Annotated in this window: 38 protein-coding genes and 1 pseudogene; 16 read left to right on the top strand and 23 right to left on the bottom strand. The window is 61.0% G+C overall.

Annotated elements, in window-relative coordinates:
• Nucleotides 1-201: pseudogene (locus BN1143_RS15420) on the top strand (LysE family translocator); the annotation flags it as partial.
• On the opposite strand, the gene BN1143_RS15425 reads toward BN1143_RS15420, so the two are convergent.
• The 6 genes from BN1143_RS15425 to BN1143_RS15450 form a co-directional block, all read right to left on the bottom strand.
• Nucleotides 198-1,031 carry a helix-turn-helix transcriptional regulator gene (locus tag BN1143_RS15425; protein WP_042051263.1) on the bottom strand — a complete coding sequence of 278 codons (834 nt, stop codon included), beginning with the start codon at nucleotides 1,029-1,031 and terminating at the stop codon, nucleotides 198-200. The pseudogene BN1143_RS15420 and the gene BN1143_RS15425 overlap by 4 nt on opposite strands.
• A 3-nt stretch (nucleotides 1,032-1,034) precedes the next feature.
• A complete protein-coding gene (locus BN1143_RS15430; RefSeq protein ID WP_042051264.1) occupies nucleotides 1,035-1,736 on the bottom strand; it encodes an ABC transporter ATP-binding protein in 702 nt (233 codons plus the stop codon).
• Between the two features lie 10 nt (nucleotides 1,737-1,746).
• A complete protein-coding gene (livG, locus tag BN1143_RS15435) occupies nucleotides 1,747-2,520 on the bottom strand; it encodes a high-affinity branched-chain amino acid ABC transporter ATP-binding protein LivG (protein ID WP_005307326.1) in 774 nt (257 codons plus the stop codon).
• 100 nt (nucleotides 2,521-2,620) lie between these two features.
• Entirely contained in the window at nucleotides 2,621-3,889 is a 1,269-nt protein-coding gene (locus BN1143_RS15440; RefSeq protein WP_019841062.1) for a high-affinity branched-chain amino acid ABC transporter permease LivM, read from the bottom strand.
• The gene (gene livH, locus BN1143_RS15445; RefSeq protein ID WP_042051267.1) at nucleotides 3,889-4,815 is read right to left on the bottom strand and encodes a high-affinity branched-chain amino acid ABC transporter permease LivH; all 927 of its coding nucleotides are present in this window, start codon (nucleotides 4,813-4,815) and stop codon (nucleotides 3,889-3,891) included. Before livH ends, BN1143_RS15440 begins: the two co-directional genes overlap by 1 nt.
• A gap of 64 nt (nucleotides 4,816-4,879) precedes the next feature.
• The gene (locus BN1143_RS15450) at nucleotides 4,880-6,001 is read right to left on the bottom strand and encodes a branched-chain amino acid ABC transporter substrate-binding protein (protein ID WP_042051269.1); all 1,122 of its coding nucleotides are present in this window, start codon (nucleotides 5,999-6,001) and stop codon (nucleotides 4,880-4,882) included.
• 435 nt (nucleotides 6,002-6,436) lie between these two features.
• On the opposite strand from BN1143_RS15450, the gene BN1143_RS15455 reads away from it, so the two are divergent.
• A complete protein-coding gene (locus BN1143_RS15455) occupies nucleotides 6,437-7,441 on the top strand; it encodes a substrate-binding domain-containing protein (protein ID WP_005307337.1) in 1,005 nt (334 codons plus the stop codon).
• 69 nt (nucleotides 7,442-7,510) lie between these two features.
• Here the strand turns inward: BN1143_RS15455 and BN1143_RS15460 are convergent, their stop codons facing one another.
• Both BN1143_RS15460 and BN1143_RS15465 read right to left on the bottom strand, forming a co-directional pair.
• On the bottom strand, nucleotides 7,511-8,830 hold the full coding sequence (locus BN1143_RS15460) for a 6-phospho-alpha-glucosidase (protein WP_042051271.1): 1,320 nt from the start codon (nucleotides 8,828-8,830) through the stop codon (nucleotides 7,511-7,513).
• Nucleotides 8,831-8,832: 2 nt separating this feature from the next.
• Nucleotides 8,833-10,416, bottom strand: a complete 1,584-nt coding sequence (locus BN1143_RS15465; RefSeq protein ID WP_042051272.1) for an alpha-glucoside-specific PTS transporter subunit IIBC — start codon at nucleotides 10,414-10,416, stop codon at nucleotides 8,833-8,835.
• 284 nt (nucleotides 10,417-10,700) lie between these two features.
• Between BN1143_RS15465 and BN1143_RS15470 the strand changes: the two genes are divergently transcribed.
• From BN1143_RS15470 to BN1143_RS15485, 4 genes are all read left to right on the top strand, one after another.
• On the top strand, nucleotides 10,701-11,408 hold the full coding sequence (locus BN1143_RS15470; RefSeq protein ID WP_010635556.1) for a GntR family transcriptional regulator: 708 nt from the start codon (nucleotides 10,701-10,703) through the stop codon (nucleotides 11,406-11,408).
• Nucleotides 11,409-11,653: 245 nt separating this feature from the next.
• Complete coding sequence (locus tag BN1143_RS15475) at nucleotides 11,654-12,871, top strand: 4Fe-4S binding protein (protein WP_017784668.1); 1,218 nt, start codon at nucleotides 11,654-11,656, stop codon at nucleotides 12,869-12,871.
• Between the two features lie 288 nt (nucleotides 12,872-13,159).
• Entirely contained in the window at nucleotides 13,160-14,380 is a 1,221-nt protein-coding gene (locus BN1143_RS15480; protein ID WP_005307366.1) for an aromatic amino acid transporter, read from the top strand.
• A gap of 178 nt (nucleotides 14,381-14,558) precedes the next feature.
• Complete coding sequence (locus BN1143_RS15485) at nucleotides 14,559-14,858, top strand: type II toxin-antitoxin system RelE/ParE family toxin (protein ID WP_005307369.1); 300 nt, start codon at nucleotides 14,559-14,561, stop codon at nucleotides 14,856-14,858.
• Nucleotides 14,859-14,980: 122 nt separating this feature from the next.
• Here the strand turns inward: BN1143_RS15485 and BN1143_RS15490 are convergent, their stop codons facing one another.
• Nucleotides 14,981-15,337, bottom strand: a complete 357-nt coding sequence (locus tag BN1143_RS15490; protein ID WP_005307376.1) for a CesT family type III secretion system chaperone — start codon at nucleotides 15,335-15,337, stop codon at nucleotides 14,981-14,983.
• Between the two features lie 198 nt (nucleotides 15,338-15,535).
• Between BN1143_RS15490 and BN1143_RS15495 the strand changes: the two genes are divergently transcribed.
• The gene (locus BN1143_RS15495; RefSeq protein ID WP_042051274.1) at nucleotides 15,536-17,074 is read left to right on the top strand and encodes an AexT-like T3SS ADP-ribosyltransferase toxin; all 1,539 of its coding nucleotides are present in this window, start codon (nucleotides 15,536-15,538) and stop codon (nucleotides 17,072-17,074) included.
• A 95-nt stretch (nucleotides 17,075-17,169) separates the two neighbouring features.
• On the opposite strand, the gene BN1143_RS15500 is transcribed toward BN1143_RS15495, so the two are convergent.
• From BN1143_RS15500 to BN1143_RS15510, 3 genes are all read right to left on the bottom strand, one after another.
• Complete coding sequence (locus BN1143_RS15500; RefSeq protein ID WP_042051275.1) at nucleotides 17,170-17,649, bottom strand: DM13 domain-containing protein; 480 nt, start codon at nucleotides 17,647-17,649, stop codon at nucleotides 17,170-17,172.
• Between the two features lie 110 nt (nucleotides 17,650-17,759).
• The gene (locus BN1143_RS15505) at nucleotides 17,760-18,167 is read right to left on the bottom strand and encodes a hypothetical protein (RefSeq protein WP_005307387.1); all 408 of its coding nucleotides are present in this window, start codon (nucleotides 18,165-18,167) and stop codon (nucleotides 17,760-17,762) included.
• A 280-nt stretch (nucleotides 18,168-18,447) separates the two neighbouring features.
• Nucleotides 18,448-18,828 (bottom strand): hypothetical protein, encoded by a 381-nt coding sequence (locus tag BN1143_RS15510; protein WP_005307389.1) that lies wholly within the window; start codon nucleotides 18,826-18,828, stop codon nucleotides 18,448-18,450.
• Between the two features lie 567 nt (nucleotides 18,829-19,395).
• On the opposite strand from BN1143_RS15510, the gene BN1143_RS15515 reads away from it, so the two are divergent.
• Together BN1143_RS15515 and BN1143_RS22060 are read left to right on the top strand one after the other, a co-directional pair.
• A complete protein-coding gene (locus tag BN1143_RS15515) occupies nucleotides 19,396-19,902 on the top strand; it encodes a P-loop nucleotide/nucleoside kinase family protein (RefSeq protein WP_042051277.1) in 507 nt (168 codons plus the stop codon).
• A gap of 1,042 nt (nucleotides 19,903-20,944) precedes the next feature.
• Nucleotides 20,945-21,607 carry a DNA-methyltransferase gene (locus BN1143_RS22060; RefSeq protein WP_082038581.1) on the top strand — a complete coding sequence of 221 codons (663 nt, stop codon included), beginning with the start codon at nucleotides 20,945-20,947 and terminating at the stop codon, nucleotides 21,605-21,607.
• A gap of 152 nt (nucleotides 21,608-21,759) precedes the next feature.
• Here BN1143_RS22060 and glyS read toward each other — a convergent pair whose 3' ends face one another.
• Both glyS and glyQ read right to left on the bottom strand, forming a co-directional pair.
• Nucleotides 21,760-23,829 (bottom strand): glycine--tRNA ligase subunit beta, encoded by a 2,070-nt coding sequence (gene glyS / locus BN1143_RS15525; protein WP_042051279.1) that lies wholly within the window; start codon nucleotides 23,827-23,829, stop codon nucleotides 21,760-21,762.
• A 9-nt stretch (nucleotides 23,830-23,838) separates the two neighbouring features.
• The gene (gene glyQ, locus BN1143_RS15530) at nucleotides 23,839-24,762 is read right to left on the bottom strand and encodes a glycine--tRNA ligase subunit alpha (RefSeq protein WP_005339464.1); all 924 of its coding nucleotides are present in this window, start codon (nucleotides 24,760-24,762) and stop codon (nucleotides 23,839-23,841) included.
• A gap of 209 nt (nucleotides 24,763-24,971) precedes the next feature.
• Between glyQ and BN1143_RS15535 the strand changes: the two genes are divergently transcribed.
• A complete protein-coding gene (locus BN1143_RS15535; protein ID WP_017784676.1) occupies nucleotides 24,972-25,553 on the top strand; it encodes a DNA-3-methyladenine glycosylase I in 582 nt (193 codons plus the stop codon).
• A gap of 77 nt (nucleotides 25,554-25,630) precedes the next feature.
• On the opposite strand, the gene BN1143_RS15540 is transcribed toward BN1143_RS15535, so the two are convergent.
• Nucleotides 25,631-27,667: a bacteriohemerythrin gene (locus BN1143_RS15540; protein WP_017784677.1), complete on the bottom strand. Its 2,037-nt coding sequence runs from the start codon at nucleotides 27,665-27,667 to the stop codon at nucleotides 25,631-25,633.
• A 249-nt stretch (nucleotides 27,668-27,916) separates the two neighbouring features.
• Between BN1143_RS15540 and BN1143_RS15545 the strand changes: the two genes are divergently transcribed.
• Nucleotides 27,917-28,573 carry an OmpA family lipoprotein gene (locus BN1143_RS15545; protein ID WP_017784678.1) on the top strand — a complete coding sequence of 219 codons (657 nt, stop codon included), beginning with the start codon at nucleotides 27,917-27,919 and terminating at the stop codon, nucleotides 28,571-28,573.
• Between the two features lie 144 nt (nucleotides 28,574-28,717).
• Here the strand turns inward: BN1143_RS15545 and BN1143_RS15550 are convergent, their stop codons facing one another.
• Together BN1143_RS15550 and tusA are read right to left on the bottom strand one after the other, a co-directional pair.
• The gene (locus BN1143_RS15550) at nucleotides 28,718-29,065 is read right to left on the bottom strand and encodes a RidA family protein (RefSeq protein ID WP_005307413.1); all 348 of its coding nucleotides are present in this window, start codon (nucleotides 29,063-29,065) and stop codon (nucleotides 28,718-28,720) included.
• A 21-nt stretch (nucleotides 29,066-29,086) separates the two neighbouring features.
• The gene (tusA, locus tag BN1143_RS15555; protein WP_005307416.1) at nucleotides 29,087-29,332 is read right to left on the bottom strand and encodes a sulfurtransferase TusA; all 246 of its coding nucleotides are present in this window, start codon (nucleotides 29,330-29,332) and stop codon (nucleotides 29,087-29,089) included.
• A gap of 171 nt (nucleotides 29,333-29,503) precedes the next feature.
• Here tusA and BN1143_RS15560 point away from each other — a divergent pair, with 171 nt between their 5' ends.
• A complete protein-coding gene (locus tag BN1143_RS15560) occupies nucleotides 29,504-29,695 on the top strand; it encodes a hypothetical protein (protein ID WP_005307420.1) in 192 nt (63 codons plus the stop codon).
• Nucleotides 29,696-29,767: 72 nt separating this feature from the next.
• Here BN1143_RS15560 and BN1143_RS15565 read toward each other — a convergent pair whose 3' ends face one another.
• From BN1143_RS15565 to BN1143_RS15590, 6 genes are all read right to left on the bottom strand, one after another.
• Nucleotides 29,768-31,006 carry an ABC transporter substrate-binding protein gene (locus BN1143_RS15565; RefSeq protein WP_042051280.1) on the bottom strand — a complete coding sequence of 413 codons (1,239 nt, stop codon included), beginning with the start codon at nucleotides 31,004-31,006 and terminating at the stop codon, nucleotides 29,768-29,770.
• A gap of 4 nt (nucleotides 31,007-31,010) precedes the next feature.
• Complete coding sequence (locus BN1143_RS15570; protein ID WP_005307426.1) at nucleotides 31,011-32,456, bottom strand: ATP-binding protein; 1,446 nt, start codon at nucleotides 32,454-32,456, stop codon at nucleotides 31,011-31,013.
• Between the two features lie 52 nt (nucleotides 32,457-32,508).
• A complete protein-coding gene (locus tag BN1143_RS15575) occupies nucleotides 32,509-33,231 on the bottom strand; it encodes a response regulator (RefSeq protein ID WP_010635539.1) in 723 nt (240 codons plus the stop codon).
• A 342-nt stretch (nucleotides 33,232-33,573) separates the two neighbouring features.
• Nucleotides 33,574-34,737: an acetyl-CoA C-acyltransferase FadA gene (gene fadA, locus BN1143_RS15580; RefSeq protein ID WP_005307433.1), complete on the bottom strand. Its 1,164-nt coding sequence runs from the start codon at nucleotides 34,735-34,737 to the stop codon at nucleotides 33,574-33,576.
• A 21-nt stretch (nucleotides 34,738-34,758) separates the two neighbouring features.
• A complete protein-coding gene (fadB, locus tag BN1143_RS15585) occupies nucleotides 34,759-36,906 on the bottom strand; it encodes a fatty acid oxidation complex subunit alpha FadB (RefSeq protein ID WP_042051281.1) in 2,148 nt (715 codons plus the stop codon).
• A 202-nt stretch (nucleotides 36,907-37,108) separates the two neighbouring features.
• Nucleotides 37,109-39,046, bottom strand: a complete 1,938-nt coding sequence (locus BN1143_RS15590) for an acetoacetate--CoA ligase (RefSeq protein ID WP_042051282.1) — start codon at nucleotides 39,044-39,046, stop codon at nucleotides 37,109-37,111.
• A gap of 190 nt (nucleotides 39,047-39,236) precedes the next feature.
• Here BN1143_RS15590 and pepQ point away from each other — a divergent pair, with 190 nt between their 5' ends.
• From pepQ to hemG, 4 genes are read left to right on the top strand one after another with little or no spacing between them, the layout of a single operon-like run.
• Nucleotides 39,237-40,559: a Xaa-Pro dipeptidase gene (gene pepQ, locus BN1143_RS15595; RefSeq protein WP_042051283.1), complete on the top strand. Its 1,323-nt coding sequence runs from the start codon at nucleotides 39,237-39,239 to the stop codon at nucleotides 40,557-40,559.
• Nucleotides 40,559-41,176 (top strand): YigZ family protein, encoded by a 618-nt coding sequence (locus tag BN1143_RS15600; protein ID WP_042051286.1) that lies wholly within the window; start codon nucleotides 40,559-40,561, stop codon nucleotides 41,174-41,176. The genes pepQ and BN1143_RS15600 overlap by 1 nt, the downstream gene beginning before the upstream one ends.
• A 36-nt stretch (nucleotides 41,177-41,212) precedes the next feature.
• Nucleotides 41,213-42,670, top strand: coding sequence for a TrkH family potassium uptake protein (locus BN1143_RS15605; protein WP_042051287.1), 1,458 nt, complete (start codon nucleotides 41,213-41,215; stop codon nucleotides 42,668-42,670).
• 7 nt (nucleotides 42,671-42,677) lie between these two features.
• Nucleotides 42,678-43,202: a menaquinone-dependent protoporphyrinogen IX dehydrogenase gene (gene hemG, locus BN1143_RS15610; protein ID WP_005307448.1), complete on the top strand. Its 525-nt coding sequence runs from the start codon at nucleotides 42,678-42,680 to the stop codon at nucleotides 43,200-43,202.
• Nucleotides 43,203-43,354 lie beyond the last annotated feature (152 nt).

Here is a 43,354-nt window from a genome sequence, read left to right on the forward strand (position 1 = left end):
GCCTATGGCAGTGCGGGCGGGGTGGGGCAGGTGGCCCTGTTCAGCGGCCTCTACCTGGTCATTTGTCTGTGCTCCATCGCCTGCTGGGCCTATGCCGGCAGTCGCCTGCAGGGGTTGCTGCTGGTGCCGCAGCGGCTGCGCTGGTTCAACCGGGCGATGGCGCTGTTGTTGCTGCTCTGCGCCGCCTATCTGGTGCGCTAGCCCGGCCGGGTCAGCTGGTTGCGGTAGTGGCCCGGGGTGGCGGCCACCCGCCGTTTGAACTGGCGCTGGAAGTGGGCCTGATCGGCAAAACCGCTGGCCAGCGCCACCTCTGCCAGCGGCTCTCCCCGCCTGAGCAGGGTGCGGGCGTGGCGGATGCGCTGATCGAGCAGGTAGGCGTGGGGCGTCATGCCGTAGTGGCGGCTGAAGCTGCGCACGAAGTGGGAGGGGGTGAGCCCGGCCACCGCGCTCAATTGCGCGAGGGTGAGGGCGCTGCTGCAGTCGTCCTGCATCAGCTCGGCGGCCCGCTGCAGGTGCTGCGGCGGCCGATCGTCCCAGCTGGCCGGAGTGAGTCTGGCCAGCAGCTGACGGCTGAACTGGTGGCAGGCCACCTCGTGCGCCAGCGGCTCCGACTCCTGCCACAACTGCCGATGGAGCCGGCACAGCCCCTGATAGAGCAGGGGATCCCGGCTGGCGGTCATGTCGAAGGGGCGAAATTCGTGGCCCAGCCCGGCTTCCTCTTGCTGGCGCTGCAGCCAGCCGGTGTCGAGGTAGAACATCAGATAGGACCAGGGTTCATCGGCTACCGGGTTGCAGGCATGCACCTCTTCCGGGTTCATCAGCACCAGGTGGCCGCGGCCGACCTCCTGCCGGCTGCGCTGGTTGAGATAGTGGCTGTGGCCGCCGGTGATGGCGCCGATGGAGAAGTGGGGGTGGCTGTGCTTGTCGTAGCAGACGCGGCGGCCATCCTGCACCGCCCGCGCCTCGATGAAAGGCAGGGCCGGATCGTGCCAGAAGCTGTGGTGATCCGGCGCCGTGTCGGCCCTGCTCATGGGTCAGCCGCCGAGATAGGCCTGGCGGACGGCCGGGTTGGTCAAGAGGGCGGCCCCCGTGTCTTGCAGCACCACGTGGCCGTTCTCCAGCACATAGCCGCGATCGGCCAGCTTGAGCGCCTGGTTGGCGTTCTGCTCCACCAGGAAGATGGTCATGCCGTCGCGGCGCAGCTGCTCTATGGTGTCGAAGATCTGCTGGATGACGATGGGGGCCAGCCCCAGCGAGGGTTCATCCAGCAGCAGCAGGCGCGGCTTGCTCATCAGGGCGCGGCCGATGGCCAGCATCTGCTGCTCACCGCCGGACATGGTGCCGGCGCGCTGCTCCAGTCGCTCATGCAGGCGCGGGAACAGGGTGAAAATCTGATCCAGCAGGCCGCGCTGCTCGGCCTTGTCGACGAAGAAGGCCCCCATCAGCAGGTTCTCCTCCACCGTCAGGCGAGCGAAGATGCGGCGCCCCTCCGGCACCACGGCGATGTCCTTGCGCATGATGCGGGCGGTGGAGAGCGAGTCTATCTGCTCCCCCTCGAACCAGATGGAGCCGCTGCTGGGCTTGGGCTCGCCGCACAGGGTCATCAGCAGGGTGGTCTTGCCGGCACCGTTGGCGCCGATCAGGGTGACGATTTCCCCCTCTTTCACCTCGACGCTGACGTCGTGCAGCGCCTGGATCTTGCCGTAGTGGGTCGATACGTTGCGAAGTTCTAACATCTTTTTGTCCTTACGACTCGCCCAGATAGGCCTTGATCACTGCCGGATTGCTGCGGATTTCATCCGGCTTGCCGTGGGCCAGCGGGGTACCCTGGTTGACCACGAAGATGCGGTTGGAGATCTCCATCACCAGCTTCATGTCGTGCTCGATCAGCAGCACCGAGACCCCGAACTCGTCCCGCAGGTTGGAGATAAGCTCGTTCAGCTCGTCGGTCTCGTGGGGGTTGAGGCCGGCGGCCGGCTCGTCCAGCATCAGCAGCTCGGGCCGGGTCGCCATGCAGCGGGCTATCTCGAGCCGGCGCTGCTGACCATAGGCCAGGTTACCGGCGGCGCGGTTGGCGAGATCCTTGAGCCCCACCTTCTCCAGCCAGAAGGCGGACTGCTCCAGCCCCTCCCGCTCGGCGCGGCGAAAGGCCGGGGTCTTGAACAGCCCGGCCAGAAAACCGGTGTTGAGGTGCCTGTGCTGGGCCACCAGCAGGTTTTCCACCGCCGTCATGTCCTTGAACAGCCGCACGTGCTGAAAGGTGCGCACGATTCCCTTGCGGGCGATGAGGTGACCGGGCAGCCCCTGGATCTCCTCGCCCTTGTAGCGAATGATGCCGCCGCTCGGGCGGTAGAAGCCGGTCAGGCAGTTGAAGATGGTGGTCTTGCCGGCCCCGTTGGGACCTATGATGGAGATCACCTCCCCCTTTTCCACATCCAGCTTGACCCCGTTGACGGCCAGCAACCCTCCGAAGCGCATCGACAGATCAGAGACTTCCATTAACTTCTGATGAGTACTCATTTTTTCAGCTCCCAGTCCAGGGTGGAGCAAGTCACCGCCAGCAATCCGGCCAGATAGCGCATCGACAGCTCAGAGACGTCCAACAACTTCTGATGCGTACTCATTTCTTCAACTCCAGATGCGGACGGGTCATCGGCAGCAATCCTTGTGGCCGCCAGATCATCATGAACACCATCAAGAGGCCGAACATCAGCATGCGGTACTCGTTGAACTCGCGCGCCAGCTCCGGCAGCACCGTCATCACGATGGCGGCCAGCACCACCCCGATCTGGGAGCCCATGCCGCCCAGCACCACGATGGCGAGCACGATGGCCGACTCGATGAAGACGAAGGACTCCGGGCTGATGAAGCCCTGGCGCGAGGCGAAGAAGCTGCCGGCGAAGCCCGCGAAACAGGCGCCTATGGTGAAGGCGGTCAGCTTGATGATGGTGGGGTTGAGCCCCAGCGACTTGCAGGCGATCTCGTCTTCCCGCAGCGCCTCCCAGGCGCGGCCGAGCGGCATGCGCAGCAGGCGGTTGATGACGAACAGGGTCGCCACCACCAGCACCAGCGCCATCAGGTAGAGGAAGATCACCTTGTGGTTGGCGTTGTAGGCGATGCCGAAGAATTCGTGGAAGGTCTCGAAGCCGCCATCCTTGACGGTGCGGTTGAACTCCAGCCCCCCCAGGGTCGGTTTGGGAATGCCGGAGATGCCGTTCGGGCCGCCGGTCAGGCTGGTCATGTTGTTGAGCAGGATGCGGATGATCTCGCCAAAGCCCAGGGTGACGATGGCCAGGTAATCCCCCCGCAGCCGCAGCACCGGGAAGCCGAGCAGGAAGCCGAAGGTGGCCGCCATCAGGCCGGCTATGGGCAGGCACTCCCAGAAGCTGAGCCCGAAGTAGCTGTTGAGCAGGGCATAGCTGTAGGCGCCGACCGCGTAGAAGCCGACATAGCCGAGATCGAGCAGGCCGGCGAGGCCCACCACCACGTTCAGACCCAGCCCCAGCATGATATAGATCAGGGTGAGGGTGGCGAGATCGATGGCGCCGCGGGAGGCCATGAAGGGCCAGCTCACCGCAAACAGCAGCACCAGTACGGCGGTCAGGTTATAGAGCTTGGGCGCCTCTTCCGGGCTTGGCAGCACCAGCTTGGTGAAGCCGACCGAGAAGCCGCTGATGGAGGCCTGGAACAGCCGGCTTATCTGGCCGCGCAGCATCTGGAACCAGAACACCAGGGTGGCGCCGCCCAACAGCCAGGCCAGCGACACGTCGAGCCGGCTCACCACCAGCAGGCGGGTGCCGTCGGTCTCCAGCTTGAAGCCGAGCAGCCAGAAGGAGAGCACCAGCAGTACCAGGCTGGCGATGCAGGCATGAATGAATTGGCGTTTCATCATACTTTCTCCACTTCCGGGCGGCCCAGGATGCCGGTCGGCATAAAGAGCAGTACGAAGATGAGCAGGGCGAACGCCATCACATCCTTGTACTCGGTGCTGAGGTAGCCGGCGGTGAGCGCCTCCACCACGCCGAGCAGCAGGCCGCCCAGCACGGCACCGGGAATGCTGCCGATGCCGCCAAGCACCGCCGCCGTAAAGGCCTTCAAGCCGGCCATAAAGCCGAGGTAGGGGTTGATGACGCCGTAATACATGCCGAGCAGCACGCCGGCGACGGCGGCCAGGGTGGCCCCCAGCACGAAGGTGATGGAGATGACCACGTGGGTGTCTATCCCCAGCAGGTTGGCCATCTTGATGTCTTCCGAACAGGCGCGACAGGCGCGGCCCATGCGGGAGCGGCCGATGAACTGGGTCAGCGCCAGCATGGTGATGAAGGTCACCACGAAGATGATGAGCTGCATCCAGGAGAGGCTGGCCTGGAAGCCGTCGGCTTCACCCAGGGTCCAGCCGCCGGAGAGCAGGGTGGGCATGGCGATGTCGCGCGAGCCCTGGGCCATCCGCATCATGTTCTGCAGGAAGATCGACATGCCGATGGCGGAGATGAGGGGGATCAGCCGGTTGCCGCCCCGCAGCGGGCGATAGGCGACCCGCTCTATGGTCCAGCCATAGCTGCCGGTGATGATGATGCTGACCAGGAAGGCGCCCCCCAGCAGCAGAAAGGTGCTGTCGATGCCCATCATCATGAGCCCCGCCATCACCATGAAAGCGACATAGGAGCCGATCATGTAGACCTCGCCGTGGGCGAAGTTGATCATGCCGATGATGCCATAGACCATGGTGTAGCCGATGGCGATCAACGCATAGGTGCTGCCTATGGTTAACCCGTTCAGCAACTGCTGAACCAGGTAAAGGAAGTGTTCGGACATACTGCGATCCCTGTACTTGCCCGCAAAGAAAGGAGGGGTGACTCACGTCACCCCGACCGGCAGATTACTTGAGTTGGGTAGAGGTACCGTCGGCGTGCCACTGGAACACACCGAATTCAAACCCTTTCAGGTCGCCGTTGGGAGCCCAGCTGAGGGGGCCCATCACGGTATCGACCGGTGCGGCCTTGATGGCGGCGGCAACGGCAGCCGGGTCATCCTCACCCGCCTTGGCGATACCGGCAGCCAGGGTTTGCACCGCGGCATAGGTGGTCCACACGAACGGACCGGAGGAGTCCTGACCCTTGGCTTTGAACGCGGCAACCAGCGGGGCGTTGGCCGGCACCAGGTCGTACTTGTTCGGCAGGGTGACCAGCAGGCCTTCGGAAGCCGGGCCGCCGATGGCGGAGATGTCCTTGTTACCCACCCCTTCCGGACCCATGAACTTGGCCTTGAGGCCCTTCTCGCCGGCCTGACGCAGGATCAAACCCAGCTCAGGGTGATAGCCGCCGTAGTAGACGAAATCGACGTTCTCTTTCTGCAGCTTGGCGATCAGGGCGGAGAAGTCCTTGTCACCGGCGGTGATGCCTTCAAACGCCACCACCTTGACGCCGGCCTTGTCCAGCGCCGCTTTCACGCTGGAGGCGATGCCTTCACCGTACTGTTTCTTGTCGTGGATGACGGCCACGCGCTGGGGTTTGACCTGCTCGATGATGTATTTGGCGGCAGTCGGCCCCTGGTCGCTGTCCAGGCCGATGGTACGCAGCACCAGCTGATAGCCGCGCTCGGTGATCTTGGGGTTGGTGGAGGCCGGGGTCACCATCAGCACGCCTTCATCTTCATAGATGTCGGAGGCGGGCAGGGTGTTATCGGAGCAGAGATGGCCGACCACGAACTTGACGCCGTCGTTGATCACCTTGTTGGCGACCGCCACGGCCTGTTTCGGATCGCAGGCATCGTCATAGATGACGGCTTCGATCTGCTTGCCCTTGATGCCGCCGGCCTTGTTGATCTGCTCGACCGCCATCTTGCCGCCGGTGAACTGCATGTCGCCGTACTGGGCGACCGGGCCAGTGACCGGACCGGCGATGCCGATCTTGATGGTATCCGCCGCGTGGACCAGTGAGACCGATCCGAACAGGGCCATAGAAACCGCTACCCTGACTGCCATTTTGCTCAACTTATTCATCGATTCGTCCCTTAATCAGTGGATTGTTTCATTTTCCGTGTGCCATTCCGAACCGTGATCCCGCCAGTCCGGCAATAGGTATGGTTCTATCATTCCTCGCTGGGCAATAACAAGCTGTTAAAGATACTAACCAGAGAGGGGGTAATAGTGCTTTTTTGAAACAAATATCTAATTACAGTTATCTATTTAGAAGTTGATGCTGATGATGGCAATTAACATCTTCTCAACAAGGCGCACTTTCGATAAATGATAGATGAAAAAACTGACGATATTTTACTCTGACGCTGCTCCCATTTTGACCAAAATCCGTTTGCGCAAATAGAAATGACCGCCTAGATTAGCCAGCATTGACAATTCATTGGCAGCACTCGTTAAAACCAAGCCTTTATTCGGGAAATCTGCTAATGTTCCGCCTTTGATCTTCAGGAGACAGAGATGGCCACTATCAAGGATGTCGCCTCCCGCGCAGGCGTATCCATCTCCACCGTCTCACATGTACTCAATCACACTCGTCGGGTCAGCGAAGACGCAACCCAAAAAGTGCTTGAGGCGGTGGCAGAACTCAACTACGCGCCCAACTCGGTAGCGCGCAGCCTCAAGATAAACTCGACCAAGACCATCGGCATGCTGGTGACCACCAGTGCCAACCCCTTCTTTGCGGAAGTGGTGCAAGGGGTGGAGGCGTACTGCTTCGAGCAGGGCTACAGCCTGATCCTCTGCAACACCGAGAACCAGCCGCCCCGTCAGCAGCACTACCTGCGCATGCTGATGGAGAAGCGGGTCGACGGTCTGCTGGTGTTGGGAACCGACATCGATACCCCGCTGCGCGACATGCTGCGCATCCACAAGAACGTGCCGCAAGTGGTGCTGGACTGGGGTACCGAGTGCGATTTTGCCAACGTCATCAATGACAACGCCCGCATCGGGGCACGCCTGGCCGTGCGTCATTTGCTGGAGCAGGGTCACCGCGACATCGTCTGCATCACGGGTCAGCTGGCCAAGCCGACCACCCAGCAGCGGCTGGACGGGGTGCGCGATGCCCTGGCCGAGCAGGGTCTGACCCTGAAAGACGAGCAGGTCTTCGAAGGGGATTACGAGAGCCAGAGCGGCTTCGATGCCATGCAGCGGATCCTGGCCCTCACCCCGCGGCCGACCGCGGTGTTTGCCTTCGACGATCCCATGGCCATCGGCGCCATCTGCGCCGCCTGGGAAGCCGGGGTCAAGGTGCCGGACGATATCTCCATGATCGGTTATGACGACGTGGAGATGGCGCGCTTCTCCAGCCCGCCGCTCACCACCATCCGCCACCCCAAGGCCGAGCTCGGCCTGCTGGCGGTGCAGCAGCTGGTGAGCCGGATCCGCAACAAGGAGCTGGAGGTCGAGTCGATGACGGTGCAGCCCGAGCTCATCGTCCGCCGCTCGGTCAAGTCCCTGCGCTGATCGCGCCACGGCAGAGCCAGCAACAAGAAAACCCCCTCGCCAGCGAGGGGGTTTTTGTTTGGCCCGCGTTTATTGCAGCGGCGGCCAGTACTCCTGGTTGGCGGCGATCAGGTCGTCCAGGATGGCTTTGGCCACCGAGGCGCTCGGCACCGTCTTGGAGAGGGTGATCGCCTGCCACAGCTTCTGATAGGAGCGTTCGATCCACGCCTCCACCACCAGCTTCTCGACGGCCACCTGCTGGCCCATCATGCCCTGCTGGAACAGCGGGATGTTGCCCACCTGCAGCGGCTCGGGGCCGCGGCTGCCCACCAGGCAGGGGATCTCGACCATGGCCTCCGGGTCGAAGTTGGGGATGGCGCCCCGGTTCGGCACGATCAGCAGCATCCGCTCCTGGGTGTTGAAGGCGATGGCGGTGGCCAGATCCACTATGTAGGAGGCGTGCTCGTCGATCTCCAGCTCGCCGGCTGCGGCATTGCCGGCTGCCACGATGGCGCGGCAGGCGCTGAACACCTGCTTCTCGCGGTGCTCCATCACCTCGTTGGCGCGGGTGTGCTCCGGATTGGAGTGGGCCACCACATAGTCCGGGTAGAGGTAGTACTTCAGATAGGTGTTGGGCAGGGTGTCCGGATCAAGGGCCCACACGTCCCTGGCCTTGGCGAAGGTGTCGTTCCAGCTGGCCTCGGCGTGGCCGGCCTGCTTGGGCACATAGCCGTGTTTGGCCACGTGGGCCTTGATGGCTGGCATCAGGTCGTTGCCCGCCAGATCCTCGATGCGGGTCCACCAGCCGAAGTGGTTGAGGCCGTAGTAGCGTACCCGCATCTCCTTGCGTGACGGCAGGCCGGCGATCTGGGCCATCCGCCCCTCGATGCCGATGGGCATGTCGCAGATGTTGAGGATCCTGGCGTGGGGACGCAGGCGACGGGTCGCCTCGGCCACGATGGCGGCCGGGTTGGAGTAGTTCAGCATCCAGGCATCCGGCGAGTACTGCTCCATGTAGTCGACCAGCTCCAGCACGCCGCCGATGGAACGCATGCCGTAGGCAATGCCGCCCGGGCCGCAGGTCTCCTGGCCAACCACGCCATGGCGCAGCGGGATCTTCTCGTCCAGCTCGCGCATGGGGTACTTGCCGACCCGGATGTGGGCCATCACGAAGTCCACCCCGCTGAAGGCCGCCTTGGGGTCGGTGCCATAGCTGAAGGCGATGTCCGGGGCTCTCTCTTTGAGCAGGACGCGGCAGGCCTCGGCGATCACCTCCTGGCGGGCACCATCGTTGTCGTAGAACTTGATCTCGTGCAGCGGGAAGCGGTGCTGGTTCTCCAGCAGCATGAGAACGATGCCCGGGGTAAAGGTGCTGCCACCGCCGGCAATGACGACAGAGAATTTTTTCATGATCATGACTCCGTTACGAAAGAAGAGGAGGGGTTGTTCATCAGGCTCTCCATGTTTTCCCTTAGCTGGGGGACATGCAGACCGATAATGATCTGGATGCTGTCACCGTGGCGGACCACGCCGTGGGCACCCAACTGTTTGAAAGCATCATCCGCTGCCACCAGGCCCGCATCGCGCAGCGATATGCGCAGCCGGGTGGCACAGTTGTTCAGGCTGTTGATATTTTCCGCGCCACCGAGCGCCACCAGAATATGGCCGGCAATATCATGGCCACGCTGTTTTTTGGCGGCCTGATAATCGGCCTTGGAATACAGTTTTATTTCGCTTTCATCCCGCCCCGGGGTTTTCAAATTGAATTTCAGAATGAGCGTGCGGAATATCAGGAACCAGATCCCGGTAAAGGTCAGCCCGATGGCAATCTGGGTAAACATCATGCCGGCGTGATTGTGGAACATGGGGATCCAGTTCTGCGGCAGGAACTGGTCGAGCAGACCGCCGCCCATGTTGCCGACGACCCCGAACAGGTACATCACGGTCGCCATGGTGGCCGCCAGCAGGGCATGGATGGCGAATAGCAGGGGCGAAATGAAGAGGAAAGTGAACTCGAGCGGCTCGGTGATCCCCACCAGCATGGCGGTCAGGGTGGCCGGGATCAGCAGGCCGGCCACCTTGGCCTTGTTCTCTTTGGCGGCGGTGGCGTAGATGGCGAGCGCAATCCCCATGGCCCCGAAGATCTTGGAGTTGCCGTGCAGGGCGAAGCCGCCCTGGGGGAACAGCTCGATCAGCGGCCGGGTGCTCTGGCTGAACTCCAGCATGTGCTGGGCCCAGTAGAGCTGAATGCCGCCTTCCACCGCGGCCGGGCCGAAGATGAAGGGGCCGTAGATGAAGTGGTGCAGGCCGGTCGGGATCAGGATCCGCTCAAGGAAGGTGTAAACCCAGACGCCGAGCGGGCCGGAGACCAGCATGAACTCCTGCAGGGAGGCGATGCCCATCTGCACCTTGGGCCAGCCCTGCAGGGTCAGCCAGGCGCAGGGGATCATCACGAAGAAGGCGACTATGGTGACGAACGAGCTGCCCTGGAAGATGCCGAGAAAGACCGGCAACTGCCGGTCGAACAGCCGGTTGTGCAGGGCGGTGACGATGCCGGAGATGGCGATGGCACCTATGATGCTGGTGTCCAGGGTCTTGATGCCGGCCACCATGGCCAGCCCGCTCTCGCCACCGACCGCCTGGTTGAAGTCGACCCCGAAATAGTCGCCCCAGGTCATCCCCATGGCATTGATGAAGTAGTTCCAGGTCATGAAGCTGACCAGCACGGAGAGGCAGGCGCGGGCCTGGGCCTTATTTGCCAGCCCGATCGGCAGGCCGATGGCAAATATCAGCGGCATATTTCGAAATACCGTCCAGCCACCCTCTTCAATAATATGAACTATTTGAAAAAACAGTCCCTGAGGACTGGCCAGCGTCTCTCCCACGAACATGGGGTTTTTCAGCATGATTGCAATGCCTACCACCATACCTGCGAATGGAAACAGTAATACAGGCGTAAACATTGCCCCGCCAAAACGTTGAATTTGACTGAGCATATAGCGTCCCTTTTTATTAGAGAATTGTCTGACTGCTGTTGTCGTATTGCTGAATTGAACCTAACAACAAGCGATAACCCCCTCATGAAATATGTGGTGGTTATGTGATCCGGCGCATGCACTTATTTAGACAAAGAGATCTAATTTTTGCGATATTGTTGTACGTCTTGTTTTTGTGACGTTTTTATCGGGTTGTTTGAATTTAAAATTGTTTATTTTCAGCTGGTTGAAATAAAGGTGAGCAAATGGGTCGCCACCCCGGCTGGGTAAAGAGAGGTCTAGCAGTGATCTACAAATCGGTGGCGGATCGATTGCGTATCCGGGTCAACGGGGCGGATTGCCGGGTGGGGGATGTCCTGCCGAGCGAGAAAACTCTGGCGAGTCAGTTCGGGGTATCGCGGATGACGGTGCGCAAGGCGGTGGACATGCTGATCGAGTGGGGGCTGGTGGAGCGGCGCCACGGCAGCGGCACCTACGTGACCAAGAAGGATGTGCAGCACGAGACCAAGGGGTTGAGCGGTTTCACCGAGCTGATGCGTGAACAGGGCCGCAGCCTGACCAGCGAGGTGCTGGAGTTTCGCACCATGCCGGCCCCGCCCGCCATCGCCAGCCAGCTCAGGATCAAGGTGAACGAGCCGGTCTACTTCTCCAACCGGGTGCGTTCGGTGGACGGCCGGGCCCTGCTGGTGGAGGAGAGCTACATGCCGGTGCGGCTGTTTCGTACCCTCTCGGTAGCCCATCTGGAGGGATCCAAGTTCGCCTACATCGAGAACGAGTGCCAGCTCCCCATCGCCGGCAACTACGAGAGCTTCAGCGCCGTGCTGGCCGACCGGCGCATGGCCGAGCTGCTGCACATCGAGCAGGGGGCGCCCATCCTGCGACTCACTTCGCTCTCATACGGTGAAAACGGCGAGTTTCTCAACTACTCCATCATGTTCCGCAATGCCAACGACTATCACGTCGACTACCACCTGCGCCGCGCCCGCGGCTAGCCTGCCCCCACCTTGTTGCGTATGCCAACCCCCTTGCCAACGAGGGGGTTTTTGTTTGATGGGTTTGGGGTTGGTACATCAGTTCGAGTCGAACCAGCCGCTGTTCAACAGCCGCAAGGCATAAGGTGCAACCATGGGGAGGGGCATTGGGCGCAAATGTCCCTCTCTGCCCATGCAGATCAAAATGGTCAACTCAGATGTCAGTTATCCTTGCCGCCAGTGGTGGATGAGGCAGTGAGGGAAACATGAGCGTGATCGAAGCCGTGACCATGGCCGCCGGCCTGGCCTATCTGGTGCTGCTGGCATGGCAGGCGCGATCGGGCTGGCAGTGGCGTCTTGCCCTCGGCCTGCTGCTCATGCTCTGGTTGCTGACGGCGGACAGTCTGCTCTGGTTCGGCTTGGGGCTGGTGGCCGCCGGGCTTGCCCTCTGGCACCACCAGCGGCCGCTGCCCGCCCTCGAGGCGCTCGACAGCCAGTGGCTGCGGGCGCGCACGCGCCAGCTGCTGTTGCTCTGCTGGGGGCTGGTGACGCTGCAGTACTGCCTGCATGTCTGGCAGCTGGGGCAGGGGATTAGCCCCTGGCTGGTGCGCCCTGACGTGGTGGACGGTTTCCTGCCCATCGCCGGCGGGCTCGGGCTGCGGGCCTGGCTCGGGCAGGGGCTGGTGGATCCGCACCATCCGGCGGCCACCGTCACCGTGCTGGTGCTCTCGCTGTCGGCTCTGCTGCTGGGGCGGGCGTTCTGTGCCTGGTTCTGCCCGCTCGGGCTGGTGGGGGAGTGGCTGCACGGCCTGCGCAGTCGCCTGTTGCCGGGGGAGTGGACGCCGCCGCGCTGGTTGGACGTCGTGTTGCGCGGCCAGAAGTTTCTGGTGCTCGCCTTTCTGCTCTTCATCGTGCTGATCGCGGTGCCAAGCGCTGCCCTGCCCGGCTACCTCGCCAGCCCCTACCATCAGGCGGCGGACATGAAGATGGGGGCCTTCTTCTTCAATCTGACCCTGATCTCGGGTCTGTGCCTTGGCTGGGTGCTGCTGCTCACCGCCACCTTCCGGCAAGGGTTCTGCCGCTACCTCTGCCCCTATGGCGCATGGCTCGCCCTGCTGGGGTTGCTGACACCGCTGCGCATCCGCCGCGACCCGGCTCGCTGCCTGCGAAGCCAGGGCCACGATTGCGACAAGTGCAGCCGGGCCTGCCCGTCGCGCATCCAGGTACACCAGCTCATCGCGGTGCGCAGCCTCGAGTGCACCAGCTGCCTGAGCTGCGTGGCCGCCTGCCCGAAGCGGGCCGATGCGCTGCACTTGGGCACGCGGGGGCGCAGGTTCAGCCCTCCACGCTTGCTGGGGCTGCTCTGCCTGTTGCTGCTGGTGTTGCCACTGCTTTGTTATGGCCTGCTGGGGATCTGGGTCAGCCAGACGCCGCTCGAGGTGCGGGCCCAGCTGCTGCAACTGCTGCCGCAGTTGACCCATTGAATACCGACACGCCGGTCAAAGGCGGTCTGCCCAGGGGGGCCGGGCTGCCTGAAAAATGCACCCAAATTTGATACCTGAGGGGGAGCAGGGTAAAGTCCCTTCCCCGACATGGCGGCTCTGCAGCCGTGCCGGACCGGCAGTCAGCCCTGAGCGCACCTCGCTTCCCCTTCGAAGCAGCCAGCGCCGGGCGCCGGCACCTAGATGAGCGCGATCTACCATGACAACCGGCGTAGCACATGCAACGGTCCGCGGTCGCGATCAGATCCACAATCGTCTTTGGAGAAGTAAATGGGACAGAAACCATCGTTGGTGGGCGGGGCATGCATCATTGCCGGCGTCTGTGTCGGGGCTGGCATGCTGGGTTTGCCGAGTGCGGGGGCGGGTGCCTGGACCCTCTGGTCGGTACTAGCCATCACCCTGACCATGATAGTGATGACAGTCTCCGGCTGGATGCTGCTGGAGTCCTATCAGGGTTATCCGCTGCGCGTGTCGTTCGATACCGTCACCCGTGAGCTGCTGGGGGAGAAGGTGAACGCCTTCAACAACCTCACCGTCTATTTCGTCGGCGGCATCTTGCTCTACGCCTACATCACCTCGGCCGGCCTCATCATTGATGGCATGACCGGCATCGGCAGCCAGTGGGCTTCCATCCTGTTTACCCTGGGCTTCTCCGGCCTGGTGTGGCACTCCACCCGGGCGGTGGATCGCATCTCAGTAGTGCTGGTCATCGCCATGGGGCTCAGCTTCGTGTTTGGCATCTCGGGGCTTTCCATCAACATCAAGCCGACCCTGCTGTTCGACACCCTGAGCCAGCACGCCAGCTATGCCCCCTATGCGCTGGCCATGCTGCCGGTGGCGCTCACCTCGTTCGGCTATCACCACTCAGTCTCTTCCATGCGCGCCTACTACGGTGAGGAGCGCCGTGCCCGCTACGCCATCCTCGGCGGCACTGCCATCGCGCTGCTGTTCTACCTCATCTGGCTGGTGAGCGTGTTCGGCAACCTGCCGCGCAGCGAGTTCGGGCCCGTGGTGGCGCAGGGCGGCAACGTCGACGTGCTGCTCAAGGCGCTGGCTTCGGTGATTGAATCCGAGGCGGTCGCCAGCGCCCTCAACGCCTTCTCCATGGCGGCGATCCTCTCCTCCTTCATCGGGGTGGGGCTGGGGGTGTTCGACTATCTGGCGGATCTGTTCAAGTTCGACAACAGCCGCCAGGGCCGCGCCAAGTCGTGGGCCGCCACCTTCCTGCCGCCGCTGCTGCTCTCCCTGCTGTTCCCGTTCGGCTTCCTGATGGCCATCGGCTACGCGGGCGCCGTGGCCACCCTGTGGACCTGCATCATCCCGGCCCTGCTGGCCTGGAAGGTGCGCGCCGGCAAGCAGGAGGGCAAGGACGAGGGTTTCCGCGCACCGGGCGGTATGCCGATGATCGTCGGCGTCTTCCTGTTCGGGGTGCTGACCGCCGCCTTCCACCTGCTCAACATGGCGGGCCTGCTGCCGGTCTATACCGGCTGAAGGGGCTGAATTCCCCCCGGTCTGCCGCGGCAGGCCGCGACAAAAAACGGCGCCTGATGGCGCCGTTTTGCATGCCAGATTGTGACTTAGACAGACAGATTGGGGTTGGGCGGGCTGGCCGGCTGGCTGGTGTGCACTATAGTTTGGTTCTTTTTGGAGCCAAAAATAGGAGCTGGCTATGGCATGGACTATCGATGATTCCCAACCTCGCATCCTCTACAACAAGGACAAGCACGTAGCCGTGACGGCGTCGGCAATGAGCAAGTACCACGAGTGGCGACGGGAGATAGTGCGAGGCACGGACCCCAAGAACGCCGCCGACAAGGTGGGTGACATGCACTACGAACAGCTGGGCGGCAAGCACAAGGGGATCTACACGATCCGCCTCAGTCAGGAGCACAGGGTCGCCTTTACCATCAACAGCACCCTGCAGCAGGTCAGCGTAATCAGCATTGGTGGCCATTTTCCGCCGGGCTGAGTGGTCTGGTTGCGTGCAAAAAGGCGCCTGATGGCGCCTTTTTTATTGGCTTTCAGCCGCCGCACAGCCGGGCTGTGGGTGGCGTGGTCAGCAGTGGGTCATGCGGCATTGCTGTGGGCGAGTCAGATCTGGCCAATCTCGCGGGCGGCATGTACCAACTGCTCCAGCTGATGATGGATCTGGCCGCGATCGAGTTGTTGTAGTGGCTGACGACTCCAGAGTACCGGGGTCAGGCTATCCGGATCGAATGCCAGAACCGGTTTGCAGGGGTCCTGGCTAAACAGGTTCTGGGCTGCGGCTTGTGCGCTGGTGGCGGCTTCCAGGCGGGTAAACATCAGCAGGTAGTTGGCCGGGTGTTCGGTCAGGTGGTAGGTATGCTCGCCGATCTGCAGGCTGGTGACGCTCTCTTCCTGTGCTGGCATGGGGAGAGAGAGGGAAAGAAACAGCTGATGGAGGGCTGCGTGATAAAGAGGGTTCATCGAGGGCTCCAAGTTGGTGATGGGGCAATTAGAGCAGCTCACCGGTGACGACACTGTTAATGGTGGCTCTGTTTTTTTAGCTTTCCGGCTGGTGGGGCGGTGTGCCGCGTTCAGTGCAAAAATCCCGACCACTCGCGATAGTCCGCACCCACCGCCTCTCCTAGACTGGCCACGACACATCACGAGAAGATAAACGCCATGCAGATTCAAACACATACCAGCGGCTTGCAGGCCGTCGCCCAGCACAATGACGCTACAGCGGAGGTTGGCCGACTGGGCCAGCTGGAGGCTCGTCAGGTTGCAACCAGCCAGGATGCCCTTCAGCTGGGCAACCGCAGTGAACCGCAAAAAGGACAGGGGCTGCTGTCTCGTTTGGGGGCTCAGTTAGCCCGTCCGTTTGTGGCGCTGAAAGAGTGGATCGGCAATCTGCTGGGGGCCCGTACCGAGGCACCCGCCCACTCAGCCCCACCTGCAGACAGCCTCTCCCTGGCCGATCAAAAGCGTCTGCTGCTGCAAAAGGCATTGCCCTTTACCCTGGGCGGCCTCGATAAGGCGAACGAGCTCAATAACATAGATGCACAGCAGTTGGGGCAGGAACATGCCCGGCTGGCGACCGGCAATGGCGCTCTGCGCTCGCTGGCAACCTCACTGAACGGGATCAAGGATGGCTCCATGCGGCAGGAGAGCCAAACCTTGGCGGCCGGGTTGCTTGAACGTCCCATCGCCGGCATCCCGCTCCAGCAATGGGGGACTGTGGGTGGCAAGGTGACGGAGTTGATCGCCAACGCGACTCCGGAGCAGTTACAAGAGGCAATGAGCCAGCTGCGCGCCGTGATGGTGGAAGTGGCCGACCTGCAACGCGCGGTCAAGGCCGAAGTTGCCGGTGAACCATTGCCAGCTGCCACCAGTGCCGAGGTCGTGGCGGTCCCACATGGTGAGGCCAAGCCTGCCACCCGTGAAACCGTCGCCATGGCGCGCCAGACCGAGGTCACCGGTTACAAGCAGGCGCTGGAGCTCATCAGCTACCAGGCCAGCTATCTGCTGCGGGATCAGGCTTCGACCGAGGTTACCCTGAGCAGTGATGATCTCAATGCCTTGCACCAGCACATTGCCGATGGCTCCATCAATGGCTCCCATATGGCCAAGCTGCAAACCCGAGGTGATCTGCAGATCCTGCGTACATTGGCGCTCTCTCTTGCGAGCGGCAGCGATGCCAATGGCGCTTCTCTGGGCAATGCACTCGACAGTTTTGCCTCGGCGCGTCCCAACCAGCGGTTGGTGCTGGGCGGTCTGATGCAGTTTGCAGGTCAGACCGACCAGACATGGGCAGATCAGACCGCCGGCAAGCCGGAAGATCGACTCGATGCAGGGGCGCGACTGCGCTTTGACACCGGCCACATGAAGGCAGAACTGGCCCGTCTTGATGACAGTGCGGCGCGACAGGTGCTGCAACAGCTGGAGGGGGATTTTGGTGACCGAACCAAGGCCGTCTGCGACTTCGCGGTGGCGCAGGTCTCGACCTTTGCCGACAGCGAGAGCAGCCCGGAAGCCGTGTTGGTCTCCCGCTTGACCCGTATGGGCAATCTGGTGGGCAGCTTGACCGACGAACTCAAGGCACGCCTTCAGCTGCCCGAGTCAGCACGCGGTGAGCCGACCATGATCGACTCCGTCAGCCAGCTGACTCCGCTGGAGCTGGCGGCTCTGGCCCATATCGGTGTCGGGGCCGACTATCTGTAACAAGCTTGCTCGTTACCCGTAAGGCAAAATTCATGGCGTTAAAACGGACACCTTCTGGTGTCCGTTTTTTTATGGAGAATGAGCCGGTTGTAAAGTTACTGCCGGTAGCGGGCGGCGGTGATGAACTGGCCGAAGGTCTCGCACCAGATGATCACGCTGTCGTAGTCGGCCGGGTTTACATCGGCAGGCAGGGGGACGATAAAGTTGTCGAAAGTCTTCACCGGCCCGATCTTCACCATCTTCTCCTTCAGGCGGGCAAAGTCGGCCTCGGTCTCGACGAAGGTGGGCGACAGGTAGAGCTGGTAGTCGGGGCCCGGCGCCAGCCTGCCCATCAGGCTGATGGCATCGGGCCCTATGCTGACCTGCCCCTCACCCCAGTGCAGCCGGTCGCTGTCTTGCAGATCCCGGCGAAAGGTGCCGTGAAAGCTGGCCTGAGCCTGCCGGGCGGCAACCTGCTCGTTGGCGGGGGCGGGCGGGGCGATCAGGATCGGCAGGGCATAGATGCCGGCCGCAAAGCCGGCGGCGCCCACCAGCAGATGGCTGGCCAGCAGCAGGGTCAGGGTCTTGCGTTGCATAGTGTCTCGGTCGTTGATTAATTGATGGCTCCACCCTACCAGCAGGCCGCCGTCATGCCCAGCCCAGGAGGGGCATGACGGTGGTTGCTCGGGCATCGCGTTGGTGGGGCTTACTGGATGCTGACCGACAGGGTGTGGGGGACCTGCTCGCCACGGCGGGCGGAGGCGCGCATCTGATAGACCTGGATCAGGTACTTGCCGGAGGCGGGCAGGGCGCCTTGCCACTGGCCATCGCCATCATTGCGGCCCAGAGCCTCGGCCTGACCGGGTTGGGCACCGGGGGCGAAGACGTTGAAGTTGGCGTTGCTGCTGCCGCCAATCTTGACCGTCATGGTCTGGCCCGCCTTGGCCACCAGGGTGTAATGGATGGTGTCGTAGCCCGCGAAGCTGCCCTTGAGCTGGGCGCTGTGGGCCCCCTTGGCAAACTGCACCGGGACCGTGGTGATCTTGTCGGCGGCCTGCGCACCGGCGGCGGCCATGGTGACGGCCAGCAGGGCGGCCTGAATTGCTCGTTTCATCGTTGCACCTCGTGAAGGGGCCCTGTCACCCTGGCAGAGCCGCCCTGACAAGATATGACTAAATCGGCGGACTGGCTATCCGGGTGGTGGTCGGGTCAGATGTGTCGATGGGGCAGATGTGGCGTGAACGGGGGAGATACCTGGCGACCCTATCCTCGCATGTTGCAGCGCAAGGCAAGCGACGGTCGCGCGGGTTGTTTAAGCCGGGCGCAGCTGACTGGCCCGGCTTGGTGTTCACTCCATTTATTGCACCAGCCTGTACGCCGGTAGGCCGGCAGGATTAGGGGTTGAAGCTGCGGGTGATCTTCAGCTGATGAATCCCGCCGGAGCACTGGGCATCATTGCCCCAGGCGCTGACCGGCAGGCCGCGTTCCAGCGCCAGCAAGGCCATCTCGAACATGCCCCTGCCGGGGTAATCATTCAGGTTCTTGAAGACATGGAAGCTCGTGCTGCCCTGCTCATAATTCTTTTCCCATGAGATGACCACCGCATTGCCCGCGTCGGGGCCGCCACTGGCCGATTTGATATAACCGGCATGGACATCGGTCAACATGACCTGGTCAAGACACTGCACGTCGACCCGGTAAGTGGCCAAGGCACTGGTAGAGCACATCAGGGTGGACAAGGCGGCCAACATAACGAACTGCTTTTTTATGATCATTCTACACATCTCCATCTGTGTGTTTCAGGTGAATGGCGGAAATTAAAATGGAGAGGTTGAAAAGGCCATGCCTATTTAATTCTGATAAGTCTGATATTGATTTCATATATTACTTTGCAAGTGCATTGTTTGGGTTTTTTATTTTAAATTGAAAGTAAGTAATTGATTTTAAACGGTTTGCTTTTGAATGTGGATGTCATAATTTTTCATCATCACGGTGATATGAAAGATGACTAGATATATAAAATAACGCCATTTTAATGCTGCGTTGTTTATTTTTAGGTATGTCTTGGCATAAATAACAGCTTCATTAATGAGGCACAACAAGAAGAAATGGGGCGTACCAAATATCTTTTGTGGTTATTGCTATCCATCAGCCAGCCTGCATATGAATTTGGATGATCGGTAGAGAGGCAGGCTTATATTCACGCGTATTCGATGATGGCTGTCGAGCAAGAGAAGCCACTGGCGGGCATATCCCGTGCAGCCCTGAACTAAGACGCTGTGGGTGCGATGGCAATCCGATACCCTATGGCTCGGATTCTTCTTTTATCAAGGGAATGGAACATGCTGATCATCTTCAGTGGTTTGCCGGGCAGCGGGAAAAGCACCATAGCACGGGCCCTGGCCCGGCGGTTGAGGGCCGTCTACCTGCGCATCGATACCATAGAGCAGGCCATTCGTGCCGCTGAGCAGGCGGATAACGAGATGGGACCCGCCGGTTATTTCGTTGCCTATGGGTTGGCCAGAGAAAACCTGACACTTGGCTCGACCGTCATCACGGATTCCGTTAACCCCATCCAGCTCACTCGGGATGCTTACCACGACATCGCCCGCTCGGTCGGGGTGCCCTGTCTCGATGTCGAGGTGGTCTGCTCCAATCCGAAGCTGTACCGCGAGCGGGTCGAAAACCGGACGGTGGATATCGAGGGGCTGGCATTGCCGGATTGGCAGGCGGTGATCGATCGCGACTATCAACTCTGGGAGAGTGAGCGTCTGGTGCTGGATAGCGCCACCCTGTCGGTCGCCCAGAGCGTGGAAAAGATTGTCGCCGCGTTGGCACAGGAATCGTAGGTTCGATTAGCGCAACGTCATCGAACGAACGAGAGGCTTTGATTGCGGTTGTTGCCGTGAGTCGGGGTTGGCCAGCCGGAGGGGGAAATTCGGCTGGCCGTTATGGCGGGAGAGCCCATTTACGCGAACGTCCGATTACGCCTGACGGCTAATCGAACCTACGGGTACCCCCTTCTCCCCTTGCGGGAGAAGGGTTGGGGATGAGGGGCGTTATGCCAACCCAAGGTCAATGTTGGGCTTCTCGATGTTCGGCACCGACCGGCATACCCCGCAAGCCACCGCTTTCTGTAGGTTCGATTAGCGCAGCGTAATCGGACGAACGAGAGGCCTTGATTGCGGTTGTTGCCGTGTAACAGTGTCGGCCAACCGGAGGGTGGAATTAGGCTGGCCGTTATGGCGGGAGAATCCATTTACGCGAACGTCCGATTACGCCTGACGGCTAATCGAACCTATAGGCTAACAGTTTTGTGATTGCTATAGCAGTTCCATGGCCATTCACTTGAAACAGGAAAGATTCAATGAGATCCTTTTTGTGGCGGCTCTATTATTCGGTAGTGTCTAGGAGTGACGAGTAAAAAATTTAAAAGCTACCATTTTGTTACGTCAAAGTAATTTTAGTGAGGATTTATGGCTTTAACCTTTCCAATAAAGTTAGACCACCAAATCATATTGCGAGATGAGGAGGGGGATTTTTTTAAAGTAAATGTACTTGAAGTTTGGCATCTAGAGAAAAACTATTTGTTTGAAGATGGAAGGGGTAATGGTTTAATAGTTAGTGGGTATGACTCATCTATCGAAAATGACGGAAGAGGCTTGCGTGTTACTAATCTGCACTATATAAAGAATGGGATTGTTTTTAAAAGGTGCCCATCATGTGAGCGTAGCTATTCTTTCGGATCATATAGTACAAGAACCACTAATGAACGTCGAGATCAAAGCGACTGTGAAGGGTGCAGGAAAGCATATAATAGATAATGTTATTGCTCGCATAAAATGAAGTCTCCATTTATGATGGAGACTTTCCTGTTTAGAGTAAAAACAATTGATTACACTATCATCACTTGATGCGGTGACTTGGTTATCAAGCTTACAAGATGAAAGCGTAGACTTAGTCATTACAGATCCTCCTTATGAATCTCTAGAGAAACATCGCTCAATAGGAACCACGACTCGATTAAAAAGCAGTAAATCATCTAGTAATCAATGGTTTGAAATTTTTCCAAATGATCGATTTGAAATGCTTTTTGAGCAAATATATCGGGTTCTTAAAAAAAATAGTCATTTTTATTTGTTTTGTGATCAAGAAACCATGTTTTATGTTAAACCTATAGCAGAAAACATAGGTTTTAAGTTTTGGAAGCCAATAGTATGGGATAAATGTACTATTGGCATGGGATATCATTACAGAGCAAAATATGAATTCATTTTGTTTTTTGAGAAAGGTAAGCGCAAGCTAAATGATTTATCAATTCCTGATATTTTAAATGAAAAAAGAGTTTTTCGTGGTTATCCGACAGAAAAGCCGGTTGCTTTGATAGAGAAACTAATCATGCAGAGCTCAATAGAAAATGAGACGGTTGTTGACCCATTTTTTGGTTCTGGATCTACTATATTAGCTGCCAATAATTTAAATAGAAATGCACTTGGAACTGATATATCAAGTGCTGCTCATGAATATTTTATGAAACGATTAAATAGTGATTGATGACGTATTTTTATCGGAAGCATCATGAGTTAAAAGTTATCTAGTAAACATGGGTGAGATCTGTTTTTATATATTTTATAGTAATTCTTTTTTTGAAGTGAAAAAACGGCGCCTTAACAGCGCCGTTTTTTATATCAATCACCCAACCAGAATCACTGCAGCAGGGAGATATCTGCCACTTGCAGGAACAGGTTGCGCAGGTTGTTCAGCAGTGCCAGACGGTTGGCCTTGAGAGCCTCGTCGTCGGCCATCACCATCACCTCGTTGAAGAAGGTGTCGACCGGCTCGCGCAGGGCGGCCAGACGGGTGAGGGCAGCCTGATAGTCACCGGCAGCGAACAGCGGGGCCAGTTCGGCTTGCAGTTCGGCAACCTGGGTGGCCAGCGCCTTCTCGGCGGCATCGACCAGCAGTTCCGGTTTGACGGCAGTCGGCAACTCGCCTTCGACCTTGGCCAGAATGTTGCTCACGCGCTTGTTGGCGGCAGCCAGTGCCAGAGCGGCATCCAGGGTGCGGAAGTGGCTGACAGCCTTGACGCGACGATCGAAGTCGAGCGGGCGGGTCGGGCGGCGGGCCAGTACGGCCAGCACCACGTCGGCACCGATGCCTTCGTCCTGATAGGCGGCACGGAAGCGGCCCAGCATAAAGTCGACCACGTCGGTAACGACGGTTTTGTTGGTCAGCTTGTCACCGTAGACGCGTACCGCTTCTTCAACCAGTTCAACCAGATCCAGATCCAGCTGCTTCTCGGTCATGATGCGCAGGGCACCGATGGCGGCGCGACGCAGGGCGAACGGGTCCTTGTCACCCTTCGGCAGCATGCCGATGCCGAAGATACCGGCCAGGGTGTCGAACTTGTCGGCCAGCGCGACGGCGCAGGCAACCAGACCGGACGGCAGGGCATCGCCGGCAAAGCGCGGCATGTACTGCTCGTTGAGGGCCACGGCCACCGCTTCGTCTTCGCCATCATGACGGGCGTAGTGCATCCCCATGACACCCTGGGTGTCGGTGAACTCGCCGACCATGTTGGTCATCAGGTCACACTTGGAGAGCAGACCGGCACGCTTGGCCTGAGCCACGTCGGCGCCGATACGCTCGGCGATAAAGCCGGCGACGGTCTCGATGCGCTCGACCTTGGCCTTGACGGTGCCCAGCTGTTGCTGGAACAGCACGGTTTCCAGGCGCGGCAGGCGGGAGGCCAGAGTCTGCTTGAGGTCGGTCTTGAAGAAGAACTCGGCGTCAGAGAGACGGGGGCGAACCACCTTCTCGTTGCCGCTGATGATCTGGCTCGGGTCTTTGGACTCGATGTTGGTGACGAAGATGAACTTCGGCAGCAGCTTGCCGTTCTTGTCGTAGACCGGGAAGTACTTCTGGTCACCCTTCATGGTGTGCACCAGCGCCTCGGCCGGCACGGCCAGGAACTTCTCTTCGAAGTTGGCGGTCAGCACCACAGGCCACTCGACCAGTGCGGTGACTTCTTCCAGCAGGTCGTCGTCCAGATCGGCCACGCCACCGAAGGCGGCCGCGGCCGCTTCGGCGTCAGCCTTGATCTTGGCCTTACGCGCCATGAAGTCGGCAATCACCATGCCGCGCTCCTGCAGGATCTGCGGGTACTGGCTGGCATTGTCGATGGTGAATTCGCTCTCGCCCATGAAGCGGTGACCGCGAAGGGTGCGGGCAGAGTCGATACCCAGAATGTGGGCGGGCACCAGATCCCCATCCAGCAGCAGGGTCACGGTGAAGACCGGACGCACGAACTGGATGGTTTTGTCGCCCCAGCGCATCATTTTCGGGATCGGCAGCTTGGCCAGAGCAGAGGCAACCAGTTCGCCCAACAACTCTTTGGCCGGACGGCCTTCGACCTTGGCGGTGTGAACCAGCCACTCGCCCTTGTCGGTGACCAGACGCTCGGCCTGCTCAACGGTGATGCCGTTGCCACGGGCCCAGCCTTCGGCGGCCTTGGTCGGCTTGCCTTCGGCATCGAACGCCTGAGCTACGGCCGGGCCGCGCTTCTCGACGCTCTTGCTCGGCTGCTCGCCGGCCAGCGCGTGTACCTTCAGCGCCAGACGGCGCGGGGAGGCAAACCACTCGACGTCGCCAAAGGCCAGATCGGCCTTGGTCAGCTCGGCTTTGAAGTTGTCGGCAAAGGCTTCGGCCAGGGAGCGCAGGGCTTTGGGCGGCAGCTCAGCAGTACCGATCTCTACCAGAAATGTATGTTGTGCCATGTCCGTTCCTTAACCTTGCTTGTTCTCACTGCGCTGACACATAGGGAAGCCCAGCGCTTCGCGGGAGGCGTAGTATGCCTCTGCCACGGCCTTGGTCAGGGTGCGAATGCGCAGGATGTAGCGCTGACGCTCGGTGACCGAGATGGCCTTGCGGGCATCCAGCAGGTTGAAGGAGTGAGCGGCCTTGAGGATGCGCTCGTAGGCAGGCAGCGGCAGCGGTTTTTCCAGCGCCAGCAGGTTCTGGGCTTCCTTCTCGTACTGCTCGAAGCAGTGGAACAGGAACTCCACATCGGCGTGTTCGAAGTTGTAGGTGGATTGCTCCACTTCGTTCTGGTGGAACACGTCGCCGTAGGTGGTCTTGCCCAGCGGGCCGTCAGACCAGACCAGATCGTAGACGCTGTCTACGCCCTGAATGTACATGGCCAGACGCTCGAGACCGTAGGTGATCTCGCCGGTGACCGGCTTGCACTCGAGGCCGCCAACCTGCTGGAAGTAGGTGAACTGGGTCACTTCCATGCCGTTCAGCCACACTTCCCAACCCAGACCCCAGGCACCCAGAGTCGGGTTTTCCCAGTTGTCTTCCACGAAGCGGATGTCGTGGATCTCGGGATCCATGCCCAGCTCTTTCAGGGAGCCCAGATAGAGTTCCTGAATGTTGTCGGGGGAAGGCTTGATGATCACCTGGAACTGGTAGTAGTGCTGCAGGCGGTTCGGGTTTTCACCGTAGCGGCCGTCAGTCGGACGGCGGGACGGTTGCACGTAGGCGCAGGCGATGGGCTCGGGGCCCAGGGCGCGCAGGCAGGTCATGGGGTGAGAAGTACCGGCACCCACTTCCATATCCAGCGGCTGAATGATGGTACAGCCCTGGCGGGACCAATAGTCCTGCAGCTGCAGGATCAGGCCCTGAAAGGTTTTGACATCGAATTTTTGCATAATTTTTTTCGCGCGAAATGAAATCAGAGCAAGATTTGCTGAATGTGAACCGAAGGAGTATACCGTCTGGCATGGTCGGATAATAGGCGAAATTACAGCGGATTAATGTGATGGCGCTGCGCCGGGCCTGGGCGGGAGGGGTTGTCGGCACTCCCACGCCCGGGTTGGCATCGACCCCGGGGATTGGATGAAATGACAGGAGAGAGGGAATGGAGTTGCGTTGCGCCTGGGTGACCAAGGACCCGGAATATATCGAATACCATGACAAACAGTGGGGCAGGCCGGTCCATGATTCGCGCGAGCTGTTTGCCAAGCTCTGCCTCGACGGCCAGCAGGCGGGGCTGTCGTGGATCACCATCCTGAAGCGCACCGAGAGCTACCATCGCGCCTATGCCGACTTCGATCCGCTGCGCATCGCGCAGTTCGACGAGCAGGATGTGGAGCGGCTGATGCAGGACACCGGCATCATCCGCAACCGGCTCAAGGTGCAGTCGATCATCAAAAATGCCCGCGCCTATCTGGCGCTGGAGGCCGAAGGCGTCGACTTTGTCGATTATCTGTGGGGCTTCGTGGGCGGCGCCCCCATCGTCAACCAGCGCCAGGGCAACGGCGACATTCCGGCGACCTCGCCGGAGTCGGATGCCATGTCCAAGGCGCTCAAGAAACGTGGCTTCACCTTCGTCGGCAGCACCATCTGCTACGCCTTCATGCAGGCGGTGGGAATGGTGAACGATCATCTGGTGACCTGCCCCTGCCACGCCGAGTGCCAGCAGGGCCCTGCGCGCCAATAAACCGGGCGCAAGGTAAATAGAGAAGGGAGGCTGATGCCTCCCTTCTGCATGTCGGCATGGCGCCTGTCATGGGGCCGTCAGGCGATCCCGGCCTGGCGCAGGGAGCCCGAGTACTGTTTGTCGACCTTGGAGATATGGTTGAGCAGCCAGTTCTTGAGAAACACCAGCAGCTCCATGTTGAACTCTTCGTCGTCCGGGCCGTTGCGCTGCATCAGGGTATCGAGCTCCGCCAGCAGCCGGGCGTGTTCCTCTTTGTGGCGGCGCAACTCGGGGTAGCCCGCCTGCTCCATCACCTGCTCCTCGTCGGCGAAGTGCCGGGTGGCGAGCTTGAGCAGCTCGTCGAGCCGCTGCTTGCGAAGCTGGGCCGGACTCTTGTCGAGCACCGCCTGGTAGAGCCGGTTCATCGCCTCGAACAGGCCAAGATGCTGGCTGTCCATGCTGGGCACCTGCACCATGAAGGCCTCGTTCCAGTGCAGCAGATCCTGATCCTGGGTGGCTGAGCCAGCCTTGCTGACGTCGAACTGATCGCTGATGAGGCCGATCTCCTCGTTGGCCTGGTTCATGTCCCGGGTGTGGCTGCGGCTCTGGCGCGCCAGCTCCAGGCATTCGCGGGCGATGCTGGCGACCTCCATCACATTGCGGTTGGTCTCTTCGGTGACCTGGGCCTGCTGGCCGGCGGCGGTGGCGATGTGGCCGTTCATGTCGTTGACCCGGGTGATGGCCTCGACGATGGCGGTCAGGGTCTCGCCGGTGCCCGCCGCCTGGCTGACCGCCTGTTCGCTCACGTTGCGGGTGGTGTGCATGGTGGTCACCGCGTGGCGGGTGTTGTGCTGCAGCGCCTCGATACGCTGCTGAATGTCGACGGTGGCGGCCTGGGTGCGGGTCGCCAGCTGGCGCACCTCGTCGGCCACCACCGCGAAACCGCGGCCCTGCTCGCCGGCCCGGGCCGCCTCGATGGCGGCGTTGAGGGCCAGCAGATTGGTCTGTTCCGAGATGGTGCGGATCACCTGCAGTATGTTGCCGATCTGGGTGCTCTCCTGATCCAGCTGGGTGACTTCCCCGGCGGACTGTTCAATGTGGTCGGCCACCTGGCGGATCAGGGTGATGGTCTGGCTCACCTGGCGCTGGCCGTCGTGGGCCTGCTGCTGGGTCAGCAGGGTGTCCTGGCTGGCCTGCTCGGTGTTGTGCTCGATGTTGTGGACGGTGGCGGTCATCTCGTTGATGGCGGTCGCCAGCATGTCGGTATTCTGCTGGGCCTGCTGCATGCTGCTGAGGGTGCTGCCGGAGTGGGCCATCAGCAGCGCCATCTTGTCGTGGGTCTTGCGCGACACCAGTTGTACCGTGCCGATCAGGTTGTCGATATTGCCGAGGAAGCGGTTGAACACTTCCGCCAGATAGGCGAACTCGTCCTTGCCCTGGCTGTGCAGCCGGAAGGTGAGGTTGTGGCTGTGGTTGGCCAGCTCGACCAGCTGGCCCATCAGATGCTGCAGCGGGCCGACGGTCTTGCGGTAGATGAGCAGCAACATCAGCAGGATGACGGTCAGGCTGACGGCCAGCTGCAGCATGTCCTGACGCTGCAGGGTCTGGCTCTGGGCACGGATATCCTGTTCCCGCTGCTTGAACCCTTGCTGTTGCTGTTCCAGCACGGCCGCGACCTGGCTGGCGATGTTGTCGGTGAGGGCATCGAAGCCTTCGTTCGGCTGCTTCATCAGCTGGTTGCCAGCCTCGCGCCCCTCTTTCAGATAGATGTCCACCATCCGCTTGCCGATCTCCAGCTGACGGGTCAGCAGCGGGGTGAGTGGCGCCTGCAATTGTGGCAGCCGCTCCAGCAGCTGGCGAGCCGCCTGGGCGTGCTGCTCGGCCTCGCCGATGGAGTCCATCTCGCCGGAGACGGCGGCATCGGTCAGGAACTGCTGAACCTGGGTGGTGTGATACCGCAGCTCCTGCAGGGTGATCTGCTCGTTGGCGCTGAGGATGAGCTGGTTGGGCAGCTCACCGAGGCGGGCGGTCAGGCTGCTGCGCCAGAGCCCGCCCAGCACCATGGTGAGCAGAATGATGAGGCTGGCACTCAACAGCAGGTGCCGGATAGAGACGTTGCGAAGCAGTGCGGACATGAGAGACCCCTGAGCACTATTGATGGTGCATTCAATAGTAGCCAATGGAGACGTATTTGGTCCGTTGAACAAGGGGATAGGTCAGGGGGGGGCTGGTTCCGGCTGCCGGTTCAGGCGGCATCCAGCCAGCCTGCGGATACTGGGACGTGGGCAGAGAGGGGCGTGACGCTGATAACGTCACACCTTGGCACACCTCTGGGGTAGAATGCGCCCTCTTTGGATTTGAGTCGGTTTTTTTAGAGGTTTTTCATGCATTTCAAGACAATCGTTCCCGCCGTTGCTCTGGCCGTCGCCCTGAGCGGCTGTACCACCAACCCCTATACCGGCGAGTCCCAAACCTCCAAGGGCGCCTGGGGCGCACTGGCGGGCGCCGCTGCGGGTGCCGCCGTGGGTGCGCTCTCCTCCAGCAAGGGTGACCGCAAGAAGGGGATCCTGACCGGCGTGGCCGCCGGTGCCGCCTTGGGTGGTGGTATCGGCTACTACATGGACGTGCAGGAAGCCAAGCTGCGCGAGAAGCTGCAAGGCACCGGCGTCAGCGTGACCCGCAACGGTGATCAGCTGATCCTCAACATGCCGAACAACGTCACCTTCGACAGCTCCAGCGCCCAGCTGAAGGCCGCCGGTGCCAACACCCTGTCCGGCGTGGCCATGGTGGTCGCCGAGTTCGACAAGACCCGCCTGAACGTGGTTGGTCACACCGACAGCACCGGCTCCCGCGAGCTGAACATGAAGCTCTCCGCCCAGCGCGCCGATGCCGTCGCCGCCCAGCTGATCGGCCAGGGTGTGATCGGCAGCCGCATCGCTACCAGCGGCGTGGGCCCGGATCAGCCGGTCGCCACCAACAGCACAGCCGAAGGCAAGGCCCAGAACCGTCGGGTGACCATCACCCTGACCCCGACCGCCTAAGCGGCCCGGTTCGCAGCCATAAAAAAGGCCCCGCCAGCGATGGCGGGGCCTTTTTATTGGGCCGTTGCGAGCAATGGCGCCTTGTTTTTTACCCCCTTCTCCCCTTGCGGGAGAAGGGGCGGGGATGAGGGGGATAATTGCCTCTTAGACTGCCGCAGTCAGCTGCACTTCTACCTTGTAGCCTTCGTGGGCCAGACGGGCTTGTACACAGGCTCTCACCGGTGCGGTACCCGCCGGAATCCAGGCATCCCACTGCTCGTTGAAGGCGGCGATGTCTGCAATGTCCTTGAGATAGATGTTGGCCATCAGGATCTTGTCTACGCCGGAGCCATTGGCTTCCAGCAGGCGCTGCAGGCTGGTCAGCACTTCGCGGGTCTGCTGGTGAATATCGGCGGTGTCGGTGGCGGGCACTTCCACCACGTAGAGGGTACCGTTGTGAATGACCACGTCAGACCAACGCTGGGTGGTGCCGATTCGGGTAATAGCTGGCATGGATTGCTCCGGTAGTGTGGCTCATTGACCCTTGCGGATCAGATAGCGGTAAGGGGCCTGCTCTGTCTCGCTGGCGACCAGGGTGTGATCCATGAAGCGGCAGAAACTGGGAATGTCGCGGGTGGTTGAGGGATCGTCGGCACTGACCAGCAGGGTCTCCCCGTCAGCCATCAGCCGCACTTTTTTACGCACCATCATGACAGGTTCGGGACAACGAAGCCCGATTGCGTCCAACTCGTGAGTCGCGTCGCAGAATAAAGCACTCATCAATAATCAACCTTCAACCAAATCAGCTGCCAATGATACTCACGGCGAAAAAATAATCAAACGACCTGGGCTGTCAACAGCATATGTAACCAAAGTGTTATCCGGCCCTACCCACACCCCGCCGTATGAGTAATATAAAAATTGAACCATATTCAACAAGGAGGTGTGAATATGCAGGTCTCCTACGGCAGATTACAAGCCTACGCAGGCATGGGGTTCTTGTCTTTCGCCATGATAGTGATGGGCAGCCCGATCGGTAACACCGGCACCTGGTTCGGTTCCATGGTGATGATCGGACTGGGGCTCTGGATCGAGCTCAGCGATTACTACGACGAGGATGAGGACGAAAACGATCAATCCTGACCCCAAGACTCTCACGATGACAAAGGCGGATATCTCATCCGCCTTTGTCGTTTCTGGCCGCAGGGAAAAGCGTCAGCGGGTCGAGCGCATGGCCCGCTCCAGATGCAGGGCGGTCAGCTGCGGGTTGGCTCTGGGGTCGTTGAAGAAGTTGCTCAGCACATCCATGATCGCCTGGCGCATGTTGGTCGGCGTCGCCATCCCCTCCGCCATGCTGGGCAGCAGGTTGCCCTCTCGCTCCGCCTGCAGGAAATCCTGGTAGGAGCGCACGGCGCAGCGGTCGAACTTGCTCATGTCCGGTTTGACCAGCGCCGGGATCGAACCCTTCACCCGGTTGAACTCCTGCTGGAAGCGCGGCGTCATCAGCAGCTGGGCCAGTTCGCCCTGGGCCTGCAGCTGGGCGGGATCCCGCTGCTTGAACATGGCGATGGAGTCGAGGTTGTAGCTGAACAGCCCCTGGCTGCCGGGGCTCGGCAGGCACTCGATATCCTCGCCGGGCCGATAGTTGCCGGCGCTCAGCTCGCCCTTTACCCAGTCCCCCATCACCTGCATGGCGGCGCCGCCGCTCTCCAGCAGGTTGGTGGCCTGGTGCCACTTCAGGCCGGCGTATTTCTCCGGCACATAGCCGCGCAACTGCTGGAAGCGGGTCAGCACCCGCACCATGTCGGGACCGGTCAGGGTGGCGCTGTCCTGTTCCACGAACGCCTTGCGGTAGAACGCTTTGCCGCCCTCGCCGAGCGCCACCGTTTCGAACAGCACCGCCAGCTGCCAGGGTTCGTTGCCGATGGCGAGCGGGGTGATCCCTTTCTCCTTGAGCCGGTCGGCCACGGTCACGAACTGGGCCCAGCTGGTGGGCGGGGTCAACTTGTTGCGCTCGAAGATCTTGCGGTTGAGCCACAGCCAGTTGACTCTGTGGATGCCGGTGGGTACTGCCATCAGGGCGCCGTTCTGGCTGAGGGTCTCCCGCACCATGGGTGGCAGCTGGGGGTACCAGCCGAGGTGCTCGGCCATAGGGCTGAGATCGCGCAGGAAGCCGAGTCCGGCCCACTCCCGCAACTCGAACCCCTTGAGGTGGGCAGCCTCCGGCGGGTTGGCCGCCAGCGCCCGACTTTTCAGCACCGTCATGGCGCTCTTGCCGCCTCCCCCTTGCACCGCGAAGTCGTTCCACTGGTTGCCCTGCTCGGTCCATTCGGACTTGAGCACCTCCACCGCCTTGGCCTCGCCGCCGGACGTCCACCAGTGCAGCACCTCCACCTGGGAGGCCTCGATCGGCAGAGACAACAGGGCGATGACAGAAAAAGACAACCACTTCATAAGGTTACTGCCTTGGTAGGGAGAGGGTGGCCTGCAGGCCGCCCTGCGGACGATTTTCCAGCACCAGATCGCCGCCGTGGGCGTGGGCTATGTTGCGGGCAATGCCCAGACCCAGGCCGGTGCCGGCCAGATCCGTGCTGAGCCGGTAGTAGGGCTCGAAGATGCGTTCGAACTGATCTTCCGGCAGGCCGGGTCCCTCGTCCATGATGAACAGGATCAGCATCTCCTCGTCGTCCATGATGATGATGCGCACTTTCTGGCCGTACTTGATGCCGTTGTCCACCAGGTTGCCGATGCAGCGCTTGAGGGCCAGCGGCTTGCCACGGTAGGGCTGCTTGCAGTGGCCCTCGATGGTCAGCCGCTCGTCGTGCAGGTTCATGGCCTCCGCCATCTGTTCCAGCATGGCGTCGATGTCGAGCTGCTCGATGTTCTCGTGGATGTCGGTGTCCTTCACCGTCTGCAGCGCCCCCTTCACCATCAGTTCCAGCTCGTCCAGATCCTTGTTGAACTTGGCGATCTGCTGCTCGTCATCGAGCAGCTCGACCCGCAGTCGCAACCGGGTGATGGGGGTCTTGAGGTCGTGGGAAATGGAGCTGAACAGCCGCTCTCTATCGTCGATATAGCGGCGGATGCGGTGCTGCATGATGTTGAAGGCGCGGGTGGCCGCCACGATTTCGGAGGCACCCTCTTCCTTGAGCGAGGGCTGGTCGATGTCCTTGCCGAGGTTGACAGCCGCCTTGGCCAGCCGACGCAGCGGCCGGGTCTGCCAGCGCACCAGCAGGAAGGTGAAGAAGCAGAGGAACACCGTCATCAGGGCGATGAAGCGCACCTGGTTGCTGGGCATGACGGTGTCATCCAGCGTCATGTAGGGGGCCGGGAGCAAGGCCGCCAGATAGAGCCACTCACCCGGCTCTATCTCGATCTGGGTCACCAGTACCGGCGGGTTGAGCGGCTCCAGCGACAGGGTATAGCGGGCCCAGGAGGAGGGCAGATCTGCCAGCAGGGTGTCGTTGTTGAAGACGTGCAGATCCTCTGGCCGCGAGAAGTCCACCTTGATCGCCATGGCGTCGGAGAGCTTGCGGGTCAGCACCCCCTGCACCTCTTTGAGCACCAGCGTCTTGCGCTCGCTGTCGGGGATGGCGCTGATGTGGATCTCCTCTTCGTTCAGGGAGACGAAGAAGCGGCTGCCGCCCATGTTGCGCAGCTGGTCCAGCGCGATGTGGCGATACTGCAGCGGCAAGGACTTGAAGAAGTTGACGGTGGAGGCGGCCGACAGTGCCAGGTTGCGGGTGGTGCTGAGCATGCCCTCCAGCTCCCGCTTCTGGATCTGCTGCATCCAGATGCCGGTGAGAATGGTCTGGGAGAGCAGGATCGCCAGCAGCAACAGCAGCAGCATCCGCGACAGCAGGGAGCGGGGTACCAGGACCCGCCAGAACCACCTGCTATTCATGGGATCTCTCGCCTTGTGTCGATCAGCATGCCGTCGCTACCTTGCCGGGCCATCATGGGATCTCGTGCACCTCGGCGATCAGCATGTAGCCGCTGCCGCGAATGGTCTTGATGATGCGCGGGCTCTTGCCGTTGTCACCCAGCTTCTGGCGCAGTCGGCTGATCTGTACGTCGATGCCGCGCTCCATCGGCAGGCTCTCGCGACCGCGAGTGGCGTCCGAGATGGTATCCCGGTCCAGCACCACGCCTGGCTGCTGCAGGAACATGCCGAGCAGCATGGCATCGCTGCCGGAGAGATCCAGCAGGCTGCCATCTTCGTGAGTCAGCTGGTGGCTCAGGGTATCCAGGGTCCACTCGGCGAAGCGCAGCCGACGGCTCGGCTCCTTCTCTTTCTCCGGCTGGCGAAATTCGGCGCGGCGCAGCAGCGCCTTGATACGGGCCTGTAGCTCGCGCGGGCTGAACGGCTTGGCGATGTAGTCGTCGGCACCGAGTTCCAGCCCGATCACCCGATCCGCCTCGTCGGAAGCGGCGGTCAGCATGATGATGGGAACCTGAGAGTCGCGACGGATCTGCTGGCAGAGGGTAAAACCGTCGTCGCCAGGCATCATGATATCGAGAATGATGAGGTCCGGGCTGTGCTGGGCGAGCTGCTGGCGCATCTCGTTGCCCTCCGCTGCGGTCAATACCTCGAAGCCAGCCCTGGTCAGGTATTCATTGAGCAGCTCGCGGATCTCTTGGTCGTCGTCGACGATCAGCAGTTGTTTGCTCGTTGACATATGTATGTGCATCCACCCATTTTTTTGTGCAGATTGAACCTGTCGGGGGAGCAAAAAGCAAGCAAGCCCCCCATCTAATGTGAGGTTATGGGCAATATCCTCCCATATCCTGCCGTGCAAATAAAAAAGGCCGACCCAAACGGGCCGGCCAAGACGCAGATGCTGACGACAGAAGTGCACCCCGTGTGGCGCACTCCACAGACTCGATGACGGGGCAGTCTGACCGGCCCCAAAACCTGCGATACGGGCCGCTTCGCCGGGAAGCAGAAGCGGGCCCATATTGTAAAATTCGGCCCCTGGCGGGGTACTGCCCGGACCGGCGTACCAGTCCGGGGGATAGACTTACACTCGCTCGAACACGGTGGCGATGCCCTGACCCAGGCCGATGCACATGGTGGCCACACCCAGGGTCGCGTCCTTCTCCTCCATCAGATTGATCAGGGTGGTGGAGATGCGGGCGCCGGAGCAGCCGAGCGGGTGACCCAGGGCGATGGCGCCGCCGTTCAGGTTCACCTTCTCGTCCACCAGGTCTTGCAGACCCAGATCCTTCACGCAGGGGAGGGACTGGGCGGCAAACGCCTCGTTCAACTCGAACAGATCGATGTCGCCGACGGTCAGACCGGCCCGCTTGAGCGCCTTCTGAGTGGCCGGCACCGGGCCGTAACCCATGATGGCGGCGTCGCAGCCGGCGATGGCCATGGCACGTACCTTGGCGCGCGGGGTGAGGCCGAGGGCCTTGGCGCGGTCCGCACTCATCACCAGCATGGCGGCGGCGCCATCGGACAGGGCCGAAGAGGTGCCGGCGGTGACGGTGCCGTTGACCGGGTCGAACACCGGGCGCAGCTGGCTCAGGGTGTCGACCGTGGTCTCGGGGCGGATCACCTCGTCATAGTCGTAGAAGAAGCGGGCGCCGCTGGCGTCGTGCCCTTCCAGCCCGACGATCTCCTTGGCAAAACGCCCTTCCACGGTGGCGGCGTGAGCACGGCGGTGGGAGCGGGCGGCAAACTCGTCCTGCTGCTGACGGCTGATGCCGTGCAGCTTGCCGAGCATCTCGGCGGTCAGCCCCATCATGCCGGAGGCTTTCGCCACCGACTTGGCCATGCCGGGGTGGAAGTCCACCCCGTGGCTCATGGGCACGTGGCCCATGTGCTCGACGCCGCCGATGATGAAGATGTCGCCGTCACCCACCTGGATGGCGCGGGAGGCGTCGTGCAGCGCCTGCATGGAGGAACCGCACAGGCGGTTGACGGTGACAGCCCCCACCTGTTTCGGGATGCCAGCCAGCAGGGCGGCGTTGCGGGCGATGTTGAAGCCCTGCTCCAGGGTCTGCTGCACGCAGCCCCAGTAGATGTCCTCGATCTCGTTCGGGTCGAGGTTGGGGTTGCGCAGCAGGATGGATTTCATCAGGTGCGCGGACAAGTCTTCTGCACGCACGTTGCGGAAGGCGCCGCCCTTGGACCGGCCCATCGGGGTCCGGATACAGTCGACAATGACTACGTCTTTCATGAATGGATCTCCTTTCCGCAATCAGTAGAAGGTTTTGCCCTGGGCGGCCATCTCACGCAGCTTGTCGCTGACGCGATAGAGCGGGCCCAGGTCGGCATACTGGTCGGCCATGGCCACGTAGCGATCCAGACCAATGGTGTCCAGATAGCGGAACACGCCGCCGCGGAAGGGAGGGAAGCCCAGACCGTAAACCAGCGCTATGTCGGCTTCGGCTGGGGTGGCGACTATGCCCTCTTCCAGACAGAGCACCACCTCGTTGATCATCGGGATCATCATGCGGGCGATGATGGCGTCCTTGTCGAAATCCTGTTTCGGCTTGGCAATCGGGGCCAGCAGCTCGTAGCTGGCGGCGTCGGCCACCTTCTTCGGCTTGCCCTTCTTGTCGGCCTCGTAGGCGTAGAAGCCCTTGCCGTTCTTCTGACCGAAGCGGCTCGCCTCGTACATCACGTCGATGGCGGTACGGCCTTCCTTGCTCATGCGCGCCGGGAAGCCCTGCGCCATCACATCACCGGCATGGTGGCCGGTGTCGATGCCGACCACGTCCAGCAGGTAGGCGGGGCCCATGGGCCAGCCAAATTCCTTCTCCATCACCTTGTCGACGGCGGCGAAGTCGGCGCCATCGGCGACCAGCTTGTTGAAGCCGAAGAAGTAGGGGAACAGCACGCGGTTGACGAAGAAGCCAGGGCAGTCGTTGACCACCACAGGGGACTTGCCCATGGCGGCGGCGTAGGCCACCACGCGGTTGATGGTGCCGTCCGAGGTTTGCTCGCCGCGGATGATCTCCACCAGCGGCATGCGGTGCACCGGGTTGAAGAAGTGCATGCCGCAGAAGTTCTCGGGGCGCTTCAGGCTCTTGGCCAGCAGGGAGATGGGGATGGTGGAGGTGTTGCTGGCGAGCACGGCGTCTTCGCCGATCACGCCTTCTACTTCACTCAGCACGGCCGCCTTCACTTTCGGGTTCTCGACTACGGCCTCGACCACCACGTCCACATGCTTGACGTTGTCATAGCTGAGGGTCGGCGTGATGGCGGAGAGCACCTGACCCATCTTGATGCCGTCGATGCGACCGCGCTCGAGCTGGCCGTTGAGCAGCTTGGTGGCTTCGCCCATGCCAAGTGCCAGCGCCTTCTCGTTGATGTCCTTCATCACCGCCGGGATGCCCTTGCTGGCGGACTGGTAGGCGATGCCGCCCCCCATGATGCCGGCACCCAGTACGGCGGCATGGCCGGTGGCCTTGTTTGCCTGCTTGGCGGCCTTCTTGGCCAGCGCCTTGATGTGCTGATCGTTGAGGAAAATGCCGACCAGCGCCTTGGCCACGTCGGTTTTCGCCAGCTTGATGAAGGTGGCGGCTTCGGCGGCCAGCGCTTCGTCCCGACCCATGCCGGCGGCGGCTTCCACCGTCTTCACGGCGGCCATGGGTGCCGGATAGTGTTTACCCGCCACGGCGGCAACCATGCCGGCGGCGGTGGTGAAGCTCATCATGGCTTCCAGTTTGGAGAGACGGAGCGGGGCCTTCTTGGCGGCGCGGCGGCTCTGCCAGTCCAGCTTGCCCTTGATCGCGTCCTTGATCATCTGCACGGCGGCGCCCTGCAGCGCATCCGGGGCGACCACGGCATCGATGGCACCCACCTTGAGAGCGTCATCGGCACGGTAATCCTTGCCGGTGGTGATCCACTCCAGCGCGTTGTCGGCGCCGATCACTCGCGGCAGACGGACGGTGCCGCCAAAGCCCGGCATGATGCCGAGCTTGGTCTCGGGCAGGCCGATCTTGGCCGTGGTGTCGGCCAGCCGGAAGTCGGTGGAGAGAATGGTCTCGCAGCCGCCGCCCAGGGCGTGGCCCTTGATGGCGCTGAGGGTCGGCACCGGCAGATCTTCGATGGCGTTGAAGATGTCGTTGGCCTTTTTCAGCCAGCCGAGCAGATCTTCCTGCGGCAGATCGAACAGTTCTAGGAATTCGGTGATGTCGGCGCCGACGATGAAGGCGTCTTTGCCGGAGGTGAGGATCAGACCTTTTAGTTCACGTTCTTGTTGTAATGCGGCGATCGCTTCGCTCAGGGAGAGCAGGGTAGCGCGATCCAGCTTGTTGACTGAACCCGGAGCATCGAACCTCAGCTCGGCAATGCCGTCTTCGAGGTAGCTGACCGTCAGGGTTTCGCCTTGGTAGATCATGAGAGTGTCTCCTTGTTCCCACATGGTGGGGGGTGGTGCTCCTTTATCCCCAGCAGGGGGCGAGGCTCACTATTGATCCAAAAGAAGACAATTTCAACACCTATTTAAAACATTCGTTTAACAGATCTCGAGTAAAAGTTCGCCTCAGATTAACAATCAAAATAAAGGCGTCTGATGACGCCTTTATTAACCTTGTGTGGCCTCAGCTGGCCAGCTCGGGCCGGTCGCGATACTGGCTCAGCACCTCGGGATCGGCGAGGGCGTGGGTATTGTTGACGGGCCGGTTGTGCACTACTTCCCGCACCGCCAGCTCCACTATCTTGCCGGACTTGGTGCGCGGAATGGCGTCCACCTGCAGGATGCGGGCGGGCACGTGACGGGCGGTACAATGCTGGCGCACCTGCTGGCGGATGCGCTCGCGCAGTGCTTCGTCCAGCTTGAGACCAGGCTTGAGCTTGACGAACAGCACAACCCGCTCGTCTTGCTGCCACTGCTGGCCGATGACGATGCTCTCTTCTACTTCCTCCAGTTGCTCGACGTAGCGGTAAATCTCGCTGGTGCCGATGCGCACGCCCCCCGGGTTGAGGGTGGCGTCGGAGCGGCCGTAGAACAGGATGCCACCGGTCGGGGTCAGCTCGATCCAGTCGCCGTGGCACCAGATGTTGTCGAACCGCTCGAAATAGGCGGCGTGGTACTTGTCGCCGCTGTCGTCTCCCCAGAAACCGATGGGCTGGGCCGGGAACGGCTTGGTGCAGACCAGCTCGCCCTTTTCACCCTGTACCGGCTGGCCCGCTTCGTTGAATACCTGCACCGCGAGGCCGAGGCCGCGCCCCTGACTCTCGCCGCGGTAAACGGGGCTGAGCGGGTTGCCGATGACAAAACAGGAGCAGATGTCGGTGCCACCTGAGATGGAGCTGAGCTGCACATCCTGCTTGATCTGCTGATAGACGTAGTCGAACCCTTCGGGAGAGAGCACGGAGCCGGTGCTGCAGATCAGCCGCAGGTGTGGCAAGTCGTGGGTCTTGATAGGGGCATAACTCTGCTTGTGCAGCGCATCCAGGTATTTGGCCGAGGTGCCAAACAGGGCGACCTCTTCGTCGCGGGCGAGATCCCACAGTACGTTGCCGTCCGGGTAGAAGGGGGAGCCGTCGTAGAGCACCAGGGTGGCGCCGGAGGCGAGCGCGCTCACCAGCCAGTTCCACATCATCCAGCCGCAGGTGGTGAAGTAGAAGATACGCTCCCCCGGCTTGATGTCGCAGTGCAGCTGGTGCTCTTTGAGATGCTGCAGCAGGGTGCCGCCGATGCCGTGCACGATGCACTTGGGCTTGCCGGTGGTGCCGGACGAGTAGAGGATGTAGAGCGGGTCATTGAAGGCCATCGGCTCGAACTGCAGGCTGGCATCCGGCTGGTCGGCCAGGATCTGACGCCAGTCGTGACCCAGCTGCAGGGAGTGGCCGAGCAGGGGGATCATGACCGTCTGCTCTATGCTGTCGATCTGGCCGACGACCCCCGCCACCTTGTCCTGAATGTCGATAGCCTTGCCGTTGTAGCGATAGCCATCCACCGCAAACAGCACCCGCGGCCGGGTCTGGCCGAAGCGCTCCACCACGCTGGCTTCGCCAAAATCCGGGCTGGTGGAGGTCCAGATTGCTCCCAGACTGGTGGTCGCCAGCATGGCCACCACGGTTTCCGGGATATTGGGCAGATAGGCGGCCACCACATCGCCCCGGCCTATGCCCTGGCTGCGCAGCCACTGGGCTAGCCTTGCGACTTGATCCGCCAGCTCGCGCCAGCTTAGGGTCTGGCTGGGGCTACCCTCGATGCGGGAGATGATGGCCGGCGTGTCATCCTGGCGGCGCAGCAGGTTTTCGGCGAAGTTGAGCCGGCTGTCGGGGAACCAGCGGGTGTGCTGCATCTCCTGGCGGTTCTCCGCCACTATGTTGCCGAGCTCGCCCTTGACGCCGCAGTGCTGCCACACCAGCGGCCAGAAACGGGTTGTCTTCTCCACCGACCACTGGTAGAGCTGGGCGTAGCTGTGCAGCTGCAGGCCGTGGAAGCGGTTGACCTCGGCCATGAAGTGCTGGAGGTTGGATTGCTGCATCCGCTCCTGATCCGGTTGCCACAGGCAAAGATTGTGCATGAGTAGTCCCTGACTGCATGTATCTACCGGCAGTGTATTGAATTGTTTTTTATTTGTTAATGGTTGGTTTTTGTTTCATAACAAAAGGCTTGTAACGTATGCGTTACCTCACGAAGCGATTGCTTGACGGTTCGAGCCTTGATTCGCTTGATGTTATGCTGAAACCACATTTCTCCCGGAGCAGGACGCCATGAGCAGCTACAGCCAACTTTTTGCCCAGCACCTCGACACCTTGCAGCAGCGCACCCGCGACATACTGCAACAGCAGGGACTGGGCGGTCTGGCCATCCACTCCGGCCAGACCCACCGCATCTTCCTCGATGATCAGGATTACCCCTTCAAGGTGAACCCCCAGTTCAAGGCCTGGTTGCCGGTGCTGGACAATCCCCACTGCTGGTTGCTGGTGGATGGGGTGAACAAGCCGGTGCTGCTGTTCTACCGGCCGGTGGATTTCTGGCACAAGGTAGCGGACCTGCCCAACGCCTTCTGGGTCGACTTCTTCGATATCCGCTTCCTGACCCGCCCGGAGCAGGTTGCCGATCATCTGCCGGCCAACAGGCAGGAGTGGGCCTATCTGGGTGGCCATCTGGAGGTGGCCGAGCTGCTGGGGCTGGGCCAGCCCAACCCGGAGGCGGTCCTCAACTATCTGCATTATCATCGCGCCTACAAGACGGCATACGAGCTGGAGTGTCTGCGCGATGCCAACCGCATCGGGGTACGCGGGCACATTGCGGCCAAGGACTCCTTCATGGCGGGGGCGAGCGAGTTTGAGATCAACCTGGCCTACATGAAAGCGGTCGGGCAGGGGGCCAATGAGGCGCCCTACGGCAATATCGTCGCCATCAATCGCAATGCGGCCATTCTGCACTACACCCACCTATCCACCCTGCGGGTGCCCGATGCGGAGCGCTACTCCTTCCTCATCGATGCCGGCGTGGATGTGCACGGCTATGCCTCCGACATCACCCGGACCTGGGCCTGGCGGCGCGGCGAGTTTGCCGATCTGATCGCGGCGCTGGATGCCCAGCAGCAGGAGATCATTGGGGAGATCAAGCCGGGCCGCCGTTACAGCGAGCTGCATCTGCAGATGCACCACCGACTGGCGCGCCTGCTGCAAGCCACCGAGCTGGTGGACATGTCGGTGGACGAGATGATCCACACCGGGGTGACCAACGTCTTCTTCCCCCACGGTCTCGGCCACTTCCTCGGTCTGCAGGTACACGATGCCGGCGGCTTCATGCAGGATGAGCGCGGTACCCACCTGTCGGCTCCCGAACAGTTCCCCTATCTGCGCTGCACCCGGGTGATGGAGGTGGGTCAGGTGTTCACCATAGAGCCGGGCCTCTACTTCATCGACAGCCTGCTGGAGCCGCTGCGCCAGGGTGAGCAGGGCAAGCGGGTCAACTGGAACAAGGTCGAGGCGCTGCGCCCCTATGGCGGCATCCGCATCGAAGACAACGTGGTGCTGCATGCCAACGGGGTGGAGAACCTGACCAGACAAGCAGGGCTCTGATGGCGGCGGACTATTCCATACCGGCCGCACCGCTGGAGGTGAGTGAAGAGATCAAGAAGAGCCGTTTCATCACTTATCTTGCCCACACACCGACCGTCGAGGCCGCCAAGGCCTGGATTGGCGAGATAAAGCAACAACATCCCGGGGCCCGGCATCACTGCTGGGCCTTCGTCGCAGGTGCCCCGCAGGACAGTCAGGTCTATGGCTTCAGCGATGACGGTGAGCCCTCTGGCACTGCCGGCAAACCCATGCTGGCCCAGCTGATGGGAGCGGGCCTGGGTGAAGTCGCCGCCGTGGTGGTGCGTTATTACGGTGGTGTGCTGCTGGGCACCGGCGGCCTGGTCAAGGCCTACGGCGGTGGCGTGGGGGCGGCACTCAAGCAGCTCGAGACCCGCATCAAGCGCCAGCAGACGGCCTCTCTCATCCAGTGCGACTATGCCGACATGGGGGCCGTAGAGGCCCTGATCCAGGCTCATCAGGGCCAGTTGTTGACGGCCGACTATGGCGCCAGCGTAACCCTGCAGGTGGCGTGGGAGTCTGCGCTCTGGGCCCGAATCGCACAGGAATTGACCGACCGAACCCAGGGTCGGGTATCCCTTCGTCCCTTAGATGGCTAGAATCCATCGCTCTTTTGGTCTGAAGAGGGAGCCGGAATGCAGATTCTGAGCATCATTCGTATCGTTGGCCTGCTGGTCGCACTGTTCAGTTCGACCATGCTGCTGCCTGCGATGGTTGCATTTGGCTATCGTGATGGTGGTGGTGCCGAGTTCGTCAACTCCTTCTTCATCGCTCTGCTGCTCGGCGCCGCACTCTGGTTTCCCAACCGTCATCAGAAGAAGGACCTCAGGTCCAAGGAGGGCTTCCTCATCGTCGTGCTGTTCTGGGTGGTACTGGGCAGCGTCGGGGCCTTGCCGTTCCTGCTGGGAGAGGTGCCCGGCATGACGGTGTCCGAGGCCTTCTTCGAGTCGTTTTCCGGCCTGACCACCACGGGGGCGACCGTGCTCACCGGGCTGGACAACCTGCCCAAGGCGTTTCTGTTCTATCGTCAGCTGCTGCAGTGGTTGGGGGGCATGGGGATCATAGTGCTGGCGGTGGCCATACTGCCGCTGCTCGGCATCGGGGGCATGCAGCTCTATCGCGCCGAAATTCCGGGGCCGGTCAAGGACAACAAGGTCACCCCGCGCATCGCCGAGACGGCCAAGGCGCTCTGGTTCATCTATCTGCTGCTCACCTCCCTCTGCGCCCTGGCGTACTGGATGGCGGGCATGACCCTGTTCGATGCCATTTGCCACTCCTTCTCCACCATGTCTGTGGGGGGCTTCTCGACTCACGATGCCAGCATAGGTTTCTTCAACAGCCCGGCCATCAACCTGATCACAGTGCTGTTTCTGCTGCTGGCGAGCGTCAACTTTGCCCTGCACTTCATGGTGTTCGCCCACAAGCCGGTGCGCCTGAGCAGTTATCTACGGGACTCCGAGCTCAAGGTGTTCCTGAGCATCCAGTGTGTACTGGTACTGATCTGCTTCGTTTCCCTGTTGTTCCACGGCCACTACGATACTTGGCAGGATGCGCTCAACCACGGCCTGTTCCAGGCGGTGTCGCTGGGCACGACTACCGGTTACAGCACCACCAGTTATGCGAATTGGCCCTCTTTCCTGCCCATGCTGCTGATGTTCTCCGCCTTCATTGGCTGCTGCGCCGGCAGTACCGGGGGCGGCATCAAGGTGATGCGTTTCATGATCCTGTTCCTGCAGGGGATGCGCGAGCTGAAGCGACTGGTGCATCCACGCGCCATCTATACCCTCAAGCTGGGCCGTCGCGCCGTACCAGAGCGGATCGTGGAAGCGGTGTGGGGCTACTTTGCCACCTACATCATCCTGTTCTTCATCTTTATGCTGTTGTTGCTGATGACCGGCTTGAACGAGGTGACCGCCTTCTCTGCCGTGGCGGCCGCGTTTACCAACGTGGGGCCGGGGCTGGGGGAGGTGTCGGCCAACTTTGGCAATATCTCGGCAACGGCTCAATGGATACTGGTGGTCGCCATGTTGTTTGGCCGATTGGAAATCTTTACGCTTCTGGTACTGTTTACCCCTGCATTCTGGCGTAGTTGAGGTTGGTATGGACAAGATTCTGGTGCTTTATTCTTCCCGTGACGGGCAAACGCGAAAAATCGTCGATGCCATGCTGGCTGAGATCGAGGGATGCGAGGTGGTGATGCAGGATCTGCACAGCCTGCCCATGTGCAACCTCAGCAAGTTCAAGAAGGTGCTTATCGGCGCTTCCATTCGCTATGGCAACTTCCACCCCAGCCTGTTCAGTTTCATCCATGCTCATCACGAACAGCTGGAAGTGGCCAACGCCGCCTTCTTCTGTGTCAACCTGACGGCCCGCAAGCCCGAGAAGCAGACCCCGCAGACCAATGCCTACATGAAGAAGTTTTTGCGCCTCTCCCCCTGGAAGCCAAAAACCCTGGGGGTGTTTGCCGGTGCGCTGCAGTACTCCCGCTATAACTGGTGGCAGACCCGCATCATCCAGCTGATCATGAAGATCACCGGCGGCAGCACGGATACCAGCAAGGACCTCGAGTTTACCGACTGGGACAAAGTGCGCAGTTTTGCCCGCGATTTCTGGTCAAAAAAATAGCCATGGCAGTGTGAAAGCGGCTTGAGCCCTGCGGATGCAGGGCTTTTTTGTTTGATAAATAGACGCTTGACCGGCCAAAACACGAAAAATGCCAATTTTTTGCAAAATTCCCCTTGTCATCGCGGCGCGGCCCCCTATAATGCGCCTCCATC

This window comes from Aeromonas dhakensis, from assembly GCF_000820305.1.
Taxonomy (GTDB): domain Bacteria; phylum Pseudomonadota; class Gammaproteobacteria; order Enterobacterales; family Aeromonadaceae; genus Aeromonas; species Aeromonas dhakensis.

Excerpts from the sequence above, each read along its gene's own strand:
- BN1143_RS15500 (WP_042051275.1), bottom strand. The coding sequence starts at position 17,649 with ATGCAACGCAAGACCCTGACCCTGCTGCTGGCCAGCCATCTGCTGGTG.
- BN1143_RS15590 (WP_042051282.1), bottom strand. The coding sequence starts at position 39,046 with ATGCACAATCTTTGCCTGTGGCAACCGGATCAGGAGCGGATGCAGCAA.
- BN1143_RS15575 (WP_010635539.1), bottom strand. The coding sequence starts at position 33,231 with ATGTCAACGAGCAAACAACTGCTGATCGTCGACGACGACCAAGAGATC.
- livG (WP_005307326.1), bottom strand. The coding sequence starts at position 2,520 with ATGAGTACTCATCAGAAGTTAATGGAAGTCTCTGATCTGTCGATGCGC.
- BN1143_RS15510 (WP_005307389.1), bottom strand. The coding sequence starts at position 18,828 with ATGATCATAAAAAAGCAGTTCGTTATGTTGGCCGCCTTGTCCACCCTG.
- BN1143_RS15450 (WP_042051269.1), bottom strand. The coding sequence starts at position 6,001 with ATGAATAAGTTGAGCAAAATGGCAGTCAGGGTAGCGGTTTCTATGGCC.
- BN1143_RS15425 (WP_042051263.1), bottom strand. The coding sequence starts at position 1,031 with ATGAGCAGGGCCGACACGGCGCCGGATCACCACAGCTTCTGGCACGAT.
- BN1143_RS15460 (WP_042051271.1), bottom strand. The coding sequence starts at position 8,830 with ATGAAAAAATTCTCTGTCGTCATTGCCGGCGGTGGCAGCACCTTTACC.
- tusA (WP_005307416.1), bottom strand. The coding sequence starts at position 29,332 with ATGAGTGCTTTATTCTGCGACGCGACTCACGAGTTGGACGCAATCGGG.
- BN1143_RS15480 (WP_005307366.1), top strand. The coding sequence starts at position 13,160 with ATGGGACAGAAACCATCGTTGGTGGGCGGGGCATGCATCATTGCCGGC.
- BN1143_RS15545 (WP_017784678.1), top strand. The coding sequence starts at position 27,917 with ATGCATTTCAAGACAATCGTTCCCGCCGTTGCTCTGGCCGTCGCCCTG.
- BN1143_RS15565 (WP_042051280.1), bottom strand. The coding sequence starts at position 31,006 with ATGAAGTGGTTGTCTTTTTCTGTCATCGCCCTGTTGTCTCTGCCGATC.
- glyQ (WP_005339464.1), bottom strand. The coding sequence starts at position 24,762 with ATGCAAAAATTCGATGTCAAAACCTTTCAGGGCCTGATCCTGCAGCTG.
- fadA (WP_005307433.1), bottom strand. The coding sequence starts at position 34,737 with ATGAAAGACGTAGTCATTGTCGACTGTATCCGGACCCCGATGGGCCGG.
- BN1143_RS15550 (WP_005307413.1), bottom strand. The coding sequence starts at position 29,065 with ATGCCAGCTATTACCCGAATCGGCACCACCCAGCGTTGGTCTGACGTG.
- BN1143_RS15605 (WP_042051287.1), top strand. The coding sequence starts at position 41,213 with ATGCAGATTCTGAGCATCATTCGTATCGTTGGCCTGCTGGTCGCACTG.
- BN1143_RS15430 (WP_042051264.1), bottom strand. The coding sequence starts at position 1,736 with ATGTTAGAACTTCGCAACGTATCGACCCACTACGGCAAGATCCAGGCG.
- BN1143_RS15570 (WP_005307426.1), bottom strand. The coding sequence starts at position 32,456 with ATGAATAGCAGGTGGTTCTGGCGGGTCCTGGTACCCCGCTCCCTGCTG.
- BN1143_RS15455 (WP_005307337.1), top strand. The coding sequence starts at position 6,437 with ATGGCCACTATCAAGGATGTCGCCTCCCGCGCAGGCGTATCCATCTCC.
- BN1143_RS15600 (WP_042051286.1), top strand. The coding sequence starts at position 40,559 with ATGGCGGCGGACTATTCCATACCGGCCGCACCGCTGGAGGTGAGTGAA.
- BN1143_RS15560 (WP_005307420.1), top strand. The coding sequence starts at position 29,504 with ATGCAGGTCTCCTACGGCAGATTACAAGCCTACGCAGGCATGGGGTTC.
- fadB (WP_042051281.1), bottom strand. The coding sequence starts at position 36,906 with ATGATCTACCAAGGCGAAACCCTGACGGTCAGCTACCTCGAAGACGGC.
- BN1143_RS15505 (WP_005307387.1), bottom strand. The coding sequence starts at position 18,167 with ATGAAACGAGCAATTCAGGCCGCCCTGCTGGCCGTCACCATGGCCGCC.
- BN1143_RS15475 (WP_017784668.1), top strand. The coding sequence starts at position 11,654 with ATGAGCGTGATCGAAGCCGTGACCATGGCCGCCGGCCTGGCCTATCTG.
- BN1143_RS15515 (WP_042051277.1), top strand. The coding sequence starts at position 19,396 with ATGCTGATCATCTTCAGTGGTTTGCCGGGCAGCGGGAAAAGCACCATA.
- BN1143_RS15490 (WP_005307376.1), bottom strand. The coding sequence starts at position 15,337 with ATGAACCCTCTTTATCACGCAGCCCTCCATCAGCTGTTTCTTTCCCTC.
- BN1143_RS15485 (WP_005307369.1), top strand. The coding sequence starts at position 14,559 with ATGGCATGGACTATCGATGATTCCCAACCTCGCATCCTCTACAACAAG.
- BN1143_RS15465 (WP_042051272.1), bottom strand. The coding sequence starts at position 10,416 with ATGCTCAGTCAAATTCAACGTTTTGGCGGGGCAATGTTTACGCCTGTA.
- hemG (WP_005307448.1), top strand. The coding sequence starts at position 42,678 with ATGGACAAGATTCTGGTGCTTTATTCTTCCCGTGACGGGCAAACGCGA.
- BN1143_RS15440 (WP_019841062.1), bottom strand. The coding sequence starts at position 3,889 with ATGAAACGCCAATTCATTCATGCCTGCATCGCCAGCCTGGTACTGCTG.
- BN1143_RS15495 (WP_042051274.1), top strand. The coding sequence starts at position 15,536 with ATGCAGATTCAAACACATACCAGCGGCTTGCAGGCCGTCGCCCAGCAC.
- BN1143_RS15535 (WP_017784676.1), top strand. The coding sequence starts at position 24,972 with ATGGAGTTGCGTTGCGCCTGGGTGACCAAGGACCCGGAATATATCGAA.
- BN1143_RS15540 (WP_017784677.1), bottom strand. The coding sequence starts at position 27,667 with ATGTCCGCACTGCTTCGCAACGTCTCTATCCGGCACCTGCTGTTGAGT.
- livH (WP_042051267.1), bottom strand. The coding sequence starts at position 4,815 with ATGTCCGAACACTTCCTTTACCTGGTTCAGCAGTTGCTGAACGGGTTA.
- glyS (WP_042051279.1), bottom strand. The coding sequence starts at position 23,829 with ATGGCACAACATACATTTCTGGTAGAGATCGGTACTGCTGAGCTGCCG.
- pepQ (WP_042051283.1), top strand. The coding sequence starts at position 39,237 with ATGAGCAGCTACAGCCAACTTTTTGCCCAGCACCTCGACACCTTGCAG.